The organism is Thermostichus sp. MS-CIW-26 (genome assembly GCF_054059115.1).
The window spans coordinates 1-55,659 of sequence record NZ_JBSSBV010000011.1; the positions used below are offsets into that span (position 1 = coordinate 1).

Sequence of the window (55,659 nt, forward strand, 5' to 3'; positions counted from 1 at the left end):
TAAACTGTTTGCAGTTTGCTTCTTTCCCAATGTTAACTCTCTCTTCTGTCTGTAAAAAAGCCAATATCTTCTGCCATTTGTTTTCATCTAAAAAAACCAACTTCATCCTCTTTCCTCTATAAATTATTCTCTCTATCCTAACATAAGATCAACACGACCTAGCACAACGGGACACGGTGCGCGCCCTGATTTTAGACAAAATTCCCCTGGTCAAGGACCTTTTTAGCTTTCATCTCTTTCAAACGCCCCTGGGCATTGATGGGGTCTTGTATGCAGCCAACAGCCAAATCGCCAGCGACCACGCCGCCATCCTCCTGGAAAATCTGGTGATCCAGGTCGCCAACGGGGTGGTGCAACCCCTGCTCAACTGCTTTCCCCACCATGAATCGGTGAAGCAACGGTTTTATCGCCGCAACCTGCTCTCTACCCGGGAAACCGAACGGCTCCGCAACCAACTTTCCCAACGCTACCGCTGGCAACGCTACTGGGACGAACCCCGGGCGATTTTTGAGAGTTGTTATCAACTTTTGCGTATCCAAGACCAGGCGATTGTCCTGTACCCGGTGTATGCGGGGCGCACGGCGGAACTGGCCCAACTCCGGGGCATTCCCTGGCTGGTCACCCTCTGGTTGGAGTTTCAAGATGCGGTGGCACCCATACTGCGGGCGGTGGCAAATTACATTGGCCGTACCAGCGCCTATCTGCTCACCCGGATCATTGGGCGGGGTTTGGGCTTGATTGGGCGGGGGATTTTGCAGGGCATTGGCAGTACCTTGCAAAACAATCGCTCCCAAGAATCCTCCCAGTTATAATCCATCCCATCCGTAATATTTGATAACAATTTGGCGTCCTGAGCATTAAAACTTGCTTAAGGCAGGGGCGCCGTCGGGTTGCCTTTGCGTTTTAATTTAATTGAATTGAGAATAATATTTATTATGTTCAGGTCTAAAGTTATTACAAACGCCACTAATAATCAAGGAGGTTCTGGTGCCACATTCAGGGAGTCAGCCGGGAAATAACGGTCAAAAACTGGGTTTTACCTATGTCAACGAGGCGGCAGTGAGCCGGGCTAAGCCGGGAATTGCTAGTGAAGGTAATTTGCAAATAATGCCCCTATCTCAAATGCGGGCAGGGGAACGGGTGCGGGTGGTGCGGGTGGATTGTGATGATGCCAATCCCCGGTTGGTGGGCATGGGCATTACCCAGGGGGCGGTGCTGACGGTGCTGAGCCATCTGGATTCCGGGTCGGTGCTGGTGGAATGTCAAGGTCAGCGGTGGGGGTTGGGGGCGGGTATGGCGGAACGGATTGGTGTCGAGCGATGGGAGGCGGCAATGCCCAGGATGACCTTGGGGGAGGCGACTATTGGCAGTCGGGTGCGGGTGGTGGGCTATGCGCCGGGAGCGGGGGATTACAAGCGGAAATTGCTGGGGATGGGCTTAACGCCGGGGACGATCCTGCAGGTGAAACGCCATGCGCCCTTGGGAGACCCGACGGAAATTGAGGTGCGGGGGTTTGCCCTGAGTCTGCGCAAAGGGGAAGCAGCGGCATTACAGGTAGTGCCGGTGGAGGGAGAAGCAAATTTAGGGAGCGATGGGCAATGAGCAAGCGGACGATTGCCTTACTGGGAAATCCCAACTGTGGGAAAACGACCCTATTCAATGCCTTGACGGGGGCGCGCCAACGGGTGGGGAATTGGCCCGGGGTGACGGTGGAACGCAAGGAGGGCACCTACCGGGATCAGGGGCAAACGGTGACGGTGGTGGATTTGCCGGGGATTTATTCCCTGGATGTGGCAGCGGGGGGCACGGGGCTGGATGAACAGGTGGCACGGGATTACCTGCTCAGCGGTGAAGCCAACCTGGTGGTGAATATCCTGGATGCCAGCAATCTGGAGCGGAATCTTTACCTGACGACCCAGCTTTTGGAAATGGGGGTGCCGCTGGTAATTGCCCTGAACATGATGGATCAAGCGGAAGGGCGGGGGATGCGGATTGACCTCGCCGGGTTGCAACGGCGGTTGGGCTGTCCGGTGGTGCCGTTGTGTGCCCATCGGGGGCGGGGGGTGGCAGAACTTAAGGCAGTCATCCGGCAGGCATTGACCCAGCCGCAGGGGGCGGGGGTGCGCCCTGTTTATCCCCCGGTGATCGAGCAAGCCTTTACCGAACTTTCCCATACAGCAGGGTTGGGTTCCCCTTGGGCGGTGCTGTACGGGTTGCAAGCGGTGGATGGGGCGAACGTTGCACCAGTGTTAGAAGCCCATCGGCAGGAGATTTTCCAAACCTTGGGGGAAGACATTGACCTCTTGGTTGCCGATGTCCGTTACACCTGGATTCGGGAGGTGGTGGCGGCGACGGTTACCCTGCCCGGTCAGGTCAGCCAAACGCTTTCAGATCGGATTGACCGCTGGGTGTTGCACCGGTGGCTGGGGATTCCCATCTTCCTCGGGGTGATGTACGTCATGTTTTTCGTGGCGATGAATGTGGGGGGAGCCTTTGTGGATTTTTTTGATATAGGGGTGGGCACGATTGCGGTGAAGGGCACGGCGCATCTGTTGACCCAACTCCATGCACCCGGCTGGTTGATTGGGCTGTTGGCGGACGGGGTGGGGGGTGGCATTCAAACGACGGCGACCTTCATTCCCCAAATTGGCTTATTGTTTGTCTTTTTATCGGTGTTGGAGGATTCCGGGTATTTGGCGCGGGCGGCGTTTGTGATGGACCGGCTGATGCGGTGGATTGGCTTGCCGGGGAAGTCCTTTGTGCCGATGCTGGTGGGGTTTGGGTGTAATATCCCGGCGATTATGGCGACCCGTACCTTGGAAAATCAACGGGACCGGTTGATGACGATTCTGATGAACCCGTTTATGTCCTGCGGGGCGCGGCTGTCCGTGTATGCCCTGTTTGGGGCGGCGTTTTTTCCGAGGAATGCCCAAAATGTGGTGTTTCTGCTCTACCTGATTGGCATTGGGGCGGCGGTGTTTACGGGTTTGGTGATGAAAAGCACCCTGCTACAGGGGATAGCGGCTCCCTTCATTATGGAATTGCCGCCCTACCATTTGCCCACGCTCAAGGGGGTAGCCATCCACGCCTGGGGACGGTTGCAAGCGTTTATTACCAAAGCGGGGCGGATGATTATCGTGATGGTGGTGATTTTGGGCTTGTTAAATTCGGTGGGAACGGATGGTTCCTTTGGGAAACAGGACAGTACCGATTCCCTGCTCAGTGCCGTTGGTCGGCAGATTACACCCGTATTTGCGCCAATGGGGGTGCAACCGGAGAATTGGCCAGCGACGGTGGGGCTGTTTACCGGGATGTTTGCCAAGGAGGTGATGGTGGGGACGATGAATTCCCTCTATGGGCAGTTGGCGCAGGCGGAAGCGGCAGATAGTGGGGAACCACCGGCGGCATTTGACCTGTGGGGTGGTCTCCAGGAAGCAGTTGCCAGCATTCCCCAAAATTTTGCCGCCCTAGGGGAGCAGTTGCTGGACCCGCTGGGGATGGGGGTAGTCAGCAGGAGTGGGGATGAGGAGGCAGTGGCGGAGGAATTGGGGGTGCAGACGACTACCTTTGGTCAAATGGCTCTCCGTTTTGGCAGTACCACGGCGGCGATTGCGTTTTTGCTGTTTGTCCTGCTGTATTTCCCCTGTGTGTCGGCAACGGCGGCGGTTTATCGGGAAACCAATCTAGGCTGGACGGTGTTTATCGCTTGTTGGACAACCGGGCTGGCCTATTGGGTTGCCACCTTTTATTACCAGTTCATGACTTTTAATGAACACCCCGCACGTTCCCTGTTGTGGGTATTGGGACTCATGCTGGTACAGTTGGGGGTTTTGTGGGGATTGCGTGCCGTCAGTAGCCCCCGTTTGCGGCGGGTACCCTCCGGGAGGTAAGGGATGCTCTTGCAAGACCTACAACGTTATCTGCAAACGCACCGGCAAGTTTCGTTGACCAAATTATGTCAACACTGGCAAATGGATGCCGATGCCCTCCGTCCGATCCTGGATGTATTAATTCGCAAAGGGCGGGTGCGCCCCGTACACCAGCGGAAGTGTGGGGGCTGTCACTCCTGCGCCTCAACGGATTTAGAACTGTACGAGTGGGTAGAAAAACCACCTTAATGGGGGATCAATTTTAGGGATAAGTCGTGTTGTTCAGAACGTTTTTCAGAATAAATTACGAGCCAACCGAATGTACCAATTAAGTGAATTGTTGGAATTTCTGAGTAATTTCTAAGTCAGCAAAACGGCGAATAAACCGCACAGCGCAATACCATCAAAAACCCCAGCCCCACCAATACTAAGAATGCCTGGAGTCATCCGCTCAATTTGGGGCAGGTGTAACAGGTCAGCCCCAATTAGTGTTCCCAATACACCACCAGCAAAGGCAATCGGTGCTGCCACAACATCAGACCCCGCCGTTAATAGCACAGAAGTCATCGCCGCCGTTAGGGGAGCAATCAAGGCATTCACTTGAATCCCAATCCCCGGCACCACCTGGGCAGAATAATAACTAACTATTGTCACCACAGCCGTGACAAGCACAATCAAAATTGGCGAAACACAGGTAAACTGATAAATGGCCAATAGGGTTGGAATCAGACCACCCCCGACATTCAACGCCACAATCGTTTTCTGTTCAATTCGCCTTAAGGGAATACCCCAAAAGAAGCGCATCGTCCACAATCGATCCAAATCAGGTACCATAGCTACTTTGGAAACTCTCTCATAAAGGGGGATATTAATCGTACTCCCAATAATTACTAGGGTCAGCGGCACAAGAGATAGGTTAGGAGAAAATCCGAGCTTTGCAACAGCAACTTGAACCGCATCTAGGGTAACCACCAACCAGAGAAACGGGAAGGCTAAGAGCAGGAGTAAAAAGAGTAGATAGGCAGTCGCTTCCCTTCGGGGAAGTGGAATTAATGGAAACTTGAACGGATTAGCCAACACGGATCCCTTCAGCCCCGGTCGCTTCCCTTCGGGGAAGTGGAATTAATGGAAACCCTCCTGTTTCCCCCAGAACAACAAAATTGGGGGCAAGTCGCTTCCCTTCGGGGAAGTGGAATTAATGGAAACTATCTAAGGTAGCCAGGGAAACTGGCGAAAGTTGGGGGGGCGCTTTTCCAAAAAGGCGCGTTTGCCCTCAGCAGCTTCTTCGGTCATGTAGAACAGCAACGTCGCATCTCCGGCCAGCTCCTGCAGCCCCACCTGCCCATCGCAGTCGGCATTGAAGGCGGCTTTGAGGCAGCGGATGGCCAAGGGGCTGTGCTGGAGAATCTCTTGCGCCCAGCGGATCCCTTCAGCTTCCAGCTCTTCCACTGGCACCACGGCATTGACCAGACCCATCTCTAGGGCTTGGGCTGCGGTGTATTGGCGGCAGAGGAACCAAATCTCGCGGGCTTTTTTTTGCCCCACCACTCGCGCCAGGTAGGCGGCCCCAAAGCCTCCGTCGAAGCTGCCCACCCTAGGGCCGGTTTGCCCAAAGATGGCATTATCGGCGGCAATGGTCAGGTCGCAGATGAGATGCAAAACATGGCCACCCCCAATGGCGTAGCCTGCCACTAGGGCAATCACCACCTTGGGCAAAGAGCGGATGATGCGCTGCAGATCCAGCACATTGAGACGAGGGATCCCGGCCTCATCCAGGTAACCGGCCTCGCCCCGTACGCTTTGATCCCCGCCGGCGCAGAAGGCATACTTCCCATCGGTATGGGGCCCGGCGCCTGTTAAGAGCACTACTCCAATCCTGGGATCCTCTCGCACATCGGCAAACGCATCAATCAGCTCGGCAATGGTCTTGGGGCGGAAGGCGTTGCGCTTGTGGGGACGGTTGATGGTGATCTTGGCAATGCCATCCGTTTTTTCGTAAAGGATGTCTTCGTAGAGCTTGGCCGTCTGCCACATGGTGTCTGGGTGTATCTATTGGGATGCCGGGCCAGGAGAGTTCCGTTTGGCTGATGGGGGCTCACTATGAGGAGCACCTGGGTACTCTGCACCGCTACCGCGAACGGCCTGAAAAGGCTAGGTAGAACGGTTGGTCGCTTGGATGAGGGCTTCCACCAATCCTTCCAAAGTATACTCCTGGGCTGCGATGTCCACTCGACCAAATGCAGCCTTGCAGGTTGCGGCCGTCTTGGGGCCAATGGCGGCAATCTGCACGGGTGGATCCCAGATCTCAGGGCCTAGCCCTGCCTGCTGGATCAAGTGGGCAAAATGCTGTACTGTCTTGGAGCTGGCAAAGGTGAGGATGTCCACCTGGTGGGCTTTAAGAGCTTCCAGGACCTGGGGATCCGCTGCTGCTGGACAGGCGGACTGATAGGCGGCCACCTCCACCACCTCTGCTCCTCGCTGCCGCAACCCCTGTACCAGCTCCTCCCGCCCTCCTGACTCAACGCGGGGAAAGAGGATGCGCTGCCCCTGCACTGGCTGCGGCCAAATGGGTAGCAGGGCTTCGGCCACAAACTCGGAGGGCATCAGATCCGGGCGAATGCCGTACTGGGCCAGCACGGAAGCGGTTTTGGATCCCACCACCGCCACTTGCAGGGAGTGGAGTGCTCGGCTATCTCGCCCCTGCCGCTGCAGCCGCTCAAAGAAAGCCTGCACTCCATTGGCAGAGGTCAGCAGCAGCCAGTCGAATTGTTCCAGGTTGGCAATGGCTGTATCCAAGGGATCCCAGCTCGTGGGCGGCTGGATCACCAGGGTCGGCATCTCCAGCACCCGCGCCCCCTGGGCCTGCAGCAACTCACAAAAAGCTGGCGATTGCCCCTCAGAACGGGTAACCAGCACCGTCTTGCCTGCCAAAGGAGCCGGTGGCGGCAAGGGTGGGATCCCCGGCAAAAAGTCCTGCCGCAGCCGGATCACCTCCCCGACCACCAGCAGACCCGGCAACTTCGCCTGACCCGCCTCCTGCTGCAGCTCGGCCAAGGTGCCCACCCACACCTGCTGCTCTGCTTGCCCCGCCCCCCAGATCAAGGCCACCGGTCGGTCTGCCGGGATCCCAGACTCCATCAGCCGTGCGCCAATGTGCTGTCGCTGCCGGGATCCCATCAAAATCACCAAAGTATCCAACTGGGCCAGGGCGCTCCAGGGCAAGGCCTCTAGATCGTGGGCAGTCAGCACGGCAAAAACGCGGCTTAAGTGCTTATCGGTCAGGGGGATCCCTGCCCAGAGGGGGCCAGCCAGGGCCGACGACAACCCCGGCCAAATCTCAAAGGGACAGCCCGCCTCCCTAAGGGCTTGGATCTCCTCGCGAGCGCGGCCAAAGATCAAGGGATCCCCTGACTTAAGGTGAACCACCTGTTTGCCTTCTCGGCAGCGCTGGATGAGCCAATGGATGCCCTCCTGGAGGCTTCCTGGCCCAGAGCGTCGCCACACCTGCGCCTGCGGCGGCAACTCTGCCAACAAGCGCTCATCCACCAGCTCGTCGATCCAGATAGCCTCAGCCTGCCGTAGGATCTCCAGTGCTCCCTGCGTCAGGCCCGCCCGCCCGCCCAGCCCTGCCCCCACTAGATACACCTTGCCCATGCCGGATCTACCGCTTCTTCTTTTTGTTCATTGATTCCGGATCCCGCTGTTACTGATCCTGCCGCAAAACAGTGCTCCTCACTGCTGCTGTGTTGGCGAAGGCGTCGCGTAGCAATGACGCAGTTGTCCGCAAACGGTCGCCCCAACCCCCACCTGCGATAAGCTAAGAAAACTTCCCAACTTCCGACAGATTCACCAAGGGATCCGTAAAGCCATGTCTGGTACAACCGGCGAGCGTTGGCCCCGACGGCGTTTTCTGGCCAATGGAGCTGCTCTGCTAGCAGTAGGAGCGGGCTCCCGCCCCTCTTCGGCCAGATCCCGGCCCTTGCGACTGGTCACCAACTGGTACGCCCAGGCCGAACACGGCGGCTTTTACCAAGCCCTGGCCACCGGCATCTACGCCGACTACGGTCTGCAGGTGGAAATCCGCATGGGGGGAACGGCGGTTAACGTGCTGCAACTGCTAGCCGGGGGAGCGGCAGATTTTGTGCTCGGCGGCAGCCCCGACGCTCTGGCGGCTCTGCAAGCTGGGATCCCTGTTCTCACCGTGGCCGCCTTTTTCCAGAAGGATCCCCAGTGTCTCTTGGCCCATCCAGGGGTGGGCATCGAGCGCCTGGAAGACCTGCGGGGCAAGCCCATCTGGGTGTCACCGGGGGCCAACCTCACCTACTGGCCTTTTTTGCGGGCCAAATTTGGCTTTACCGACGAGCAGAAGCGCCCCTACAACCTCAGCCTCACGCCCTTCTTGCTGGACAAGTCTTCTGCCCAGCAGGGCTATGTGACCTCCGAGCCCTTCCGCGTGCGCCAGGAGGGGGGCTTTGATCCCGTCGTTTTTCTGCTGGCCGACTACGGCTATTCCCCCTACGCCACCACCCTGGAGACCACCCGCCCCTTTGCCGAACAGCACCCGGAGCAGGTGCGAAAATTTGTAGCTGCCTCCATCCAGGGCTGGCAGAGCTACCTAGAGGATCCCCGCCCCGGCAATCGCCTCATCCGCCAAGACAACCCCAACATGAGCGAGGCCCTCCTGGCCTACGCCCACCAAGCCCTAAAAGACTACGGCCTTCTCACCAGTGGAGATGCCGCCACGCTGGGGATCGGCGCCATGACCCACCAGCGCTGGCAAACCTACTTTCAGGAGATGGTGGCCCTGGGGATCGGCGCAGCGGGTCTGGAGGTTCGCCAAGCCTATACCCTCGACTTCCTCCCCGGCCCCACTGCCTAAGGGATCCCCACTTCCATCGCCGCCAAACTGTGCAAAAGCGGGGATCCCTGCATCCCCAGCTCATGGCGCCGGTGCATTTGGTTTGTCAGCAAGTAGGCCAAGGGGGGGTGGCCGCTTAGCCGTTGGCGGGGGTGGGGCAGATGGTCGTTGCCGAAATGGTGGCGGTATTCCTCAGAGTCGATAAAGGCATTGACCATGGCCTGAAAGCCCTGGTGCACCAAAATGTCGTGGTAGGCGGCCACCTCCTCCTTGCTGGCCGGGGCCCGTCCCAAAAAGTGCTTGAAGCCCTGCTCTACACAGCGGGTGTTGCAGCCGGCACTGAAAAAGAGTTGCCGGTAGAGCCGGGATCCCCCAATCTGGCGAACCAAGCGCTTAATCCCGATCCGCCCCCGCAAGAAGTCCTGCTCGATTTTCTCCAGCTCTCCTGTTTTCTCGTGCTGGTAGGGCTGGCGTTCCAAAAGCTGCTGATAGGCGGCCCGCAACAGGTTTTGCAACGTTTGCGGATCCCGCTGGCGTGGTTCCATGGCAATAGCTCCCAATCGACAGAACTGACAAAAACAGACAAAACGAGGGGCTACTTTAAAGAAATGGCCAAGAGAGTAGCGAATGGCTCAATACGCTTTTACGGCAAACTTCAGCACATCCTTCTGTAACAAAATTGCCAATAAAAGACCGTGAAGGTTCTACTTAAGATTTACCTTGCCGACAGAACGACCGGGGGAGATCTGCGATAAATATTTACGAAAGGATTGTCATTTTCTCCAATTTACGTGATTTCACTTTGTAACTTTCTAGCCGATAAAAAAAATTCCGTGTTTATTCGTAGTTAAGTATTATGACACTTCCATCCAGAATAACCTGCTCCAGATCCAGAATATAAGTTAAGTAAAGAATGCAGCCTCTCCTAGGGTCACAGGTGCAGGGCTCATCATTTGAAGTGCTCTGGTTTGATTGACTGGGGACTCAGGTGTTGCTGTAGACCTGCAAGGGGGCTGCAGGGGAAGGGATCAATCAATTTTTGTGATTGGTTTGCGTTGCTTATGCAGTAGATCCTGCCCGCCGGGGTTTTTTGTCTGCCCTTAATGTGGATCCCGTCTATGGTTAAACAAATCCGGCTAGAGCCTTTATCTCGTGTCTCGGAGGTCGATACCTACAGCAATCTGCTGTCGGCCATTTTGTCGGAGGAGCTGCAGGTTTCGCGGGAATGTAACGGTCGCGGCCTCTGCGCCACCTGTCATGTTTACGTCAAAGAGGGAATGGAAAGCCTCACTCCCATCACCCCCCGCGAGGCCAAGACTCTGGAGACCATTACCAGCGCCCGCAGCAATTCCCGGCTGGCCTGTCAGGCGCGGGTGGTTTCCGATGGCGTGGTGGTGGAGCTGCCGCCGGGGATGTACGTGAACTCGCTGAGGGATATCGAAGTGCTCATCGGTCGGCGGGCCGAACAAGACCTGCTGCACCCACGGACGGGGAAGGTTTTGGTGGAGCAGGGCAAGATCATCACTCGCTCTACTGTTAAGCAGCTAGAAAATGAGGACTTCCGCATCATTGGCAATACGCTGGCCCAAACTCGGGAAGTTTGATGGATTGTCGATATTCAGGGATCCCTTGGGCTCAGCGGGCATTGTCTTATAGACAATCAACCAAGGATTGAACAATGTTGGATCCCTCGAATAGCCGACTAAGTTTATCAAATGTTTAGCTATTCATTTCATTGGCTCATTGGCCCATTTGCATCGTCTGACTCGATTATCGATCCCTTAAATCCCACCGAATCCTGTTGCATCGCGATCTAGACTCATCTGTTTTTTGTCAGGAGAGCACCATGGTCACCACTCCATCTCGACCGGATCCCCGTCCTGCAGTCACCATGCCTGTGGGCCGCGACAAGCATGCCCACTACAGTTACCGCGATTTCTTCCGCTTCAACCGAGATCAGGGCACGATCATCGACTGGAACAACACGCAAAATCTCCTGCTCAGCGAAGACTTTATTGTGGGCTTGCAAACAGGCCTGGAACGGGAAGTGGGAGATGCTTCGGCGGCGGTGATGTACACCATTGGCAGAGATTGGGGCATCCGCGATGCCAAGCACTTCTCCGAGTGGTACGAGCGGGAGTATGGGATTGGCGTAAAACAGTCCAACCTTTTGTTTTTGCTGGAGACTTGGTGGTGGCCTTTTACGGCTCAGGGCTGGGGCAAGTGGGAGGTGGAAACCGAGTCCAAGCAGAAGGGGTTTTTGTTCATCAACCTGTTCGATTCGATGGTGGCTCGCACCCTAGGGGACGTGGGCAAGCCGGTTTGCCATCTCTATGCCGGTTTGTTTGCCGGATTTTTCACCGCCATGACCTCGCGAGAACTGGGCTGCATTGAGATCCAGTGCTACGCCATGGGGGAAACCTACTGCAAGTTCCTGTTGGGCGGGCAAGAACGCATTGATGCCGCCAATTTTTGGATCACCGAAGGGGCCAGCGCCCGCGAGATCGAGCAGCGTTTGCACCAGTTGTGAGGCTTGCTTGTGGCTTTTGAAGGCTCTCTGGGATCCCTCGACACTTTGGAGAAACGCCCATGGTCACCTTCAACTTAGACACCGATCTGGACTTAACCCAGCCGCTGGCGGTCTTTTTGCAGGGGTTGAACTGGGATAACCGACCCCCGGCCAAGGCTCCCTTTGCTCAAGAGCCGCCGCCGCAGTCCCCCATGCTCTTTGCCCAATCGGTGGGACAGTTTTTTGCCGGCTTCAATTGGTCGGGCATCTGCCCACGCTCAGAGCCGCTGCCGGAATTGCCGGCAGAGGATCCCTTTACTCTTGAGGATTTTGCCGCCTTGTTTGGCGGAGCTTTGCTCTAGCTCTGGTTTGTTCAGGGCTCTCAGTTGTGCTCTCTCGATCCGTGCTCTAAGGAGACTTCACCCATGGATGACCTTCACTCTTGGCCAGAACGCATTGCCGAGCGAGAAGGGGATTACTTAACACCCGACGATCTGCAAGACCTGATTCGCTACTCTCTCTCTTTTCAAGAACGGCTGGAGCTTTACCAGGTCTTACAACAGCAGGAGCTGACCTGGATCCAAAGGGTCTTGCAACAGCAGGGGCACAGCGGTGGAACAGAGTCCCCTCTGACACCATCTCAGCGCCTCTTGGCTCGTCAATTGGCCTTTTGTTTGCGCTCCCTGGGCCTGAGTCTGTTGCTGGGGGATCCCACCCCTGTGCAGCAGGTAACTCTTGGTGCGATGGAACAGTACCTAGGGTTGCCGCAAGCGCTCGCTCAGCTACGGGCAGTGGTTCAGGGATCCCTGCCGGCGGATCAGCAGGGTTTGCTTGCCCCCTACTGGCAAGAGCTGCAGACTGTCTGCGCCACTTCTCAGGCCCAATCTCCTTCCCCTTCTTCTTCTGAGATGGAGGTTGACCTGCCCACAGTTCCGCCGGAGAGGGCTCTCACCTTGGCGGAAATGTTTGTGTGAAGCCCACTGAAGGAGGCTCTATCTATGAATTCAAGGGTTGCCGAGCTGATGCAACAAAGCGAAGGCCGCTATCTGCGCCCGGACGAGTTGAAAACTCTACACGCCTACGTGGAAGGGATCCCGAAGCGGGTCCGCCTTTACCAGGTTCTGCAGGCCAAAGAACAAGAGCTGCTGGATCGGGTGATGGAGAAGTTTCAGCCGATGATGCCGAATTTAATCCGCCAGCATGGTCACCTGGCCTGGGAGCGCTGCCGCCGGGATCTGAGCATGGTGTGGCGCTACTGCTGCATGGCCATGCTGCTCAACGACGAAGACTACCTGAGGGATAAATTGCTCTACTGGCTGGAGACGATCCTGAAATCGTTCAAGATGCGCGACCAATGCCAGCCTGCCTACAAGTTAATGCTCGACTCCCTGACCCACATCTTTGGAGCAGAAGAGAGCGAAATGATCCGCCCTTATCTGCTTTTGGCCAAATCCATGCTGGTTAACTGAGTCCATTCGCCCTCAATCTATTCACCAAAGTTCCCTGCGCCCTCCGATAGCGACCTCCTTCTCCCGATTTACTGTATACAGCTTATACAGCTCACTCCTTAATCATTCATTCCCTCACGCCAAAAATTCCAGCCGCTCCCCAATCTATCCATCCCCGCCCTCTTGTCCACCTGACTGCGAGAATAGCCATGATCTCCCTGCAAGAGATTCTGCAAGACCAGATCTTGCCCGGACACTGCTTCAGCCCCGCCCACTACATCCGCCCCGACATCCACACCGGACTGCTCTACAGCCGCGGAGGATACCGCTTGGCGGCCTTTCCCATGCCCCTGCTGGAAGCTCTCTACTCCGGCCTGCGCTACGAAACCGGCCAAGCCACCCGCGTCATTCTCTACAACTGTGGCCGCGATTGGGGAGAGGCGTTTTTCCGCCGTATTGAAGACGAGCTTTCCGGCTACTACCAGCAGCCGCTGCAGGAATTGCCGATGGGGATCTTCCTGGATGCCCTCAGCGATCTCTGGGCTACCCACGGCTGGGGACGCCTGGAGCTGGATTTTTCCGCCGCCGACCACGGCTTGGTTCAGGCCGGGATCCGCAATTCCGGGTTTGCCCTTGCCGCTCGCGCCAGCTTCAACCCGGAGGAACCTTCTGCACGGCGAGAGCCTGCCGGATATTTGGAGGCGGGAATGCTGGCCAGCCTCTTCTCCTTGCTTTCGGGGCGGGATCTCATCTGCGTACAGACCACCTGCGAATCCCTGGGGGCCGATCTCAACCGCTTCCTCATCGGCACGGCTCAGCGGCTGCACCACTGCGAGGAATGGGTGCGCAAGGGCCTCTCCCACGAGGAGATTCTGGATCGGCTCACCGCCAGTCCCTAGGGCCAGAGCTGTTTTCAGAAGCTCGCTAGGGCAGGTAGGGCTGAAAATCTTGGGTGACCGTCAGCGTCAAGTTGGCATTGGCGTCGATCACCGCCACTTCCGGCGCCGTTACATTGCCGATGACAGCCCCTGCCGCCGCTCCGCCCAGCACTTTCTCCGTCGAGATCACCCGGTCGCCGAACAAGCCTCCCAAGATGGCCCCCGCAGCTGCCCCAATCAAGGCATCTTGCACAATCGCTTCCCCGGAAGTGTGGCGGGGATCCTTACGCAGCGGGATAACCTGGCTCTGGGCATAGAGGGGGTAGGATTGGCCGTTGAAAATCAGGGCCCGCGAGACAAACTGGGTGCCGCCGCTCACCGGCTGAAATTGGCCTTCCAAAACGGCCCCCGCCGGGACGACCGTGTTGCCGTAGATGTCCCGCAGAGGAGTATCCAGGCTGAGGCTGACGGCACGGGTTTCCCCAGGGGCAATCAAGAGGGTTTCTGGAGAGCGATGCACCGCCTGGATCAGATCCCCAGAGCGCAATAGCAACGTGGTTTGCAGTTGAAAGGGCTGGCCAGGTTGCAGGGGTTGAGGGCCAGGGGGAAGGGGGCGAGGATTCACAGGACGCCATCCCTCACCGGCAGGCGGTGGTGGCAAGGGCCCCATTTGGGCCAAAACTGGGGCGGCCATCTGTGCCGAGAGCAATCCACCAAGCAGAGGAGCCAACAGGCGGCTGGCTGGGTTAGTCATGGTCTTACCCCCATTCATCATTCCTACGCTAGCTGCAAACCGGACAAAACCGGGAGCCTTTCGGGCCTTACCTATCTTTTACCTATCTTGATCAAAGCCAACTGAATGGAAATGGGCTACCTCAGGTGAGCAGATTCCGCTGCTCTTCGCTCCAGATAGAAGTACGGAAAAACGCTAGGGTTGCCCACTCTGGGATCCCTGCTGTCCATGTTAGATTAGGCCCTAGGTTTCTCCCCCTGCGTGGGGCCGAAGTCTTGCAGCATCCCAACCCTCTTCTTGTAGCTATGAAGCGCAGCACATCCATGCCGGGCCAGCCCTCTCCCGGGTCAGAAGCTTCCGCCCAACCTGCTCAATCCTCTTTCCAGCCTTTTGCCATCTCCACTTGGAAGTCTCTTCTCTCGTCAGTGCTGCTGGTGCTGCTGGGCATTGGGCTGGGAGCAGCTCTGATGGGGGGCAAGGGGGTATCTGCCCAGACGACGGCAACCCCGCCCCAACTGAACCTGAATTTCATCGCCGATGTGGCGCAAAAGGTGGGGCCGGCGGTGGTTCGCATCGATGCTGAGCGGACGGTGCGCGCCCCTGCCCCTTTTCCGGAGGAGTTTTTCAGCGATCCCTTTTTCCGGGATTTCTTTGGCCAAGCGATCCCTTCCATCCCTCGGCAGCGGCGACAGCAGGGAACCGGCTCTGGGTTCATCATCAGCCCAGACGGCCAGATCATCACCAATGCCCATGTGGTCGAGGGATCCGACAAGGTAACGGTGACGCTCAAGGATACCCGCAGCTTTGATGGGCAGGTAATCGGTTCGGATCCGGTTACGGACATCGCCGTGGTGAAGATCAACGCCCAGAACCTGCCGACCGTGAAGCTGGGGCGCTCGGAAACCCTGGAGCCGGGCCAGTGGGCCATTGCCATCGGCAACCCCCTGGGTTTGGATAACACCGTTACGGCTGGGATCATCAGCGCTTTGGGCCGTTCCAGCGGGGAGATTCGGGTGCCTGACAAGCGGGTATCTTTTATCCAAACGGATGCGGCCATTAACCCCGGCAACTCCGGCGGCCCGCTGCTCAACGCTCAAGGGGAGGTGATAGGGGTGAACACCGCCATCATCCAGGGAGCGCAAGGGTTGGGCTTCGCCATCCCCATTGAGACGGCCCAGCGGGTGGCCAATCAGTTGATCACTCGCGGCAAGGTGGATCACCCCTACCTGGGCATCCGCATGCTCACGCTGACTCCAGAGCTGAAGGAGCGCCTCAACCAGGATCCCAATAGCCGCATTTTGATAACGGTGGATCAGGGTGTACTGATTGGCGAAGTCATCCAGGGATCCCCAGCGGAACGGGCAGGGCTGCGGTCTGGGGATGTCATTCTCTCCATCAATGGTCGTGCCGTAACCACAGCCGATCAGGTGCAACAGGAGGTGGAGCGCACTGAGGTGGGCAGCACCCTGGAGCTGGAGATCGAGCGAGCCGGGCGGCGACAGAAGATCCGCGCGGTAACAGGCTCTTTCCCGGCCCCCAGCGGAGGCTGATTGGGCATGGTTGACCGCCCCTCAAGTATCAACCAGACCCCAGCGACACAGCAGGGTTGTTGTCAATGGGGGTAAACCTCTCAACCTAGGTTGCGAACTCCCCTTTTCCCCTGGGAGAGGGGCTGGGGCGGTGCTGCTCGCGCCAGCGGGACGGAGTCCTTACACTTGGGCTATTTCAAACCAACTTGCAGTGACCGTACTGGCGATCTCTACGGTTGGTTCTTGCAGTTACGGCTCAGGGAAAATAATGGTTTAATGGTGACTTAACAGTCGAAACTTCCTGGCCCAGGCCGGAACGCTCTCGGCAGGGCCTCTTGTCATTAGCCTGGGATCCCTTCTCCCCTTGCCTATGCTGAAAACCACTCGTCGCTTGGCTTTGCTGGCCCTGTCGGGGCTGGCAGCTCTTGTTCTCACTCCCCATCGCGCCAGCGGGACGGAGTCCTTAGGGGGCCTCGCCAAGCCCATTACCGTCGGCTCCAAGGACTTTACCGAGCAGTTTATTTTGGGGGAAATGTACGCCTTAGCCCTGGAGGCGGCAGGGTTCACGGTGGAGCGCAAGCTCAACCTGGGCGGAACACCGGTAGCCCATGCGGGCTTGTTGAGCGGCGAGATCGATCTCTACCCCGAGTACACCGGCACTGGCCTGCTGACAGTGCTCAAGTTGCCCAGCAGCGGCGACCCGGCAGAGGTGTACGCGACGGTGGCCCGCGAGTACGAGAGCCAGTTCCAACTGATTTGGCTGGATCCCGCCCCCCTGAACAACACCCAGGCCCTGGCCATGACCCGCGCCAGAGCGGCTGAGCTGGGCATTGCCACCATCTCGGACATGGTGGCCAAAGCGGGCGAGCTGGTGATGATCGGGCCGCCGGAGTTTCAAGCCCGCGAGGATGGCCTACCTGGGATCCAAGCCGTCTACGGTAATTTCCGGCTCAAGGCCTACAAAGCAGTGGATCCCGGCCTCCGCTACCAGGGCTTGGTCAATGGGGAAGCGGATGTGGCAGTGGCCTTCGGCACCGATGGAGAAATTGCCGCCTTTGACCTGGTGCTGCTGGAGGATGACAAGCAGCTTTTCCCCCCCTACCAGGTGGCGCCGGTGGTGCGCAAGGACACCCTAGAGGCCAACCCCGGCATTGCCGCTGCCTTAAATGCCCTTTCCCCCCTGCTGACGGACGAGGTGATGCAGCGGTTGAACTACGAGGTGAGCGGCAACCGCAAGGAGCCGGCGGAGGTGGCCAGAACTTTCTTGGTGGAAGCCGGCATTCTCAAGAAATAACCTTGCCTGTTGCATGAGACCCTGAGGTGAGCACCGTCGAGTTCGAGCGGGTATCGCTGCGCTTTCCCCACAGTTCCCAGCCAGCTGTGGAGGAGTGCAGTTTTTCCATAGAATCGGGCCAGTTGGTGGTCATCCTGGGGCCTTCTGGCTGCGGCAAAACCACCCTTCTGAAAATGGTGAATCGCTTGCTGGATCCCACCCAGGGGCAGATTCGCTTGGACGGGCGGGATATCCGCCAGTTTCCCATCACGGCTCTGCGGCAGCGGATCGGCTATGTTATCCAGCAATCGGGGCTGTTTCCCCACATGACGGTGGCCCAGAATGTGGCGGTAGTGCCGCGACTTTTGGGATGGGCGAAGGAGCGCATCCGCGAGCGGGTGGACGAGCTGCTCAGCTTGGTTAATTTGCCCCCCCATGAGTACAGAAACCGCTACCCTGCTCAACTGTCGGGCGGACAACAACAGCGGGTGGGGCTGGCGCGGGCGCTGGCCGGGGATCCAGGGCTGCTGCTGATGGACGAGCCCTTTGGGGCCATCGACGCCATTACCCGCAGCAAGCTGCAAGAGGAGATCCTGCGCCTGCAACGGCAATTGAAAAAAACCATCCTGTTCGTCTCCCACGATGTGGAGGAGGCGCTGCGCCTGGCGGATCGCATTTTGGTGATGCAGAAGGGGCGGGTGGTGCAGTTCGACACTCCCTTTCGGCTGCTCACCCAGCCGGCTACTCCCTTTGTCAGGGAACTGCTGGGGGCAGATGACATGGTACGGCAGTTGAGTGTGCTGCGGGTGGAAACGGCGATGGCCGGGATCCCGCACAACCACAAAATCCAAGAGGGAGCGATGGTGAGGCCCCAGGCCACTTTGCGGCAAGCCTTGTCCCTGCTGTTGCGCACAGGGGCGGCAGCCCTGACGGTGTGGGAGGACGGGCGGGCCATCGGCGTTTTGACCTTGGATCACATTCGCAGCTTGGCCATGCTGGAGGGGGGATCCGCGTGAGCTATCTCCTCAACCACCCCGGCCTGATGTGGCAGCTCACCCAAGAGCATCTGGCGATGGTGGGGATGACCTTGGGCATGGCGGTGGTGCTGGCGGTGCCGCTGGCTCTGCTGGTTCACCACGTGCGCTGGTTGGCCCTGCCGGTCATGGGGATCCTCAGCATCCTGTACACGGTGCCCAGCCTGGCTTTGATTATTTTGTTGGTGCCCTGGTTTGGCCTCAATGCCCGCTCGGTGGTGGTGGCGATGGTGATCTACACGCAGGTGATCTTGGTGCGCCATTTTTGCGTGGGCCTGCGCTCGGTCGAGCCTGCCATCCTGGAAGCTGCCAAGGGCATGGGGATGAACCTCTGGCAACGGTGGTGGCAGGTGCAGGTGCCGCTCATGCTGCCCATTGTTTTGGCAGGGCTGCGGCTGGCGGCAATTGTGGCCATTGCCATTGCCACCGTGGGCGCCAAGTTTGGGGCAGGGGGACTGGGAACCCTGCTGTTCGATGGCATTGCCCAGGCCGGTCGCTACGACAAGATCTGGGCCGGATCCCTGGCGGTGGGATCCCTGGCCTTGCTGGTGAACACAGCCTTGCTCAGCCTGGAATGGGCGGCCCGTCGTGGCTGAGGGGGTAGACTTAAGGACTCCGTCCCACTGGCGCGATCGGGCAGGTTTATCCTCTAGTTGTGTGGGGCGAAACTGGGTGTAGCATGGGTGAGCAACCAGGGACTCCGTCCCGCTGGCGTGAGGGGGTGAGAGATTGGTCATCCCGCGCCGATTGGGAGCTGATGGAAGCGCTCAAGGCGGGGCAACCTGCTGCTCTGGCTGCGCTCTACGATCGCTATGCCGGCTTGGTCTATGGGCTGGCCTTCAAGATCCTGGGCCACGTGGCCGAGGCAGAAGACCTGACTCAGGAGGTGTTTGTCGAGCTGTGGCGCAAGGTTGGCTGTGATCCAAGGACTCCGTCCGAGTCGCGCGAGCGGCGGGGATCCCTGAGCAGTTTTTTGTGCATCCTGACCCGCTCGCGGGCCATTGACCGTCTGCGTTCTCAGGGCAGCCACCAACTTCTTTTGAAACGCTGGCAGACCATTCTCAGCGCCGTTCGTGTTGACGGGACGGAGTCCTTTAGCAAGACTCGGTTCCCTTTTGAGCAGGTTTCCATCGAGGAGCGGCGGCAAGCGGTGCAAGCGGCCCTCAGCCAATTGCCCGAAAACCAACGGCAGATCCTGGAGTTGCTCTATTACCAAGGGTTGAGCCAGGCGGACATTGCTCGCCAATTGGGGATCCCGTTGGGGACGGTTAAGACCCGCTCTCGCCAAGCTCTCTGCAAATTGCGGGGATCCCTGCGCGCCCTTCTGGGTTTCTGCTCGCGTTAGCGGGACCGCGTCCTAGGTTTGGAGTTGAGTTCTGTCGTCAGGATGGCCATGTCTGATCGCGTCAGCGGGACGGAGTCCTTTCGCGTCGGCGGGACGGAGTCCTTATCCACCTCGCCCCCTTTAACAGAGGAACGGGAAGAACTGGCCGGCTATCTGCTGGGGGACTTGTCTCCCGAGCAGGCGAGTGCTCTAGAGGCACGCCTAACTCAAGACCCTCTGCTGGTGGCCGAACTGCAAGCCTTGCAAGAAACCTTGGAATTGTTGCCCTACGGATTGCCAGGAGTACTCCCGCCTGCCAGCTTGCGCGATAAGGTGATGGCAGAGGTGGGGGCTATCGGCTTACGCGAGCAGGAGATGGCAGTCCCCCTTCACTCTCCACTGCCTGCTTTTGGGGTGGGGTGGCGCTGGTTGGGAGGCTTGGTGGCGGCAATTTTGGTTCTGCTCAGCTTGGACAACTGGCGACTGCGGCAAGCTCTGCAACTGGCCCAGCTAGAATCGGTGCGAGCATTGTCTCATCTCCTGCAACAGCCGGGATCCCGTCTGGTGCATTTGCAGGGGGAGGTGGGGACGGCCAATGTGCTGTTTCGCCCAGGAGACTGGCAGGAGGTTATCTTGGCCGCACGGGATCTGCCCCAACCGGTGGCGGGGGAGCGCTACTCCCTCTGGCTCAAGCTGGATAATGGCGAGTTCCTCCACTGTGGTGACTTTCAGGTGGATGCTCAAGGCTCTGCTCTGGTGGCCCTACGCCCATCCCGCACGTTGCCGGCAGGTACCCGCGCCCAAGAGCTGCTGGTCGCGACCGGTTCCCGCCAACTGCCCGCTCGCGTCAGCGGGCCGGAGGCCTTTCGCGCCAGCGGGACGGAGTCCTTGAAACCCCTTCTGACGGGCAAGGTGTGAGGTGAGAGGAAGGGTTGACCTGCGGAGGTTGGCTGTGCTGGTGGGGGCGCTACTGGCCCTTCTGGCCTTGTGGTGGACGGATCCCACGCCAACAACCCTAAGCCAATACGTTACTTCTTTGCAGGAGCGCACTCCTTCTCAACTCCACAACATTCGCCGAGCCGTCCAAAGCCTGGATGGAGTTTACATCATGCCTGCGACACGCTCACAGGAACAGGCAGAAGTGATTTTTTCCTTCAACCAAGTGGTGGGGCCGCGCAGCCTGGAACGAGGCTATGTGCCCGCGCCGGTGTTTATGGTGGCCGAAACCCTGGATTCGGTTGGGGGAGGAATCTGTCAGGTGTCCTCTAGCCTTTACAATGCCGCTCTGTTGGCAGGGCTGGAGGTGGTGGAGAGGCACCCCCATTACCGGCAGGTAGAGTCGGTGCCCCCTGGCTTAGATGCCACCGTTTGGTACGGCTTGGCCGACCTCAAGCTGCGCAACCCTTTCCCCTGGCCGGTGCGCCTACGAGTTCAGATCCGCGGCCTAAACCTGATTGTGTCCGTGCTGGGACGGGGATCCCGCCACGCCCTGAGGATCCCACCCATCCGTGTAGAGGGGCACCGGCTGGATCCCCAGCATTTGCAGGTGAGCGTGTATCGGGGTAACGAGCGCCTCTCCCAAGATCGCTATGTCGTTGCTCCCTAGCCTCTCATCGCGCCAGCGGGACGGAGTCCTTTCGCGCCAGCGGGACGGAGTCCTTTTTTCGCCCCATTGGCCCCCTACTTCAGCGTCTCAGGAGCAGCTCCCCAGCAACCTCCACACAGGGATCCATGTTAATTTCTACACCAACATGGTTAGCGACAGGGTCGGCGACAAGCCTCAAACCCTGATTCTTCCGTTGACCCGGTCGATCCCGCTCTGGGCAAGGGTTTCAGGCCCCTCGGCGGAGAAAAATAAGGGGAAATTGCAGCCGTTCGCGCCAGCGGGACGGAGTCCTTTCGCGCCAGCGGGACGGAGTCCTTAAACGAGACCCTGTCGATCTAGGCCCCTGGATCCCGCTCTGGGCAAGGGTTATAATCGGCGGAAGTCGCTTCCCTTCGGGGAAGTGGAATTAATGGAAACACTCAAAGCAGACGGCCCAAGCGTTGCCGCAATTCGGTGGCAGCCAGCTCTAGGTGCTCGGGGGTGTAGCCGGTGGTTTCTACTCTGACAGCGAGGTGGGTGTCCTGGCTCTCGTGGAGGTGGATCCACAGAATGTGGCGGCCATCTTCGGTTTTGCGGTTTGAGGCTTTGACGCTGTTTTTGGGGGCAGCGTAGGCGTGTGGATCGTATCGAACCAGATCCACCCAGGGAATGTCTCGCAGGAGTCTTTCCACTTTGGCCCAACTGCGGGGTCGGTGATGGCTGGCATCGCTTCGGATTTGGATGATCTGGGAGCGATCTCGGCCTGAATCGGGGAGATCTGCCCGTGGGATCCGGGGCTGAACTTGCGGCTGTAGGTAGGGCAAGTAGACCAGGGATTTGTATTGCTCATGGATGTAGCAAACCGGGACCCCCAATTGGCTGCCCACCACAGCCATGATCATGGCTTGGGCTTTGAACCCACCGGTGGCGGCAAAGGTGACGATCCCCCTGGCGCTCTCTGCCAACTGTTTCAACAGCTCGGCCATCCGCTCCAGTGAGGATCCCTCTAGCTCATAGTTGATGCCGGGAAGGGGAACCAAAGAGACCTGCTGCTGACCCAGCTCTTGCTCAAAAAAGAGCTTCAAAATCTGGGCACACTCCAATCCGTCGGGGGTTTCTGAGTGCAGCAAAATCAAGGCATCATTCGAGGTGGGATCCAGCCGCAAGTAGGTGTTGGTTTCGGCGCTGATCAGCTCCAGATCGGTTCTTTTCATCCAGGCCAGCGCTTGCTCCGGATCCCCAATGGTTTTTTGTCCCACCCAGGGGCGCTGCGGCTGCAGGTCTTTGTCAAGGTTGGTGAGCAAGGAGGTGCCCACAGTCATGATGATGGTCTGCATGATAGGCGGTTAACTCGAATTTTTCGAGGGCTCTGTTCCGCTTTGCGCCCAGAGCAGCTTGGCCTTGCGGATTCTGCCATCTTCCTTTAGACCCAGAACTTCCACCTGCACCTCTTGCCCCACCGAGAGGGATCCCGCCCGTTTGGGCTCCTTCTGGGTGAGCTTGGTGTCTGTGTCCAGAATCTGGAAGGTGACTTCGTTGCCCTTGATGTTGGTGATGGTGGCCTTCAGCTTTTGCCCGATCTGGAAGCAGGCTTTGCGGGCCTGATGCTGGGCCTGGTCTTGTTGGTGTTGATGGTTTTGTTGTTGTCTGTCGTCCTGGGATTTGTTTCCCGCCCCTTGGGGAACGGAGTCCTTGTGACCGGAGTTGTCGTTGGGTTGGGATCCCTGAGGCGGCGGAATCTCGCCAATGGGCACTCCCCCATCTTTGTAGTAGCGGGCCAGGCGGGCGGCCCAGCCCAGGATCTGCAGCATCTCAGCCGGCCTATCCTGCAGAGATTGCAAGTACTTTTTACAGGTTTGGTCGATGAGCCGGTAGTAGCGTGGGGTTTCGTTGCTGCGGTGGAGGCCAGTTTCTCGCACCAGCTCGCCGGTGAATCGGAAGAAACGGGATCCCGCGTCAGGGTGATGGGCAACCGAGCGCAGATAGGCGATGCACTTGCTCAACTCGTCGACATCCACCCTTTCTTTGGCCAAGGTCATGGCGATGCCGTGGGCGAGATCCCAAGATTGGGGGCTGAGATCGACAGTGTCTGACAGCATGGGGGAACCCTCAGTACACTCCGGTGGGTGGCTCGCGCAGAGCAGTGGGACTCAGGATGGCGGCCAATCGCTTGAGTTGTTCGGGCAAGATGTAGCCCTGGGCAGCTCCAATTTGCTCTTGCACAAAGGCTTGGAGGCGTTTTCCTTCCAGGGTATCGGCTTCTGGGGGATCGTAGCGGCTGTAGCGATCTTTTAGGTTGCCGGGCCGCTCGATCTTGTCGAGGGTGACCTGCAGGGATCCCAGGCCCACGGGCTTGCCGCCCCCCACCTTCAGCAGCATGGAATGCTTGGGATCCTGCCCCAAAACCGTGAGCAAGGTGCCCAGCTCGGCAGGGGTGAGGTTTTTGAAGTGGATTTGGGTTTTGAAAACTGTGTTTTGTATCGCTTGCTGGGTGGGCGTTCCCCTTGAACTGTCCTGCAACGCGTTTCTGTGGGTGTAGTAGAACTTGCGCCCGATGACTCTGCCGTTTTCCTTCTGAAAATAAGCTTTGCACTGATCCGGGCGTGGACGGTACAGGGGGGGCAGGGATCCGCCGCCGGATCCGGCACTGGTGGCAATGGCATCCCTGAACTCCACCAATCCCTGCCAGTTCAGGGCACCAAAAACGCGGCTGGCCGGACAAAGCTGCTCTTTGTTGCGGCAGGGGTGCCGCTCTGGGGGGATCCGATTTCGGTACTGGCTCATCATCACCGCCAGGGTGCTGTTGGTGATCGCCTCGTACATGGCCCGGATGGCCCCCTTGAGGGAGCTGCCCTGGATTTTAAGCCTTCCGTTGGGAGTGGTGGTCATGGTTTTGAGCACCGGGATCCCTTTCACCCCGACATCGCTGCCCAAGGCCAAGTGGCCGGTGGAGATGTGGACGGCAGTCTGCACCGTTAGGGTGAGGAAGAGGGTGCCGTGCAACCTATCGGGATGGAACTGGGCGTGGCCGGCGGGCCGCTCCAGCTTGGGGGGCTGGGTGGGAAACGGGATCAGCTCATAGGGTTTGGGAGACACGGTTGGGTTACCTCCACCTCGACTGCTGTTGCCGGCAGAGGATCTTGCAGAGGCAGCCTGGTTGGGCAATGGGCGAGGGCCTTGGGGGGTCATGGTCACCTCGGAATCAGGGCAATAAAGTGAACGCGGGCAGTTCGCTCATCTCGGAAGTAGCGCTGGCCCACCTTGAGATCTTGGGGATGGCTGAGGGGCTTGGGAAAGCGGGTTTCTCGATTTTGGGATCCGTACAGGTCGGCTGCGTGATCCTCCCACCGCCACTCTCCCGGCAGAGGGATAAAGGAGTCCGGGGGAGCTTGGATCCCCAGATACAGCAGATCCCAGCCGTGGGGGGTGCTTTTCCAGCGCAGTTCCCCTTGTTGGGAGAAAACTTGCCCCTCTGGACAGACGGGATCCGCCGGGATCCCCACCTGAATGCCGCTGACTCGATGGGGCCAGCGCAGAAAGGAGTAGGTTTTTTCAGAAGTGGAAAAACAAGCCGAGAGCACTTGGGAAAGCGAGGACTCTGCCCCATCTTGAATCTTGAGGGAGGCGACGTAGGCTGGTTTCATACGGCTTTGGCCTCCGCTTGCAGGAGTTTGGCCCAACTGTTTACGGCGGTGGCGAGCAGATGTTCCACCTTGGCCTCAGACGTCTGATCCCAGGTCAGCCGCGCCCCAAATCCCAAAGGCATTGGCTCCGCTCCCACCGGCACCGCTTGGCAATCGGGTTTGGGGAAGCCGTATTTGCCTGCCTCTTCGGGGGTTAAAAATTCGCCCGCCCCCAACAGGGATCCCTGTGGCCAGGTCAGGGGGGATCCCAGCAGTCGAATCTGCCTGTTTGCCTCATCCACCAGGCAGCCCGGGTAGTCCACCGTCGCCCACTCGTACTCCACCCGAACGCGGCCCATGCCGCGGGACTTGGCAAAGCCGATGCCAAACCAGCCTTCATCCAGATCCCGCAACGCCAGTCCCAGCAGACCCAGTTGGGCCAGGGTAAAGTTTTTCAGGTGGATCTTGGTTTGAAAGGATCCCTCTACGCACACTTGATACCTGAACGGCCCCACCGCCACTGAGCCGAAGACGCGGTCGATGGCCACCCCATTACGTTCCTCCAGGCGCAGAGGGGTTCCCGGCTTGGGATAGGCATCTTCGATGCGGACCCGGCTGGCGATGGCTGTGTTGCCGAACATCTGATCCGTAAAGGAAGAAAGGGTGTAAACCTGGTGGGGCTCTTCAATTTTTTCCAGCCATTGATTGGCCTTTTGGTCGAGGGGATCGCTGGCCCAGAGTTTGAAGCCTCCCCCCTCAGGACGTCTGTCGCTGCCCACCGTTCGGACGATGCGCTCCGCATGGGCGCGAATTGCCCCTTTGAGGGAGCTGCCGGGAAAATAGACCGTTCGCCCGCCGCCGTGATAGGTTTCGACGAACTCCATATCCGGCTTCGTCGGGTCAGCCCCTTCTTTGCCCGCCTTGATGAGAACAGGGCCATCAGGCTTGAGGGTGAGGCAGAGGGTGCAATGGTTAACGTAGCGTTTGTGCATAGCCTGGGATCCTTCACACCAGAACAGGAGCTTTTGGTTGAGGGGCTTGGGGCGGCAAGCAGTCTGTCCAGTTTGTCAACCGATAGGGGTGGAAAACGCTGACCGTATCGCCAACCGTTGTAGAGTCCATGAAGACCATCGGGATCCCTCCTGACATGAAATAGGGCTAGCGGCGGGGGCCGACCGATTGCCGTTGAGAGGCCGTTGTTAATTTGGCAACCAGGGCTTCCACCCAGTCTTGGCGCAAAGCGGCAGCCTGCTCCGGGCTGAGCGGCTGTCGGGATCCGGCCACCAGCTCTTGAAGGTAGGCCAGCAGCCGTCTTGGATCCCCTTCCGAGTCGAACCAATAGATTGCCGAGATCTGCAGGCGGACAACCCCCAAGCCACGGGAGCGCCCCCCTCCCAGGGGGATCTGTTCCGTTTCCAATTGGTGCAGGCCAATGGCCAAGAGGCCCAGTTCCCATTCCTCGGCATTTTCGACGACGGCATGAAACCGGAAGGGGGTGCTGGCAGGCACCACTTGCAAGTCGTACAGCTTGCCATCTGCCGCCGTTTCCGTATCCCGATCGATGGCCACGCCATCCCGCTCTTGGTACTGGCCAAACCAGGCTTCCGGCACCACGGGCAAATCTCGGATCTGCACCTTGCCGGCCAACCAAGGGGATCCAAACACCTGCGAGACCCAGTCGGTAGCCTCAATGAGCTTTTGAGTCAGAGCCGCATCGTCCCCTTTGTAGTCATTTTTAATTTGGTTGATGATCTGAAATTGCTCGCTGCTGGTCAATTCGCCGGGATCCCTGGCCAGCTCTGGGTTGATGCCCCGCAAGAAACTTTCCAGGCGAGAGCGCATCGCCCCCTTCAAACTGGAGCCGGGAATGAGCGGACGGCCCAGCGCATCCTTGAGAACCGGCAAATCCGAGCCGATGGGTTCGGTGGAGCGGCCCACCCCGATGTGCAGAGCGGTCACGGTGGTGAGGGTGCCGGTGATTTCCAAGCGGTTTTTGAAAACGTCGAACATTGTTCCCTCAAATGGCTGCTCAAGTTAAGGCTTGTACTGCAGAGGTTTGCCATTCCCGAAGCGAGACGGAGCCCTTAATAAAACTCAAGAGGATCCCTAGGATCTGAGCAATTTCTGAGATAAAGTACTCCCTGTCATCGATAAAGAGTTGGTCACCCTCGAGTTTTGCAAATCGCCAGTTGGTTCCTGAGGTTACTGCTCCATAGACACTGTCTACTTGAGAATTGGAGTTCTTGTTAAAGACCTGTGCCCCCACCATACCGGCAACGCACTGGCCCAGACCCCCGATCAAGTCTTCTTTTTTGGCCTCAACGATAATCACCACCGGATCTTGAATGTAGAGTTGGAGAGGGGATAGGCAAATGATGTAGTCGCATAGGCCCACCAACCCCCTCTCGGGATCCACGTTGAATTCCTTGCCGGAAAACAGCGAGATTTGATCCCGACATAGGTACTTCACCTCTCCCAGCACAGGGGCGATGATAAACTCGGAGCGGGCTTTTTCGCTGTTGACCGAGGTGGCCAAGCCGAGATAGCGATCTAGAGTTATTTTCAAGTAATCGGAGCACTCAGTCGGTGGAACCTCTGCAAACAGGCCATGGATGATTCTTGACCTGAGCTGAAAGGTCGAAATGGCTCTCTCAAGGGTAAAACTGCTGTAGGTCACGGTCTAGGATCCTCCTCCCTCTCGCTTGTACTTGAGGTAGCGGGCCCCATAGCCCAGGTAGCGCCGAATCAAGTCAATTTTGATCTCGTTGACTTTGGGGGATGCTCTTTCAATTCCGGCTTCCCTGGCGATGGCTATAGCCCTTTGATGAATCCAGTTGTCGATGTCTTTGATGATGGCTTCTGCCAAAGAGTCTTTGCCCCGCCCCCACTTGTTATCGCGCCCCACCTGGTAGCGCAAAAAGTTCTTGATCACCTCTGAGCTTTCGGTGGAAGCTGCCACGTGCAATAGGTTGCGATATTGGGCCTCTTCCAATCTGTTGAGACCTCTGAAGTTATCCAAGGCGGCTTGAATTCTGGCGACCAGATCATCTTCGGCCAGCCGGATTTGCCGTTGGATCTTGAGCTCTTGTTCCGATGTGATCTCGCTGGTGGCGAAGGTCATAGCGGGTTCTCCCAGAAATGATGATGGAACGGACTGCAAACTTCGATTTGGCCGAATCCTTCAGCAGTGCGTTCGCCAATCCCCCAGTATTCCATCTCCGCCAAAATCGGGATCCAACGCTCCAGTTGCGTGGTGCTCAGCAGAAAGACGCTGCCCTGCGTGGTTACCAATTCTACATCTTTGAACAGACCCCAGGCAGCGTTCCAGCCGGAGACATAGGCGTAGCTGCTGAAGGCCAGCTCCAAAGCCAGGGATCCATCTTCGCAGTTGGCCTCTTCCTGGAGCATCTGGGGGGTGAGCACGGTGGTGCGTTGCCAGCGCTCTTTGAGAATGGCCCCCGACTGCAGCCCAATGGAGAAATACTGCCGCTCCGGCGGAAGGGGCTGCCAGGGATCCCCGAACACCTGCCATTGTTGCCAGCGCTGCCGCAGCTTTTGGTTGAAGGCTTCCACCCGCTGGGCCAGGGAAGGCCGGGGAGCAGCCAGACGCCGAGCCGTGACGTTGACCCGGCCCAATCCCCGCGACACCCCTCCTCCCAAGCGCAGCAGGTGGGCGTGGGCGTTGAGGTAGCGGGTGAGGGTCTCGGCCAGCTCGGGATCCCGCAGGTAGATGTAGCCGCTGAAAAGGGAGCGCTCCAGATGCCCATTGGGGCGGGCTTTGCCCTCGTTCATCACCTCTAGGCTGTAGAGGATTTGGTCGGCAGCAGTGGCGCGGCGACGGTTGATCCCCACCCGCGTGAGCAGGCGTTTGGACACAGCAGCTCGTTCGTAGCGGGGCCCCAGGTCAGACTCCTGCTGGCTGTAGAACCCCCCGAAGGGCTCCACTCTTCCCCCGGAACCGTCCGGCTCTGTGGGATCGAACGGGATCCCCAGCCGCTGTGAGCAGAAGCGATCCAGGAGCGTGTCGAACACCCCCGTTTTGCCCGCCTCTGAGCGGAAGCCGGGATTGTTTTTCGAGCTGAAGGCCGTGGCCGGCAAGACCTTGCTGCCGGATCCCGGATAGGCGTGGGTAAACACAGCAGGCCGAGCTGCCGTAAACAGGGCGGCCAAATCTCCTTCCAGCGCCTCGGCAGGGCGATGTTGGGTTTGGCTGAGCATGAGGTCGGCCAGAGCACCGCGAATCACGCTGCCGGGAATGTAATCCTGGGCCTCGCTGATGGAGCCGCCCGGCTTTTGCCGACCGATGGCCAAGGGAGACTGAGCCGTTAGGGTGAGTTGAATGGCTTCCATCAGCTCCCTCCCTGGGCCAAGAAAGCCCAATCGGCTGCGGTGGGCTGGAGAGCCTGCAGGGATCCAGGATCCCAGTGCAGCCAGCCCAAACCTGCGGATTTGCTGCCCCCCAGCGCGATCAGGTGGTGCAGGGCCGCCAACAGGAGAGTTTTGCCCCAGGAAGGGCAATCGGGCAAAAGCTGCAGGGATCCGGAAAAAGTCAGCTCAGCCGCGGGAGAGGTCTCAATGAGGTAGAGCCGCTGATCCTCGGCGGTGCGGCGGCGGCGGTTGAGGGTGACCCCAGGGCGAAGGGTTGGTTCCAGAGCTGCTGGCGGCACCTCGCAGACGAGATCCTCCACCCACAGGCGGGCAGGCAGGGCCGGATTGCCGAATATCTGGCAGACCAGACAATGGGATCCGGCGTAGCCCTCCACCTGGTATTCGGGGCGGTGGAAATTTCCTGCGCTGCCCTCCCGCTGCGGACACATGCGCTCTGGGTCGGGAGAGCGGCAAATGGCCCAGCCCAGGCCACGGGCCAGTTTCTCGCACTCGTGGCGCAGCCGCCCCTTCAGTTGGGAGCCGGGAATGATCAGCCTGCCAAAGGCATCTTTGAGCAGGGGCTTATCCGCCAGGGAGCCGCTGGAGCCGCCGGCTCCCACCGCCAGGGCAGAGGCGAGGGTGGCCCTCAAAGGGATAGAGGTGATCGTTCGCCCCGCTTGGGGCAGCTCTGCCAGTCTCACCATCACTCCACCTCCGCCAGAACGGGCCGACCCTCGGCCTGGGGCTGTTTTTGCACAAAGGCGTACAAATCCACCAGATCCCGCCAGATGGTTTCATAGGTTGGCGTTGACGAGGATACCTGTGGCTCAACATACATCCAGGGGGGAAGGTGGCCGTCGTTGGTTTTGGCCTTGCACCAGGTGCGCTCAAAAGCCTCCATCAGCGGCTGCCCCTTTTTGCCCAGGCGGCTGCGGAAATAGAGATAGTTGAGGGTGGCGGTGCGTTTGCCTTTTTCCAAGAAGCTGCGAATCTGATAAAGCTGGGAGCGAGGAAAATTGGCCTCCTGCAGGGCTTGTACCGTTCTCAGCAACCCGTGGATTTCCGGGACGGTATAGGGGCCGGCGTAGAGCTTGAGGGTGTGGCTGTTCTGGCGGATCTCCAGAGCTTCCCGACGAAAATCCTGGATGCTGGAGACAACCAGGGCGACCGACTTCAACGAGAGAAAGTCGATGGTGGCCACAGAGCAGTCCTTGTCTTTGGGCTTCAGCTTTTTCGCGTAGCTCTTGGCGGATTTCAACAGTTGTTCGGTGAGCTTTTCGGCGTAGTAAATGGGGGTGTCTTCCGAGGCGATCAGCACCCCCACCGAGGTGGAGAGCCGACAGAGCTGGTCTGGGCTGTCGGCCGGGTAGCGGTGCGGCACCTGGCCGAGGGAGCGGGCGGCGTAGGTGGCCGATTTGGCCAGCAGGATCTGCTCGAACTGCTCACAAAAGGTGGCGGCAATGTCCAGGGCCTTGTGGGCTGGCACCACCATCAGCACATCGTCCCCGCCGATGGTCAGGATCTCGAAGGGGTGGATCCACTCGCCGTTGCGGTCTCTGCCGCTTTCCGGATCCGGCGGCAGGCCCCGCAGCCGGTGCGCCTGCAGGTGCTGGGCAAGGGCGCGGTAAACGGCTTGTTCCGTGGCCTCGGAAACGTCGCGGCTAAATTGCCGGTAGGCCTCTGGGGTTTGGATCTGCTGCACGTAGCCGCCCATGTTGTTGCCGTCGGCGTAGAGGTAGGCCACAAAGCCCTGGCTGGCGTTGGCCACTTCCCGTAGAGATTGGGCCTCGCCGATCCCCTGGACAGATCCCTGATGGGGCTGCAAATAGCGCTCCCGGTAGGGCTCGCCGGCGGGAGAGTTGAGAAAGCGGGCAAATCGCGTTACCCAGCTTTCCACAAAGCCGGGATCCCAGGTGGGGAACTTGCGGAACCACCCTTGCTTGCCTGTTTCAATGCGCTTGGCCTGGCGACCCACCAGGGCTTTGCGAGCGGTGGCTTCCGAGAGCCAGGGCTGATCGACCAGGTCGGCTTTGGCGATGGCAGGGCGACGGTCGGTGCTGTCGCGGCGCAGGTAGGGATGGGTTTCAAAAAAGGCGGGATGGGCGCGGCTGGGGCGACCGGGATCCGGATTGCCGTTGCGGCGGTGGTTGAAGCGGGCGGCCAGGTAACCCACCAACTCGTTGAAACTTTTGCGGTCTTGAAATCTGGCTTCGCTGCCATCCCCAAAATAGGCTCTCACCAGGGAATGGGTTTTGTGTTGCGCCAGCCAATCCAGCCAGGGGGTGCGTTCGATGGGATCCCGCAACAGGCCGTAGCGCAGTTCCAGCAGCCGAAAGGCGGATCCCACGGCGCAGGCGTTAGCGGTGAGGGTTTCTTCGGTGTAGCGCCGCTCGATGGCCTCACAGAGATCGTCCACATGGGCCGCCGGGCAAAAGGCCAGGAGATTGCCCCCGGTGGAGTAGATGATGAGCTCCGGGATCAGGGCTTGCGCCAAAGCCGGGTAGTGCTGCTGCAGCCAAGGCCGGATCTGCTCGGCCACATAGGCCCTCAGCTCTGCTTGAGACTCTTTCCCCAAACCTTCCCATCCCAGGTAGGTTTGCTCGGGATCCCCGAAAAAGGCGGGCAGATCCACCAGGTTAATGCGATCCAACAAAGCGGAGGCCCCGCGGATTTCCGACAGCTTGGCCGACTCGAAGACATAGCTCTTGATCTTGGTGGCCCCCCCGTAAACCAAGCCGATGCGGGTTGTCTGCTGCCACAGCTCCGGGTAGCGGGATTGCAGCTCCGCCGGGGTTCTGGGAAAGGTCTTCGCCGCCATGCTCTCCTGAAATTGGCGCACCTGAGCCAAAATGGGCCGTAGCTCTTCTGGGATCCCGGCCTCGTTGTCGGCGCGAACGGCGGCCCGCATCTGCTGCAAGGTCTCCAGGGCAAACTGGGGATCCCGCTGTTCTCCCCACGCCAGGCACCAGGCCAAGGCAACAGGAACGGGAGAGGGAGCAGAAGTAGGGGTCATGAGCAGCACCTGCGAAATGCGAAAAAGGAAGACAAGTCTTGGACAGGGCTTCCATCGGCTGCGACGGACAGATCCCTAAAGGCTGGGGGCAATTGGCCTCGATTTTTAATCCTTCGCGGAAGACCAAAGCCCTTCAAAAAAGGGTTTGCCGGTTGGGTGGGTAACCAATCGAATCAAGCCGAGAGATGCCATTGAGGTTACCGATTGTTTCAGCCATATCCGATAAACGCTCTCGCCTCATGGTTTTCAGTCCTCTAGCTTGCTAGCAGTATAGATCGAGTGCGATGGGTTGCAGACGATTTCAAGGCTTTCTTCAGATTGTGAGATTTTTTCTGCCTGTACAACGGGCAATTCGAGAGTAAACCCAATAAGAAGGGATCCCTTCTAAAATTTTCTCAATGGAAAGTTGGGTTTTGTGTTGATTGTTGCTGTGGACTGGGAATGGGCTGTGCCTATGCTGAGTTTCTCAGAGCCATCTGCTGATAGAGAAGCGAACGGCAAGTGGCCGACGGGATCCGAGTTGGTGGGGATCACCTTGGAAGTTCAGGCTCCTCGGTCTTACCTGCTGGATCCCCACTATGCCAAAGGGCTGCACGCCTGGTTCTTGAGCCAGGTGCAAGAGACAGACCCGCAGCTATCGGCTTATTTGCACGATGGAGAATCGGAGAAACCTTTTACCCTCTCCCGGCTGATGGGGCCGTTCCGCGAGCAGGGGGGGCGACCGCTGATCCCGCCTCATCTCCCCTTCCGCTGGTGGATCACCGGCCTCAACCCGCCGGTGGTGGAGTGGCTGCGAGGGTGGTGCCAACGGCTGCCCACCTGGCTGGAATTGCGGGGATCCCCGCTACAGATCCTGGGATGGCAGATCTCGATCCCCCCGCGCACCTATCGTCAACTGTTGGAGCAGCCTCTTTCCCCCCGCTCCTGGAGCCTTTCCTTCGTCTCGCCCACCAGCTTTCGCCACCGGGGCCACCATCTGCCGCTGCCGATCCCTCGCAACCTGTTCCACAGCTATCTGCGCCGTTGGAACGATTTTTCCGGTCTGCCCATCGAGGCGGAGCCTTTTCTGGATTGGGTGGATGGGGAAGTGATCATCCAGCGGCACCGTCTGGAATCGGTCAAAACCACCGCAGGTCGCCAGGGATCCGTGACGGGATTCATCGGCTGTGTGCAGTTGGCTGTCTCCTCCCGTGCGCCTGAGCTGTTGCAGCAGCAGCTCCAAGCCCTGATCCACCTTGCCCCCTACTGCGGCACCGGCCACAAAACCCCCTTTGGGCTAGGGCAAACCCGCCTGGGTTGGTTGGCCGAAGAGCTACCCGCCTCCCCTGTCCCTTCCCGGGAAGAGCAGGTGGCCCAGCGGATCGAGGAGCTGAGCGCCCTCTTTCTCAGCCAGCGGCAACGACAAGGGGGATCCCGCGCCGAAAAAACTGCCCAACTGTGGGCGACGATCCTGGCCCGCCGCGAAGGTGGAGAGAGCTTACAACAGATCGCCGCTGATTTGGAGATGCCCTACGAGACGGTGAAGACCTATGCCAAGCTGGCCCGCCGCTCTCTCCAGTCTGGATCCCAGGACTACTCGTCGAGCAGTCTTCCCTAGATGACTTGAGGTACTTTGTTGAGCCTGATACATTCACGCTGAACTCTCCTGAACATGGTTCAGGAAAGAAGCGATCGCATCCTGCCTATCTCTGTTCGCGTCAGCGGGACGGAGTCCAAACAGGAAGGCGGTATCCCGCAAAGCCCTGAGGAATACCCCCCGAGCGCTTTCCCCCTTCACTTCCCGGCAACCGTTGCGGTGGACTCAAGGATCAGGGGGAAACTTGGTCTACTATATCCCTCTCAATGACTTTTGCCAAACCGCCTAAAGCTCAGTAAATTCAGCAAAGTTCAGGGTTTTGGGGGTTAGAGGCATGCTCTTGCAGGGAGAAGGTAGAGATCAACCTCACTTCTCTTTGCTCATTACTCGCTTCTCTCTAGTTTCCGTCCCCTTGCGGGGAAAAGGTAGGGATCAACAGTTTCGCCACGTCCAGCGGCAAGCCCAGGCCGCCTGGGGCATGTTTCCGTCCCCTTGCGGGGAAAAGGTAGGGATCAACGGACATTAAGGCCGCCAGTGCACTCATAGAGGTGCTGAAGTTTCCGTCCCCTTGCGGGGAAAAGGTAGGGATCAACCTAGGCTAAGTCGTTCACGCCGCCACCCCACAGCGTAGAGAGGGGTTTCCGTCCCCTTGCGGGGAAAAGGTAGGGATCAACAGTATGCGCCTATGGAAGAGAATGAGACGGTCTACTCCCCGTTTCCGTCCCCTTGCGGGGAAAAGGTAGGGATCAACGCCAAAGCCGCCGGGTTCAAGGTCGTGATCTTCTGGGTGTAGTTTCCGTCCCCTTGCGGGGAAAAGGCAGGGATCAACTCGTGCAAAAGCTCTGGCGATGCAAATCTACAGTGCGGGGTTTCCGTCCCCTTGCGGGGAAAAGGTAGGGATCAACGCTATCTCCCATTCCGAACCCAGCGAAAAAGGTTAAGACGTTTCCGTCCCCTTGCGGGGAAAAGGTAGGGATCAACGTGGGCGGTAGCCTGCGAGCTCCTGCCTGATTGGCTAGGTTTCCGTCCCCTTGCGGGGAAAAGGTAGGGATCAACGGATCACCCCCATTACTTTGTGCTAGGCGGGTTTACGTTTCCGTCCCCTTGCGGGGAAAAGGTAGGGATCAACCAAAATACTAAAACTCGACGAAGTAACTATTCGTGAAGTTTCCGTCCCCTTGCGGGGAAAAGGTAGGGATCAACTCGGTGGAGAAATCCACCAGCAGTTCCGTGGCACCATGTTTCCGTCCCCTTGCGGGGAAAAGGTAGGGATCAACCTACCAAAACCGGTCCGTTCGCAACCGCCGGTGAAGGTGATGTCGTTTCCGTCCCCTTGCGGGGAAAAGGTAGGGATCAACTCTAGTAGAGTTCTCTGACTTCATGGAGGTAGTCGGAGTCGTTTCCGTCCCCTTGCGGGGAAAAGGTAGGGATCAACAACGTTAAGTTCAACAACAACCGAATAATTTGGAATAAGTTTCCGTCCCCTTGCGGGGAAAAGGTAGGGATCAACGCTGTGTTTAAGCAGTGCTTCACGACTGTGATGCCAAGGTTTCCGTCCCCTTGCGGGGAAAAGGTAGGGATCAACCATGATGGACTGGCTCACCGACCTCGAGGAGTGGGACCCGTTTCCGTCCCCTTGCGGGGAAAAGGTAGGGATCAACGTGTCCAAAGCCCTCGCCACTGCAACTGTAGTATTGTCCGTTTCCGTCCCCTTGCGGGGAAAAGGTAGGGATCAACCCTACCCTCGGAAAAGCCTGAATTCATGAGGTTTTCAAGGTGCGTTCGCGAGGGAGTACGGAGATTCCTCGACACAGATATTAACATTGTCCTCGCGGCCAAGCGCAAGCGGGGAAATTGAGCTTGCTACGGCCATCATGTCACGTTTTTGGGCCAATCGGGGCAAAAGATCTAAAGTTTCCCTTAAAATCTCGTGCCGGCAGAGTCAGGCTGGTGATGGCTCGCCCCGACAGATCGCGCACAAAACTTTACAATTTCGGCCCGGTGGAGCATGACTCTAGTCAATAATAAGCTCAACTATACTGAAAATAATGTATAATATGTTCAGTACGGATTACTACCAGTTGATCTTTCTGTTTACTTTCGAGTCTGCCAACATGGTAGCCAAAGCAAAGCAGAAAATTGGTAGTAAGACGACACGGAAACTGCGCTTTGGGTATTCTACTCAAAGCTTTGCGGGATACCGCCATTCTGTTTGGACTCCGTCCCGCTAACGCGAATGGAAACAAACAGAATGCTATCGCTGCATAGTTGAACAGTGATGTTCAGCAGTGTTCAGCGTAAATGTATCAGCCTCAGAAGATCAGGTAGTCCGGCGGCTCATAGGGGGGAGGCCCCCCGAAGACTTTGGCCTGCTTCTTGGCCGCGGCATCCAAAGGGTAGGCCCGCAGACTGTCTTCCTTGAGATTCAGCAGGGGCAACCACGACTGTTCCAGCTTGTTTTCCAACTCTGCAGTGTCCAGTGGGCATTCGAACACGGAGCGATCCAACTGTTGCAGGTAGGCGGCGATAACATCAATACCCTCCTGTAAGGGGGCAATTTGGCCGCGGGTAGCCCGGTTGTGCAGTTGTAGAATTGCCCGTTGGTTGCGAATCTTGCCGCGCACAATCACCTTGGCCCACCTCAGCCCCCAGGGGGAGTAGGCCCGCTGATACTGGGCCAGACGGATCTCAGAGTTGGTGGAGAAGGATCCCTGCAGGCGACCGCGAAAACCGCCATCCGCACGCAAAAAAATGGTTTCGATGCCTCGATCCAGCAGTTGGGCCAAAGCTGCGCTGGTCAATTGGATCCCGGGCAACACCACCACCAGCTCCACCTCCGCAAGGCGGCAAAGCTGCTCTTGACCACGGCGGCGAATGAGCAGGGTTTGGTTTTGGCAGTGAACCACAGTCCCCGGCTCGGTTAGGTAGAGGGTGGTCATGGGCAGGAAGGTCAAGAAAGCTTCAGGTCGGGGCGATAAAACTGCAGCTCTGCCTGAGCTTCCCGAGCCATCTGTTCCCGGTAGGCCAGGGGAGCGATGACCTCGCCGTTGGGCCGCCAATCCCGCAGGCGCATGGTGAAATTGGTATCTCCCACCCGTACCCAGGCGCGGAAGTACCGGTCGCTGGTTGGCCTTTGCCGGACAATGTTCAAAATCTGTTCGCGCTCCCGCGCATCCGCCACTGCCCGTTGCACCAAAGCCGGGATCCGCTCGTAGGCAATGGGCTGGAAGGTGGGGTGTCGCACTGTGCTTTCCACATAGCGACGGGCAAACTCCGGGGAAAATCGAAGGATCAACAATGCCTTGGGCAAGTAAAAATCGGATCCCCAGGCTTCTTCCCATGCTGCTTGGACTTCCTCTGGGCTGGGCAGCTTCCTCTGCCGTTTGCGGATTGCCAGCTCTGGCGGAATGGAAGGAGCGTCCCAGGGAATCACCGCCAGGCGCTCAGACTGGATCCGATCCAGCCGAAAATTGTGCCAGCCCAGGGATCCTTCGGGGGTGGGAAGCTGGCCAAAGGCTGCCAGATACTTGGCGCGGCGGGCATAGAACAAACAGACTGGGTAAGTGAGAACGTGTCGGATCCCATGTTGGCGGGTGGCGTAGTCAAAACCGATCACCCCCGCTTCTGGGTTGGCCCAAAAGGCTTCCAGCTGGCTTTGATATTCATCCACCCGCTCTTGCTGTTCGTCCGAGAGGATGTACTCAAACCAGACAAAAAGCCGCCGCTGCGAGTGCTGATCGCGCCAGCGGGACGGAGTCCTTTGATTTTCCCAGATTTCATCCAGCAAAACCTGCACATCTGGATGTACAAAGGCCACATCGCTGAGGATGTGATAGATCTGTTCCAGTTGATGGCCCGATAAGGTCAAAGCCGATGAAGATACGGGCAGTTGGGGACGATCCCCCGGCGCACGGCAGCGAAAATTATCTCTCCGCCTAGAGTTGGCCTGAATTTGTTGCAGCCAACCCCGGGCAGCCAGGTAATCCAGCTCTTTGCGCAGGGTGCGATGGGTCTTGTGAAAGGGTCGGGCAGATAGCAGCGCTTCCAGATCCGGAACTTCTGCTTTTAAGGCGGTCAATAGGTTGGCATCCTTCAGCCAAAACCTCAAGGGTTTCCAGCAAATGCAGTCAACATCAGGACAGGGTGAAGGGATCCCTTTTGCCAGATCCTGCTTGGGATGCCACGGCGAGAGCAAGCGATCCCGAATGTGGGTATAGCCAAACGTTTCCGGCAGATCCCGCCATCCCTCCTCGCCATACAAGCAATCGAGCAACACCCACAGGCGCACGGCCCGCTCCAGGCGCTCCGCCAACTGCCCGCCGGCCAGCCAGCGCAACACCTCTACCGTCAAAGGCAGCTCAAATCGGCTCATCCGACAGTTCCCTCGGTTTTTGGGTTGACCAGTTGATGGCACTTCAGGCCAGGGATTTTTTTGAAGTAAGGCGCAAACGAGAGCCTGACCACTCTGCCACGATTTGGAATCCCCCACTTCCAATCTTTTCCATACTGAAGTCAACCTGTCTTGTCAAATCCGTTCATGGCTGCTGTGGCCCTTCATTTGCTTTCCGGCTATCTGGCCGAAGACCCGCAGAAACCCCACTCTGCAGAACTGTCTTTTCAAATCCTTGAAATCGAGCTGACCCGACCGGATCGCCTGGTTTTTCCAGAGGATTTGGCTCAGCTTCAGCTGCCTGCCGGGATCAATGCCCAGTTGGGGGTGGTTCTGACGGGGCGGGCCCCCATTTGGCTGTATGGCTGGCTGGTGCATGAGTGCCACTTCACCCGTTGGGTGGCCTGTTATGACCCACGCTTGGGCGCGGTGGTGGTCTCCAGCCATACCCCCGAAGTGCGGGTGGGCCAGGTCATCCCCTGGGTGCAGGGAAGGCCGGGCAAGGCCTACGGCCCGCTGACGCGAACAGAATTGGCAGCGGCGGTGATGGTGGTGGGCCCCCCCGACAGTGGCAAAAGCCGTCTTGCCCGCGCCCTCTTCGAAGCTCTGCTGCCGGAGCATCCCGATATTTATCTGCAACGGGCCCATTGGGATGGGGAAGGCAATTGGACTTTAGACTTGCCACCAGAAGAGGCGAAGATCCTCAAGCACCAGTACCGGGGCTCTTTTACCCCCGAATTTTTCAGCTTCCATGCCCAGGCCATTCTGGCTTTGCGCCGGCAAAAGAGTTTGGTGATTGTGGATGTGGGCGGCAAGGTGGATCCGCAGAAGCAGCCGATCCTGGAAGCCTGCTCCCACTACCTGGTGGTCAGCCGGGATCCCGAGGCTATCCCTCTCTGGCACGAGTTTTGTCGAGACCGGGGCAATTTGCGCTGTGTGGCCATCCTGCACACCTCGCCCGGCCCTCCTCAAGTGCTCAAAGACTCACCTGAGTTGGAAATTCGCTGGGATCCCAACTCTCCTCCCCCCACCGATCGCGCCAGCGGGACGGAGTCCTTACTGCTGCGGGCGGTGCGCCGCTTGATTGCCTAGGGGTGCGGATTCAGAATTGGATGGGCGGGCGAGCCTTTTCGGAAACGGCGAGATTGAGAACCGGGAGATTGAGAACTGGGAAAAGAAAAAGGAGAGGGTACTGATGCTGGGAGCCATTGCCGGGGATGTTATCGGCTCTGTCCATGAGCACTCGGGCACCAAAACGAAGAACTTTCCGCTGTTCGTCGAGGCCAGCCAATTTACCGATGACACGGTTCTGACGGTCGCTGTGGCCGAGCGGCTGCTGCGGGGCGGTAGCTACGTCGATTGGTACCATGAGTACTTCCACGCCTACCCAGAGGCTGGGTACGGGAGCAGCTTCATCCACTGGGCCGAGCATCGCTGCCGTGAGCCGTACTACAGTTGGGGCAACGGAGCCGCCATGCGGGTTAGCCCCATTGGCATCGCCTGCAACACGCTGGAAGAAGTGCTGGCCCAGGCGCGGGCCAGTGCCGAGGTAACCCACAACCACCCGGAGGGCATCCGCGGCGCTCAGGCTACGGCAGCCGCCGTGTTTCTCGCCCGGTCAGGGTACACCAAGGCCGACATCAAGACGTACATCGAGCAAGAGTTCGGATACTGCCTATCCGAGCGGCTGGACGATATCCGGGAGCACTACTGCTTCGATGTCTCCTGTCAGGGCTCGGTGCCCCAGTCGATCATCGCGTTCCTAGAGGCAGACGGTTTTGAAGACGCAGTGCGCAACGCCATCTCCCTTGGTGGAGACGCAGACACCATGGCCTGCATTGCCGGGGGCATTGCGGAGGCGTTTTTCGGCGGCGTGCCGGACGAGATCGCATCCCAGACGCTGGCCGTTTTGGACGAGCGGTTGCGCAATGTTGTGGGCGAGTTCCAAGAGAGGTTTGCGGATCGCCTGACCAGGGGCTGCACCTGATGGCCAAGGTGTGTGGTTTTTGGGTTTTGGGTTGCCTTGTCGCCCTCTCGCTCCGCCAACTGCTTTAGGTTTGATTTATCGGCTCATCGGCAAGCCGCCTCTGGGTTGGCCTCATGGCCGTAGAGATAGCTGAGAACCGAGTTGCGCAGGCGGTAGTACTGCGGATCTTCAAGAATCCGCTCGCGATCCCGAGGGCGCGGGAAGGGAATGGTCACGATCTGCCCGATGGTGGCTGCAGGGCCATTGGTCAAAGGACTCCGTCCCGCTGGCGCGAAAGGACTCCGTCCCGCTGGCGCGATCAGCACCAGGCGGTCGGCCAAAAACAGCGCCTCATCAATGTCGTGGGTAATCATCAAAACCGTGCAGCGATGTTCATCCCAAATGCGCAACAGCTCCTCTTGCAGCTCCTCTTTGGTAATGGCATCCAAGGCCCCGAAGGGTTCATCCAAAATCAGCACTTCTGGACGGATGGCCAACGCACGAGCAATGGCTACCCGCTGTTTCATCCCTCCCGAAATTTGCGAGGGATATTTCTGAGCGGCTTCCCCCAGCCCCACCAAATCCAAATGTTCTTCCACAATTCGATGCTTTTCCGACTGGCTCTTTTGGGGAAATACCGACCGAACGGCCAAATAAACATTTTCATAAACCGTGAGCCAAGGCAACAGGGCATACCCTTGAAACACTACCATGCGCTCCGGGCCAGGAGCTGTAATCGGCTGCCCTTTCAGCTTCACCGAGCCACTGGTGGGCTGGGCAAATCCGGAAACCATATTCAGCAGGGTGGTTTTGCCACAGCCGGAATGCCCAACCAAGCAGACAAACTCTCCCTCGTTCACACTGAGGTTGATATCTCGCAAGACGGGATAATCCCCCTTGGGAGTTGAGTAGGTCTTGCTGACATTCTCAAGGCTTAGGTAGGGTTCTGCGGCTACGTTCGCTGGGGTAGAGGTTGTCAAGAGGGCAGTCATCGTAGGGTGCTCCAACTCATGATTTTCTCACAACGGGGAATGTGCTTTTGCAAGGGCGCCCAAGTGGGTATCTAGAGCAACACAGGACGACGATCTAAGGCAACCTCGGCTACATAAATATCGTGCTTAATCGCCAAACTGTTGAGGTAGGCCAGGGGATCCTCACCATTAAAGGGGATCCCATCGAACAACTGAATGGGCTGCCTTTGGTAGGAGACATCCAGTCCCAGCTCGCGGGCTGCCGTGCTGAACACCCCCACCTGACATACCCGCTCCACGATCTCCACCCAGTTGCGGGGGAAGGGCAGATCCCCCCAGCGGGCCATTTGGGTCATCATCCACAGATGCTCGGTGCGGCTGGGACGGTTGCCGGCTCCCAGAAAGAAGCGGTGGTGGGCATATTCCCGCATCGGCCTGTCCAAGTCACAGATCAGGCGCTGGGGATCCCCCAGATGAATGTAGGATGGGTCGGTGCTCAGGTAGGCGCGGCGGCTGAGCAGCTCGCGAATCTCGTCGTGATGGGCCGGGTCTTCACAGTAGCGGCAGGCTTCCAACAGCGCTTTGACCAAGGCAATGTGGGTGTTGGGGTAGGCCCTGGCCCAATCTTCTCGCACCCCCAACACTTTGCCGGGATGGCCCAGCCAAATCTCCAGATCTGTAGCCACCGTAAAGCCACTGCCCTCCAGGGCTGCCCGCAAATTCCAGGGCTCTCCCACACAGTACCCATCGATGTTGCCGGCTGTCAGGTTGGCCACCATCTGAGCCGGGGGCAGCGTTTTCAGCACCACGTCATGATCCGGGTGGATCCCGCCGGCTGCCAGCCAATAGCGCAACAGCAAATTGTGCATAGAGCTGGGATGCACCACCCCAAAGGTAAGCCGACGGCTGGGACTATCCAGAATGTAAGCCTTCAACTGGCTGAGGGTGTGGATCCCTTGCTCGTAGAACCGCTTATGCAAGGTGATGGCATTGCCGTTGCGGGTCAAGGTGAGGGCAGTAACCACCGGCTGAGGCGGGTTATCCCCTCCGCCCAAAGACATCCACACCGGCATACCGGCGGGCATTTGGGCCGCATCCAGATAACCTCCCTGAATGCCGTCTTGGATCCCTCGCCAACTGGTTTCCCGCACCAAATTCACTTCTTCCAAGCCGTGTTTGGCAAAAAACCCTTTTTCTTTAGCTACAGCCAACGGAGCGCAGGCAGTGAGGGGCACAAAGCCGATCTCCAAGTTGATCTTTTCCAAGCCATGCCTGGCCACCACAGTGCTGCGGCGAGCACGCCATTGCTTGATGCGTTTTTGTTGGTTCAAAAAGTAGATGATCTCGCTGCGGTAGCTGTAGTAGCTGGGATGGTTGACCACCTCCAGCCGACGGCGGGGCCGAGGAATGTCAATGGTTAAAATGTTCCCAATTCGGGATCCCGGCCCATTGGTGAGCATGACCACACGATCTGACAGAAGAACCGCTTCGTCCACATCGTGGGTGACCATGAGAGTGGTCATCTGATGTTCTTCACAGATGCGAATTAACTGCTCTTGCAAGTTCCCGCGCGTGAGCGCATCCAAAGCGCCAAATGGCTCATCCAACAACAACACTTTGGGCCGCAAAGCCAGGGCACGGGCAATGGCCACCCGCTGCTTCATACCCCCGGACAATTGGGCTGGGAGCTTATCTGCTGCGTGGCGCAAGCCCACCAGATCAATGTGCTCTTCCACGATCTGCTGACGCTCCGCCGGAGAATGGTTTTTAAGAACGGCATTCACCGCTAGCGCAATGTTTTGCCGAACCGTTAGCCAAGGCAAAAGCGAGTAATGCTGAAACACCACCATGCGATCGGGGCCGGGAGCCGTAATGGTATGTCCATCCAAAGCTACGATCCCCCCTGTCGGCAAAGACAGACCCGCCACCATGTTTAACAGGGTGGATTTGCCACAGCCGGAGTGGCCGATTAAGGAGACAAACTCCCCTCGATGGATTTGCAGATCGATCCCTTTCAGAGCAAGGTATTCCTGCCCTCCGGGCAGAGCAAAAGATTTTTCCACCTGCTCCACACTGACCAATACAGACACAGAAAACCTCCCAACCTATCACCCGTCTAGCCTCAAACCAACCACATACTGACAACACATCCAACACATCATTGGTTGGCTATCTTGTTTTGCAAAACAGACATCAGGCGATCCAAAAGCAATCCCACCGCTCCGATGTAGATGACGGCAACGATGATCTCCGTAACGTAGTTCTGCTGGTAGGCATCCCAGATGAAAAAGCCGATCCCCGGCACACCCGACATCACAATCTCTGCGGCAATAATGGCCAGCCAAGATAGGCCAATACCAATGCGCAGACCTGTGAACATGTAGGGCAGGGCTGAGGGCAGCAACACCTTAAAAAAGAAGTCCACTTTGGAGAGCTTGAGCACTTTGGAGACGTTGATGTAGTCTTCCGGGATCTGTCTCACCCCCACAGCCGTGTTGATGAGAATGGGCCAAATTGAGGTAATAAAAATAACGAACAGGGCAGCCGGCTCATTGCGTTGCAAAGCAGCCAAAGATATGGGCACCCAAGCCAAGGGAGCTACCATGCGCAAAAATTGGAAAATGGGATCCAAAGCTCGGTTGATCCACACACTGCTTCCCACCAAAATGCCCAACGTGATGCCCACCAAAGCGGCACTGCAATAGCCGATGGCCACCCTTTGTAAGCTGGCCAAGGTTTGGCGCAGCAGCCCTTGGTCGAGGTCGCTGTTGCGATACAAAGGATGCAGGATCAGATATCGGCTGCGCTCATCCATCCACACATCCCAGGGCCCCGGCAGCCGAATTAGGTTGGCACTGGCCAAGATCTGCCAGATGAGCAGGAATCCAACAATACCCACCACAGGGGGGAGAATCTGATCTCGGTACTTCGCCAAATCGAGCTTCGCTGCCGAAGACTTTGCCGGAGAAGAAAGTGTCGTCGTCATAGCTCCTGGAGAGGATAGGGTTTTACAAGGTTCTCTGTTGTCGCGCTCTCAGAACATTCCAACCGCAGGGTTCTACAACGTGTTGGAAACAGAGCATGAACTGGGATTGGCCTTGCCTTTTCTTTGGATGGGCAAACACAGGGATTGCAAACTCAACAAAACTCTCACGACAATCAGAAAACTCAGGATTCCTACGGCTATTGAAAGGATGAGCTTGTCCCAGCGAGGCCGGGCCGGCCTCTCAAAAGGAGGATCCCTGAAGAGTTCGCGCGGAACGTGAAGTAGAGCCAACATAGCCGATCCTCAACATGGCATTTAAAGTTATTCAAAAAGTGCGAGGCTCATAGCATCCATCAACTTTCCATCGTTTGGGCAGAAAGCTCGGCACAGCTTTTTTCGACCTCGTGGGATCCCGCAGGTAGGCAGGATCCCTGTTGTGCAAGAGATGCGTCTGTGTTGGCCGGGGTTGATATTAGACCCTTTTGATTTTCAGGCTGTTCAGGTAAGCCTGCGGATCCTGTGGGTCAAACACCACACCGTCAAAGAAACGCTCTGTTCCCCGCGAGGTGTTGTTGGGGATGTTCTTCACCCCCAGTGCCTGGGCGGCCTCACGCCAGAGATCTTCACGGTTCACTTCATCCACCAGACGACGGGCAGTATCCAGATCGGTCAGGAAGCGAGCGTGGAAGCCCCAACGCAAGGATTCCGTCAGGAACCAAAGGTCATGGCTCTTGTAGGGGTAAGAGACGCTGCCCCGGCCATCTTCCCAGTACAAGGGCCCGGCATTGAAATCTTGAACAGCTGGCTTGCCGTCTCCCAATTCGTAGTTGCCTTGAAAGGGAGGGGTGAGAACTTCAACCGGCACATTCAGGTAGGCACGGCCCGAGAGAATGCGGGCCAATTCTTCGCGGTTGGCCGGATCGTCACACCATTGCTGCGCTTCCATCACCGCCATCAAAGTGGCTTGTGTGGCCCTGGGGTTTTGCTCTACCCAATCGGCGCGAATGGCCAAGTATTCTTCGGGGTGAAAGGGCCAAATCTGTTGGGTAAGGGCCGCGATGAACCCAATTCCATCCGCCACAATTCGGTAGGGCCAGGGATCCCCAGTGCTGAAAGCGTCCATGGTGCCATTGCGCATCCCCTGCACCGTCTCGGCAGAGGGCACCGTCAGGAGGTCAATGTCTTGATCCGGATCCACCCCCCCGGCGGCAAGCCAGTAGCGGATCCAAAAATCTTGATTGGCGTTGGGGAAGGTATAGGCAGCTTTGAACTTGCGCCCGTTGCTGGCGCTGAAATTTTTGATGTAATCCGCGGCTCCGGAGATATCCAGCCCCAAGCCCTTGCCAACGTGCATTCCGGCAATGGCAATTCCGTTCCCCTGGGTGATCAACTGACACAGAACTGCCATACGCACCGGCTGATTGTTGGTGATGGCGCCGATGTGGATCATGTGAGGCATCGGCATCTGCCACATGCCGCCGTCAATGCCCCCACCTGCCGAGCCAATAACCACATTGTCACGGGCTGCCGGCCAACTGGCCTGCTTCAACACCTCTACACCGGTCATGCCATGCTTGTCGAAAAAACCCTTTTCCTTGGCGATGATCAGGGGGGCAGACTCCACAATCGGTATAAAGCCTAACCTGAGATTGGGGGTTTCTGGGCCGCTGGCCTGGGCAACCCAGTAGCCTGTGCTGGCCCGTGCTAAGCTGCCACTCACGAGTCCACCCACGGTGGCCGCACCCGCAGACAGCAAAAAGTTACGACGTGACGTCATGCTCACCTCATCGAAAGGATATGTGAAGGCAAGATGGAAGCTTTCCGGTTCAAGTCGCCTGACCCATGGATTTCCTTCGTGAAATCTCAAGAAATCTTAAATCTCAGCTTGGTTGATATCCTAAGGGCAAATAAATATAGAAACAATACAATTATTATTTTGGTAAGCATAGACTTCCGTTTATCATTGTTGCGATGGCTTAGGTCTCAATGGCGTTTCCTCCAACGGCGGCTTGCTCTGGGCAAAACAACTCAACAGATTGGGGATCCCTGCCCCATGCCGGCTACCACTGGGATGGCTGCACAGAGCGGTTTTTTGAGGGTTGGTATAGCCGGGTAACGTTGCCCGGGGATCCGCCCATTAGCTTTGCCTTCATGTACGCCATCGATCCCAAGCGCGGGGGCATGGCGCAGGTGTTGGGGCCGGAGGAGGAGTTGCATTGGCGCACCTTCCCCAATCCCCGCCGCTTTTGGGCCCGCTCAACCCATCTGGCCTTGGGGCACTCAGGGATCCCAGACCCTGGCTGTCGCGGCCTTCAGGATCCCTTCACCTTCTTCCAGCGCACCGCCAGCGGCTACCAATACACCGCCCACCTCAATCAGGGGATTTTGCCGGATCCCTTGGGCTCTGAGCCTATTCGCTGGCTCTACCGCATTCAACCTCGTTTTGCCTATGGGATCCCACCCCGAGCCACCATGGGAGCCTGGTCTTATCTGCCCATCTTTGAGCCGGGCTGGCAGATCCTCATGAGCCATGGCTTGGCCACCGGCTGGGTGGAGTGGAGAGGCAGGCGCTATGCATTTCAGCAGGCTCCCGCCTACGCCGAAAAAAATTGGGGCCAAAGCTTTCCTCGCCGCTGGTTTTGGATCCAGTGCAACGCCTTTCCCCAGCATCCCGGTCTCAGCCTCACCTGTGCCGGAGCTGAGCGGCAGGTGCTCACCCGCCCCGAAGAAGTGGCCCTGATCAGCCTGCATGGGTGGGGATCCCAGCCCTTTTTGGAATGGCGGCCTGGGCAAGCTCATCTGACCTGGCAAGTGGATCCCTGGGGATCCTGGCGAATCCGGGGAGAGAGCGCCCTCTGGTGTATTCGGCTGGAAGGGCACACAGGACGGCCTGGCCAAACTGTATTCGCCCCTGGCCCAGAAGGGATGCAGCGCAACTGTCGGGATACCCTGGCAGGACATCTGCACCTGCAGCTTTGGCAGCGCAACGGCCAAGTCTGGACGCCGGTGATCAAGGCCACCAGCCCCCAAGCCGGCCTGGAAGTGGGGGGAGAAGTCCGGCAACCTTGGCAAGGGCAATGTTAACGCTGGCGGATATCTACACCCCCGTTGGACTTTCCAAAAAACGCTCTTGTGCTAGAATGCCTAAGCCACATTGATAGATGTCCATCTCTGTCTCCGGATAGTACTGGATAGTATCTGAGTAACTATGGACAGATAGTATGGACAGACAGTCAACCGTGGTTGGCCCGCCCCTTTTGCGCCTGTAGCTCAGTGGACTAGAGCACGTGGCTACGGACCACGGTGTCGGGAGTTCAAATCTCTCCAGGCGCGTTTTGGCCCCAGACAGCTTCCGTCTGGGGTATTTACCGTCCCTTGGTTTCGCCAGAACTTGTGCTAGGATTACCCCTATCAAGTCCGCCTTGATGCAGGCGTAGGGAGCCCGAGGATCATGTTTGAACGCTTTACAGAAAAAGCCATCAAGGTGATCATGCTGGCCCAAGAAGAAGCCAGACGGTTAGGTCACAATTTCGTTGGCACCGAGCAAATTTTGTTGGGGTTAATCGGCGAGGGCACTGGGGTCGCCGCCAAAGTTCTCAAGTCCATGGGAGTGAACTTGAAGGACGCCCGTATTGAAGTCGAGAAAATTATCGGTCGGGGATCCGGTTTTGTGGCCGTCGAGATCCCTTTCACTCCCCGCGCCAAGCGAGTGCTGGAACTCTCCCTAGAAGAGGCCCGCCAGCTCGGCCACAACTACATCGGCACTGAGCACCTGCTCCTGGGCCTGATCCGAGAAGGGGAGGGAGTAGCGGCCCGCGTCTTGGAAAACCTGGGGGTGGATCTGTCCAAGGTGCGCACCCAGGTGATCCGCATGTTGGGCGAGACTGCCGAAGTGACGGCAGGGGGGGGATCCTCCAGCCGCACCAAAACGCCCACCCTGGACGAATTCGGCTCCAACCTCACCCAACTGGCCCAGGAGGGCAAGCTGGATCCGGTGGTCGGTCGGACGCGGGAGATCGAGCGGGTGATCCAGATCTTGGGCCGCCGCACCAAGAACAACCCCGTCCTCATTGGCGAGCCAGGGGTGGGCAAAACCGCCATCGCCGAGGGTTTGGCCCAGCGCATCGTGCAGGGGGATGTGCCCGATATTTTGGCCGACAAGCGGGTGATCAGCCTGGATATTGGCTTGCTGGTGGCCGGCACCAAGTACCGCGGCGAGTTTGAAGAGCGCCTCAAGAAAATCATGGATGAGATCCGCAATGCCGGCAACATCATCCTGGTCATCGACGAGGTACATACCCTGATCGGGGCCGGGGCTGCGGAAGGGGCGATTGATGCCGCCAACATCCTCAAGCCTGCTTTGGCCCGCGGCGAGCTGCAGTGCATCGGCGCCACCACCCTGGATGAGTACCGCAAGCACATCGAGCGGGATGCTGCTCTGGAGCGCCGCTTCCAGCCCATCATGGTGGGCGAGCCGACGGTCTCCGAGACGATCGAGATCCTGTTTGGCCTGCGGGAGCGCTACGAGCAGCACCACAAGCTGAAGATCTCCGATGCCGCCTTGGATGCGGCAGCCAAGCTGGCCGACCAGTACATCTCCGACCGCTTCCTGCCGGATAAGGCCATCGATTTGATCGACGAGGCTGCTTCGCGGGTGCGCCTGATCAACTCTCAACTGCCCCCGGCGGCCCGGGAGCTGGATCAAGAGTTGCGGCGAGTGCTCAAGGAGAAAGACGCTGCGGTGCGGGCCCAGAACTTCGACAAAGCCGGTGAGCTGCGGGATCGGGAGATGGAGATCAAGCAGCAGATCCGCGCCATTGCCGCTGCTAAGAAGGCGGAAGAAAGCAGCCGCAGCGAGATGCCCGAAGTAACCGAAGAGGACGTGGCCCAAGTGGTCAGCGCCTGGACGGGGGTGCCGGTGGCCAAGCTGACCGAGAGCGAGTCAGTGAAGCTGCTGAACATGGAAGAAACCCTGCACCAGCGCATCATCGGCCAAGACGAAGCGGTGCGGGCCATCTCCCGGGCCATCCGCCGCGCTCGGGTGGGGCTGAAAAATCCCAACCGCCCCATCGCCAGCTTCATCTTCTCCGGCCCAACAGGGGTGGGCAAAACCGAGCTGACCAAGGCTTTGGCAGCCTACTTCTTCGGCTCCGAGTCGGCCATGATCCGCCTCGACATGTCGGAATACATGGAGCGGCACACGGTCAGCAAGCTGATCGGATCCCCGCCGGGGTATGTGGGCTACAACGAGGGAGGTCAGCTCACCGAGGCGGTACGCCGTCGCCCCTACACGGTGGTGCTCTTCGACGAGATCGAGAAGGCGCACCCGGATGTGTTTAACCTGTTGTTGCAGATCCTGGAGGATGGCCGCCTGACCGATGCCAAGGGCCGCACGGTGGACTTCAAGAACACCCTGATCGTGATGACCTCTAACATCGGCTCGAAGGTCATCGAGAAGGGCGGCGGCAGCCTCGGCTTCGAGTTCAACACCAACGACGAGGATGCCAACTACAACCGCATCCGCAACCTGGTGAATGAGGAGCTGAAGCAGTACTTCCGTCCGGAGTTCCTCAACCGCGTGGACGAGATCATCGTCTTCCGGCAACTGACCAAGGATGAGGTGAAGCAGATTGCCGACATCCTGCTCAAGGAAGTGTTTGACCGCATGACGGAGAAGAAAATCCGCCTTACGGTCAGCGACCGCTTCAAAGACTTGGTGGTGGAGGAGGGGTATAACCCCAGCTACGGGGCACGCCCGCTGCGCCGCGCCATCCAACGCCTGCTGGAAGACATCCTGGCGGAAGAGATCCTGACTGGGCATGTCCGGGAGGGATCGGAGGTGCTCATCGATGTGGATGAGGAGCGCAAGCCCAAGGTGCTGGTCACGGAGCCGGAGCGGGTTCTCTTGCCTCAAGGGGCGGAGTAAAGCTGGCTTTGAGAGGTCCTCAGACTGCAAGGGATCCGTTGGGATGCTGCGGATCCCTTGTGGTCCTCAAGTGTTGTTTTTCTGGTGTTTTTCAGTTGAACAGACCCAGGCGTAGGAGATCTCTGGCATGGTGCAATCGACCTACTACTACTATGGCGGCGCTCCGGTTCGTACCCCGCCTCCGGATTTGGCTTCGCTGCTGTTGCAGGAGCGCATTGTCTACCTGGGCTTGCCCCTTGCGGAAGAGTCGAATGCCAACGTCACCAAGCTGATCATCGAGCAACTGCTGTATTTGCAGTACGAGGATCGGGAGAAGCCGATCAAGATGTACATCAACTCGACGGGCACCTATAACTACGACACGGCAGCGTTTGCCATCTTGGACACCATGAACTACATCAAGCCGCCTGTGCACACCATTTGCATCGGCAATGCGATTGGGATGGCGGCCATGTTGTTGGCTGCAGGGGCCAAGGGATTTCGGGCCAGTTTGCCCAATGCCACCATCGTGCTCCATCAACCCTACGGTGGCACCCGCGGACAGGCCAGCGACATTGAAATTCGCACCCGCGAGATTCTGACTTTGCGCAACATGATGCTGGAGCAACTGGCCCGCAGCACGGGTCAGCCCCTGGAGCGGATCAAGAAGGACACAGAGCGGCTGTTTTTCATGACCCCAGAAGAGGCCAAAGCCTACGGCCTTATCGATCAGGTGTTGACCAGTTCCAAAGTCTTGCCGAGGTTGGCAGCAGCCAAAAACTGAAGCAGAGGGATCCGTCCATGGTTCAAGTTCCCGTACAGCCTTTAACGGCGGAGGAGTACCTCCACCTCACGGACTGGCCTTATGGAGGACGGATTGAACTTGAAGACGGGTCTATTCGGGAAGTGCCAACCGAGGAGCGCATCAACACCCTCATTGAGCTGTTTCTGATTGCGGAATTGCTCAAGTTTTTGCCCATCCAACGCCTGAGCTTGGGCCAAGTTGAGGTCGAAGTGCCCGCAGCCAAGGCTCGGTTTCGCAATCCAGAGGTGATGGCTTTGCATCCCGCTATGTGAGCTTGCTGGGAAACGGTTGCGGAATCCTTGCCTGCACATGCCCCTGCCGCTGTTGGTGGTGGAAGTCGTTTCCCCCGGAGTAGACAATGAAAAACACGATTATCAAGACAAGCGCAAAGATTACGCTGCCCGTGGGATCCCGGAATACTGGATTGTGGATCCAGCCAAGCAGTCCGTTTCCGCGGTGCGCTGGGTTGGCGGAGAATACGAAGGCGAGGTCAAAACTGGATCTGGACGCATTGTTTCCTCGGTTTTGCCCCAGCTGGATTTGAGCGCGGAAGATATCTTACAAGCGCGTCGTTCTGTGTTTCATACTTTGCCAGGAGAAACTTATGCCGATTGGAGTGCCTCGGGTTCCCTACCGTTTGCCCGGCGAGCCCTATAGCCAGTGGATTAGCCTTGACGATCGCCTGTACCAAGAGCGGATTTTGTTTATCGGCGAGCCCATTGACGATAGCTTGGCCAATACCATCGTGGGGGTGATGCTCTACCTCAACTCGCAGGATCCGCAAAAGGACATTGTGATGTACATCAATTCTCCCGGTGGCTCTGTGACGGCGGGCATGGCCATCTACGACACCATGAACCACATCAAGCCAGATATCGTTACGGTTTGCGTGGGCCAAGCAGCTTCAATGGGAGCCTTTTTGTTGGCTGCTGGCACTAAGGGAAAACGGTTTGCCCTGCCCCACTCCCGCATCATGCTGCACCAGCCTTCGCTGGGCACGATCCAAGGCCAAGCCAGCGACATTGAAATTCGCGCCCGCGAAACTCTGCGAGTCAAACGACGCATGAACGAGATCTTGGCGCAAACCACCGGCCAACCGCTGGAGAAAATCGAGCGGGATGTGGAGCGAGACTTTTACCTCTCGGCCACGGAAGCTCAGGCTTACGGCATCGTGGATCGGGTGATCCAAGAGCGCTCGGAAGCCATGGCCAGCTAAAGGGATCCCCCCCTTTCCCCCAGCAACAGGTCGAGGGGTTGGGAAAGGTTGGGAGGGATCCCTTCAAGGGGTGGAGTTCAGTGGACAACGCTAGGAGAACCGGTCGGATGGGCCAACGGCTCTGGAGTGCAGGACTGGGCTGCTGCGCGGGTCTGCTGCTGCTTTGGCCGGAAGCTTGGGCACTGCCCCCTGCCGATGAGATCCCGGAAGAGGTGTTGCGGGCCCAGCCCGACTTGCGGGCTCGCTCTCCGGTCGATAATCAGCCCCTCGCCGCCGCCGAGGCTCTGGAACTCCAGGAAGCCTTGGCAGCTCGGCCCGAAACCGGATCCGTCTCCCCCGAGGTGGAACGGCTGATCTTTTTGCTCAGGCTGCGCAAAGGATTTCGAGATCTGTTTCCCTTCCTGTTTTGAAGGTTCAGACCTGAAGAGGAGCCGGTGGGATCCCTTTTTGGTAACGGTAGGGTCCGGCGCGGGATCCCCAGGTTTGTTGGCCAGTGGCGGCGTCAAAGCCCCGATCCCAGGTGATGAATTCGCTGGGGGTGAGGTCGAACTCGATGTGGATATAGGTGCTATCCCCGGGGTTCAGACGACATTCTCCACCTGGCAGCATTTCGCCGTGGTAGCAGTCTGGGCGCTTTTCCACCAAAATGCGACAACCGGGCAAATGCTCCAGGTCGGCCAAGGAGAGCTGCGCCAAGCGCTGCGGATCCTGAGAGGCACCTGCCCAAGCTGCTTGATCCCGCAATTTGTAGTTCTCGATCCGCAAGGGATCCCCCAATACCTGGAGCACCCGGCTGCGATAAAACTGGCCCGGCGTGTGCTGGTTAAATTGCTCGGTAAAAAAGCCGATCCCCTCCGAGAACAGGTGGGGAAGGCGCACGTACCAAAGGCTGACCGGCACAAACCACACCGGCTCTGCCATCGCCTGGGTGCGGTTGCTGTAGTAGCCCTCCAGCCAGTTGGCCAGGGTGTGCAAGTCGGAAGCGGATTTTTCGTCTACCATAGGGAGCTATGACAAAACTTACCCCCAGCTCTAGCTATAGCATTGCCCTGCGCATTCGCCTGCTCAACCAGCCGGGAGCCCTAGCCCGCGTCACCCAGGCCATTGCGGAAGTGGGAGGCAGCCTCAGCCAGATCGATCTCATCCACCAATCGGCAGCAGAAACGGTGCGAGAAATCTGTGTAGATGCCGTCAGCAGCGAGCATGCTCAGCAAATTTACGCCGCCGTTGCCTCCTTGGCCAATGTGAAGGTGGAGCGGGCGGTGGACCGCACCTTTGAGCTGCACCGCGGGGGAAAGCTGCAGGTGGTGGCCAAAAGCCCCCTGGAGAGCGCCGCCGATCTGGCCATGGCCTACACGCCGGGGGTGGGGCGGGTTTCCCTAGAAATTGCTGCCAACCCCGCCGCGGTCTATGAGTACACCATCAAGGGCAACAGTGTAGGCATTGTAACCGATGGCAGTGCGGTGCTGGGCTTGGGGAATGTCGGCCCGGAGGCAGCTTTGCCGGTGATGGAGGGGAAGGCGGCGCTGTTCAAGCGCTTTGCCGATATCGATGCCTTTCCTCTGTGCCTGGCCACTCAGGAGGTGGGGGAAATTGTAGAGACGGTGGTGCGCCTGGCGCCGGGATTTGGCGGCTTTAACCTGGAAGACATCAGCGCCCCTCGCTGCTTTGCCATTGAGTCTCAGCTCAAGGCCCGCCTCAACCTGCCGGTGTTTCACGACGATCAGCACGGCACCGCCATTGTGGTGCTGGCGGCGCTGCTGAATGCCCTGAAAGTGGTGAAAAAGAGCCTAGACGAGGTGCGCATTGTCCTCAACGGGGCCGGGGCAGCCGGCATTGCCGTGACGCAACTGCTGCGGCGGGCCGGGGCAGCCCACATCCTGGTCTGCGACCGCCAAGGGATCCTCAGCCGCTCCCGTTCCGATCTCACCCCCGAGAAGGCGGCCATTGCCGTCGAGGAGAAGGGATCCCTGGCGGAAGCCTTGGTGGGAGCGGATGTGTTTATTGGGGTGAGCGTGGCCAATGCCCTGACAGTGGAGATGGTAGAAAAAATGGCACCGGATCCCATCGTCTTTGCCCTGGCCAACCCGGTGCCCGAGATCCAGCCGGAGCTGGTGGGCAATCGGGTGGCAGTGATGGCCACGGGCCGCAGCGACTACCCCAACCAAATCAACAACGTGCTGGCCTTTCCCGGCGTGTTTCGGGGAGCGCTCGATTGCCGCGCCAAGCAGATCAACACCGAGATGTGCCTGGCTGCCGCTCAGGCCATTGCGGCTTTGATCCCACCTGAGGATTTGGATCCCCAGTGGATCATCCCCTCGGTCTTCGACGGGCGGGTGGTTCCTCAGGTGGCCGCTGCGGTAATCCAGGCTGCCCGCCAAACCGGCGTGGCCGGGATCCCTTGAGGGCTACCTAGGGCACCAGGTGACAAGCCACAAAATGCCCCGCGCTCACCTCGCGAAAGGCCGGGGGTGGATCTTGGCCTGTTCCTTCCCTGGGGGAAACTCACACCAGACGACCCAAGCGCTCCCGCAACTCAGCGGCGGCCTGCTCCAGGTGCTCAGGGGTGTAACCGGTGGTCTCTACCCTGACAGCAAGGTGGGTGTCCTGGCTCTGGTGGAGATGGATCCACAAGATGTGGCGGCCGTCCTCTGTTTTGCGGTTTGCAGCTTTGACGCTGTTTTTGGGGGCAGAGTAAGCGTGCGGGTCGTAGCGGACCAGATCCACCCAGGGAATGTCTCGCAGGAGTTTTTCCACCTTGACCCAGCTGCGAGGACGGTGGTGGCTGCTGTCGACCTGCAGCTGGATGACTTCGGAGCGAGGTCGGCCTGAAAAGGACTCCGTCCCGCTGGCGCGATAGGACTCCGTCCCGCTGGCGCGATCGGGAAGACCTGCCCGAGGGATCCGGGGCTGAACTTCCGGCTGTAGGTAGGGCAGGTAGACCAAAGACTTGTATTGCTCATGGATGTAGCAAACTGGGATCCCCAATTGGCTGCCCACCACAGCCATGATCATGGCTTGGGCTTTGAACCCACCGGTGGCGGCAAAGGTGACGATCCCCTTGGCGCTCTCTGCCAACTGTTTCAACAGCTCGGCCATCCGCTCCAGAGAGGATCCCTCTAGCTCGTAGTCGATGCCGGGAAGGGGCACCAGAGAAACCTGTTGTTGGCCCAGTTCTCTTTCAAAGAAGAGCTTCAAAATCCGGGCACACTCCAGCCCATTGCGGAGTGCAGCAGAACCAAAGCATCGCCGGGGGTGGGATCCAGGCGGTAGTAGGTGTTGGTTAAGGACTCCGTCCCGCTGGCGCGATCGGCGCTGATCAGCTCCAGATCGGTTCTTTTCATCCAGGCCAGCGCTTGCTCCGGATCCCCGATGGTTTTTTGTCCCACCCAGGGGCGCTGCGGCTGCAGATCTTTGTCAAGGTTGGTGAGCAAGGAGGTGCCCACAGTCATGATGATGGTCTGCATGATAGGCGGTTAACTCAAATTTTTCGAGAGCTCTGTCTTGCTTTGCGCCCAGAGCAGCTGGACTTTGCCGATTCTGCTATCTTCTCTGATCGCGCCAGCGGGACGGAGTCCCATCGCGCCAGCGGGACGGAGTCCCATCGCGCCAGCGGGACGGAGTCCTTTATCTTCTCTAAGGCCCAGAACCTTCACCTCTACCTCTTGCTCCACCGAGAGGGAGGGTTCCCTTGGGGTGAGCTTGATGTCGGGGCCCGAAATCTGGAAAGTAACTTCGTTGCCCTTGATGTTGGTGATGGTGGCCTTCAGTTTTTGACCAATCTGGAAGCAGGCTTGGCG

General features: G+C 58.4%; 55 protein-coding genes, 1 tRNA gene, 1 pseudogene and 1 CRISPR repeat array (1 of these 58 only partly in view). Of the genes and pseudogenes, 31 read left to right on the forward strand and 26 right to left on the reverse strand.

The genetic code is table 11. The features are described 5' to 3' along the window. A pseudogene (locus tag ACVWZU_RS05530) lies at positions 1–106 on the reverse strand (IS5-like element ISSoc13 family transposase); the annotation flags it as partial. 70 nt (positions 107–176) lie between these two features. On the opposite strand from ACVWZU_RS05530, the gene ACVWZU_RS05535 reads away from it, so the two are divergent. From ACVWZU_RS05535 to ACVWZU_RS05550, 4 genes are all read left to right on the forward strand, one after another. After that, positions 177–812 carry a DUF3685 domain-containing protein gene (locus tag ACVWZU_RS05535; protein WP_457385170.1) on the forward strand — a complete coding sequence of 212 codons (636 nt, stop codon included), beginning with the start codon at positions 177–179 and terminating at the stop codon, positions 810–812. 295 nt (positions 813–1,107) lie between these two features. Continuing rightward, positions 1,108–1,602, forward strand: a complete 495-nt coding sequence (locus tag ACVWZU_RS05540) for a ferrous iron transport protein A (protein ID WP_099812437.1) — start codon at positions 1,108–1,110, stop codon at positions 1,600–1,602. Continuing rightward, a complete protein-coding gene (feoB, locus tag ACVWZU_RS05545; RefSeq protein WP_457443790.1) occupies positions 1,599–3,890 on the forward strand; it encodes a Fe(2+) transporter permease subunit FeoB in 2,292 nt (763 codons plus the stop codon). Before ACVWZU_RS05540 ends, feoB begins: the two co-directional genes overlap by 4 nt. Positions 3,891–3,893: 3 nt before the next feature. Beyond that, a complete protein-coding gene (locus ACVWZU_RS05550; RefSeq protein ID WP_457402926.1) occupies positions 3,894–4,118 on the forward strand; it encodes a FeoC-like transcriptional regulator in 225 nt (74 codons plus the stop codon). Between the two features lie 111 nt (positions 4,119–4,229). On the opposite strand, the gene ACVWZU_RS05555 is transcribed toward ACVWZU_RS05550, so the two are convergent. The 3 genes from ACVWZU_RS05555 to cobA form a co-directional block, all read right to left on the reverse strand. Continuing rightward, positions 4,230–4,946: a DUF1614 domain-containing protein gene (locus ACVWZU_RS05555; RefSeq protein WP_457443792.1), complete on the reverse strand. Its 717-nt coding sequence runs from the start codon at positions 4,944–4,946 to the stop codon at positions 4,230–4,232. Between the two features lie 132 nt (positions 4,947–5,078). Then, positions 5,079–5,903 (reverse strand): 1,4-dihydroxy-2-naphthoyl-CoA synthase, encoded by an 825-nt coding sequence (gene menB / locus ACVWZU_RS05560; RefSeq protein ID WP_011432215.1) that lies wholly within the window; start codon positions 5,901–5,903, stop codon positions 5,079–5,081. Positions 5,904–6,020: 117 nt separating this feature from the next. Beyond that, a complete protein-coding gene (cobA, locus tag ACVWZU_RS05565) occupies positions 6,021–7,523 on the reverse strand; it encodes a uroporphyrinogen-III C-methyltransferase (protein WP_457443794.1) in 1,503 nt (500 codons plus the stop codon). Positions 7,524–7,737: 214 nt separating this feature from the next. Between cobA and ACVWZU_RS05570 the strand changes: the two genes are divergently transcribed. Then, positions 7,738–8,748, forward strand: coding sequence for an ABC transporter substrate-binding protein (locus ACVWZU_RS05570; RefSeq protein ID WP_457443796.1), 1,011 nt, complete (start codon positions 7,738–7,740; stop codon positions 8,746–8,748). Here the strand turns inward: ACVWZU_RS05570 and ACVWZU_RS05575 are convergent. Next, entirely contained in the window at positions 8,745–9,272 is a 528-nt protein-coding gene (locus ACVWZU_RS05575) for a phycobilisome rod-core linker polypeptide (RefSeq protein WP_457443798.1), read from the reverse strand. The two genes, ACVWZU_RS05570 and ACVWZU_RS05575, sit on opposite strands and share 4 nt — an antisense overlap. A gap of 573 nt (positions 9,273–9,845) precedes the next feature. On the opposite strand from ACVWZU_RS05575, the gene ACVWZU_RS05580 reads away from it, so the two are divergent. From ACVWZU_RS05580 to ACVWZU_RS05605, 6 genes are all read left to right on the forward strand, one after another. Continuing rightward, positions 9,846–10,331 carry a 2Fe-2S iron-sulfur cluster-binding protein gene (locus ACVWZU_RS05580; protein WP_414331883.1) on the forward strand — a complete coding sequence of 162 codons (486 nt, stop codon included), beginning with the start codon at positions 9,846–9,848 and terminating at the stop codon, positions 10,329–10,331. Between the two features lie 242 nt (positions 10,332–10,573). Next, positions 10,574–11,257 carry a V4R domain-containing protein gene (locus ACVWZU_RS05585; protein WP_414424581.1) on the forward strand — a complete coding sequence of 228 codons (684 nt, stop codon included), beginning with the start codon at positions 10,574–10,576 and terminating at the stop codon, positions 11,255–11,257. Between the two features lie 59 nt (positions 11,258–11,316). Further along, the gene (locus tag ACVWZU_RS05590) at positions 11,317–11,598 is read left to right on the forward strand and encodes a hypothetical protein (RefSeq protein WP_414331880.1); all 282 of its coding nucleotides are present in this window, start codon (positions 11,317–11,319) and stop codon (positions 11,596–11,598) included. A 63-nt stretch (positions 11,599–11,661) separates the two neighbouring features. Next, positions 11,662–12,210, forward strand: a complete 549-nt coding sequence (locus ACVWZU_RS05595; RefSeq protein WP_457443800.1) for a hypothetical protein — start codon at positions 11,662–11,664, stop codon at positions 12,208–12,210. A gap of 24 nt (positions 12,211–12,234) precedes the next feature. Continuing rightward, positions 12,235–12,705 carry a phycobilisome protein gene (locus tag ACVWZU_RS05600; protein ID WP_457402919.1) on the forward strand — a complete coding sequence of 157 codons (471 nt, stop codon included), beginning with the start codon at positions 12,235–12,237 and terminating at the stop codon, positions 12,703–12,705. Between the two features lie 188 nt (positions 12,706–12,893). Further along, the gene (locus ACVWZU_RS05605) at positions 12,894–13,583 is read left to right on the forward strand and encodes a V4R domain-containing protein (protein WP_457439614.1); all 690 of its coding nucleotides are present in this window, start codon (positions 12,894–12,896) and stop codon (positions 13,581–13,583) included. A gap of 25 nt (positions 13,584–13,608) precedes the next feature. On the opposite strand, the gene ACVWZU_RS05610 is transcribed toward ACVWZU_RS05605, so the two are convergent. After that, a complete protein-coding gene (locus tag ACVWZU_RS05610) occupies positions 13,609–14,316 on the reverse strand; it encodes a hypothetical protein (RefSeq protein ID WP_414407806.1) in 708 nt (235 codons plus the stop codon). Between the two features lie 284 nt (positions 14,317–14,600). Here ACVWZU_RS05610 and ACVWZU_RS05615 point away from each other — a divergent pair, with 284 nt between their 5' ends. The 7 genes from ACVWZU_RS05615 to ACVWZU_RS05645 all read left to right on the forward strand — a co-directional run bounded on the left by ACVWZU_RS05615 (position 14,601) and on the right by ACVWZU_RS05645 (position 21,061). Further along, a complete protein-coding gene (locus ACVWZU_RS05615; RefSeq protein ID WP_457388309.1) occupies positions 14,601–15,845 on the forward strand; it encodes an HhoA/HhoB/HtrA family serine endopeptidase in 1,245 nt (414 codons plus the stop codon). Between the two features lie 349 nt (positions 15,846–16,194). Then, positions 16,195–17,118 (forward strand): glycine betaine ABC transporter substrate-binding protein, encoded by a 924-nt coding sequence (locus ACVWZU_RS05620; protein WP_011432229.1) that lies wholly within the window; start codon positions 16,195–16,197, stop codon positions 17,116–17,118. A 26-nt stretch (positions 17,119–17,144) separates the two neighbouring features. Then, positions 17,145–18,113 carry an ABC transporter ATP-binding protein gene (locus tag ACVWZU_RS05625; protein WP_457443803.1) on the forward strand — a complete coding sequence of 323 codons (969 nt, stop codon included), beginning with the start codon at positions 17,145–17,147 and terminating at the stop codon, positions 18,111–18,113. Then, the gene (locus ACVWZU_RS05630) at positions 18,110–18,727 is read left to right on the forward strand and encodes an ABC transporter permease (protein ID WP_457443805.1); all 618 of its coding nucleotides are present in this window, start codon (positions 18,110–18,112) and stop codon (positions 18,725–18,727) included. Before ACVWZU_RS05625 ends, ACVWZU_RS05630 begins: the two co-directional genes overlap by 4 nt. An 83-nt stretch (positions 18,728–18,810) precedes the next feature. Then, positions 18,811–19,476 (forward strand): sigma-70 family RNA polymerase sigma factor, encoded by a 666-nt coding sequence (locus ACVWZU_RS05635; protein ID WP_457443807.1) that lies wholly within the window; start codon positions 18,811–18,813, stop codon positions 19,474–19,476. A 48-nt stretch (positions 19,477–19,524) separates the two neighbouring features. Continuing rightward, positions 19,525–20,373, forward strand: a complete 849-nt coding sequence (locus ACVWZU_RS05640; RefSeq protein ID WP_457443809.1) for an anti-sigma factor domain-containing protein — start codon at positions 19,525–19,527, stop codon at positions 20,371–20,373. A 1-nt stretch (position 20,374) separates the two neighbouring features. Further along, the gene (locus ACVWZU_RS05645; RefSeq protein WP_457443811.1) at positions 20,375–21,061 is read left to right on the forward strand and encodes a VanW family protein; all 687 of its coding nucleotides are present in this window, start codon (positions 20,375–20,377) and stop codon (positions 21,059–21,061) included. Between the two features lie 419 nt (positions 21,062–21,480). Here the strand turns inward: ACVWZU_RS05645 and ACVWZU_RS05650 are convergent, their stop codons facing one another. The 11 genes from ACVWZU_RS05650 to cas10 form a co-directional block, all read right to left on the reverse strand. Next, positions 21,481–22,377, reverse strand: coding sequence for a putative CRISPR-associated protein (locus tag ACVWZU_RS05650; protein WP_457410936.1), 897 nt, complete (start codon positions 22,375–22,377; stop codon positions 21,481–21,483). Positions 22,378–22,386: 9 nt separating this feature from the next. After that, a complete protein-coding gene (locus ACVWZU_RS05655) occupies positions 22,387–23,139 on the reverse strand; it encodes a hypothetical protein (protein ID WP_457443813.1) in 753 nt (250 codons plus the stop codon). A gap of 10 nt (positions 23,140–23,149) precedes the next feature. After that, a complete protein-coding gene (locus tag ACVWZU_RS05660; protein WP_457443815.1) occupies positions 23,150–24,136 on the reverse strand; it encodes an RAMP superfamily CRISPR-associated protein in 987 nt (328 codons plus the stop codon). A gap of 95 nt (positions 24,137–24,231) precedes the next feature. Then, complete coding sequence (locus ACVWZU_RS05665) at positions 24,232–24,684, reverse strand: hypothetical protein (protein WP_011432237.1); 453 nt, start codon at positions 24,682–24,684, stop codon at positions 24,232–24,234. Then, entirely contained in the window at positions 24,681–25,655 is a 975-nt protein-coding gene (locus ACVWZU_RS05670) for an RAMP superfamily CRISPR-associated protein (protein ID WP_457443817.1), read from the reverse strand. Before ACVWZU_RS05670 ends, ACVWZU_RS05665 begins: the two co-directional genes overlap by 4 nt. A 166-nt stretch (positions 25,656–25,821) precedes the next feature. Beyond that, positions 25,822–26,673, reverse strand: coding sequence for a type III CRISPR-associated RAMP protein Csx7 (gene csx7, locus ACVWZU_RS05675; protein WP_011432239.1), 852 nt, complete (start codon positions 26,671–26,673; stop codon positions 25,822–25,824). A gap of 19 nt (positions 26,674–26,692) precedes the next feature. Beyond that, positions 26,693–27,229 (reverse strand): hypothetical protein, encoded by a 537-nt coding sequence (locus tag ACVWZU_RS05680; RefSeq protein ID WP_148202689.1) that lies wholly within the window; start codon positions 27,227–27,229, stop codon positions 26,693–26,695. A 114-nt stretch (positions 27,230–27,343) separates the two neighbouring features. Beyond that, entirely contained in the window at positions 27,344–27,784 is a 441-nt protein-coding gene (locus ACVWZU_RS05685) for a hypothetical protein (protein ID WP_414402616.1), read from the reverse strand. Next, entirely contained in the window at positions 27,781–29,013 is a 1,233-nt protein-coding gene (gene csx10 / locus ACVWZU_RS05690) for a type III-D CRISPR-associated RAMP protein Csx10 (protein ID WP_414344022.1), read from the reverse strand. The genes ACVWZU_RS05685 and csx10 overlap by 4 nt, the downstream gene beginning before the upstream one ends. Continuing rightward, positions 29,013–29,735, reverse strand: coding sequence for an RAMP superfamily CRISPR-associated protein (locus ACVWZU_RS05695; RefSeq protein WP_011432243.1), 723 nt, complete (start codon positions 29,733–29,735; stop codon positions 29,013–29,015). The genes csx10 and ACVWZU_RS05695 overlap by 1 nt, the downstream gene beginning before the upstream one ends. Continuing rightward, positions 29,735–31,939, reverse strand: coding sequence for a type III-B CRISPR-associated protein Cas10/Cmr2 (gene cas10, locus ACVWZU_RS05700; protein WP_457443854.1), 2,205 nt, complete (start codon positions 31,937–31,939; stop codon positions 29,735–29,737). Before cas10 ends, ACVWZU_RS05695 begins: the two co-directional genes overlap by 1 nt. A 559-nt stretch (positions 31,940–32,498) precedes the next feature. Here cas10 and cas6 point away from each other — a divergent pair. Further along, the gene (gene cas6, locus ACVWZU_RS05705) at positions 32,499–33,641 is read left to right on the forward strand and encodes a CRISPR-associated endoribonuclease Cas6 (RefSeq protein WP_041437102.1); all 1,143 of its coding nucleotides are present in this window, start codon (positions 32,499–32,501) and stop codon (positions 33,639–33,641) included. Between the two features lie 379 nt (positions 33,642–34,020). Continuing rightward, a CRISPR array of direct repeats spans positions 34,021–35,357; the repeat unit is 37 nt; unit sequence GTTTCCGTCCCCTTGCGGGGAAAAGGTAGGGATCAAC. Positions 35,358–35,932: 575 nt separating this feature from the next. Here cas6 and cas1 read toward each other — a convergent pair. Both cas1 and ACVWZU_RS05715 read right to left on the reverse strand, forming a co-directional pair. Beyond that, positions 35,933–36,559 carry a CRISPR-associated endonuclease Cas1 gene (cas1, locus tag ACVWZU_RS05710; protein ID WP_457388323.1) on the reverse strand — a complete coding sequence of 209 codons (627 nt, stop codon included), beginning with the start codon at positions 36,557–36,559 and terminating at the stop codon, positions 35,933–35,935. Positions 36,560–36,570: 11 nt separating this feature from the next. Then, on the reverse strand, positions 36,571–37,992 hold the full coding sequence (locus tag ACVWZU_RS05715) for a TIGR03985 family CRISPR-associated protein (protein ID WP_457443819.1): 1,422 nt from the start codon (positions 37,990–37,992) through the stop codon (positions 36,571–36,573). Positions 37,993–38,157: 165 nt separating this feature from the next. Between ACVWZU_RS05715 and crn3 the strand changes: the two genes are divergently transcribed. Together crn3 and ACVWZU_RS05725 are read left to right on the forward strand one after the other, a co-directional pair. Further along, on the forward strand, positions 38,158–39,102 hold the full coding sequence (crn3, locus tag ACVWZU_RS05720; RefSeq protein ID WP_457443821.1) for a CRISPR-associated ring nuclease Crn3/Csx3: 945 nt from the start codon (positions 38,158–38,160) through the stop codon (positions 39,100–39,102). Between the two features lie 103 nt (positions 39,103–39,205). Continuing rightward, entirely contained in the window at positions 39,206–39,997 is a 792-nt protein-coding gene (locus ACVWZU_RS05725) for an ADP-ribosylglycohydrolase family protein (RefSeq protein ID WP_414349583.1), read from the forward strand. Positions 39,998–40,080: 83 nt separating this feature from the next. On the opposite strand, the gene ACVWZU_RS05730 is transcribed toward ACVWZU_RS05725, so the two are convergent. From ACVWZU_RS05730 to ACVWZU_RS05745, 4 genes are all read right to left on the reverse strand, one after another. Continuing rightward, positions 40,081–40,968 (reverse strand): nitrate ABC transporter ATP-binding protein, encoded by an 888-nt coding sequence (locus ACVWZU_RS05730; protein WP_457443823.1) that lies wholly within the window; start codon positions 40,966–40,968, stop codon positions 40,081–40,083. Between the two features lie 71 nt (positions 40,969–41,039). Next, positions 41,040–43,037: an ABC transporter ATP-binding/substrate-binding protein gene (locus tag ACVWZU_RS05735; RefSeq protein ID WP_414418105.1), complete on the reverse strand. Its 1,998-nt coding sequence runs from the start codon at positions 43,035–43,037 to the stop codon at positions 41,040–41,042. A 68-nt stretch (positions 43,038–43,105) separates the two neighbouring features. Continuing rightward, positions 43,106–43,933 (reverse strand): nitrate ABC transporter permease, encoded by an 828-nt coding sequence (gene ntrB, locus ACVWZU_RS05740; RefSeq protein ID WP_414387973.1) that lies wholly within the window; start codon positions 43,931–43,933, stop codon positions 43,106–43,108. Positions 43,934–44,405: 472 nt separating this feature from the next. Next, the gene (locus ACVWZU_RS05745; RefSeq protein ID WP_457443826.1) at positions 44,406–45,716 is read right to left on the reverse strand and encodes a CmpA/NrtA family ABC transporter substrate-binding protein; all 1,311 of its coding nucleotides are present in this window, start codon (positions 45,714–45,716) and stop codon (positions 44,406–44,408) included. Between the two features lie 203 nt (positions 45,717–45,919). Here ACVWZU_RS05745 and ACVWZU_RS05750 point away from each other — a divergent pair, with 203 nt between their 5' ends. From ACVWZU_RS05750 to ACVWZU_RS05785, 8 genes are all read left to right on the forward strand, one after another. Further along, positions 45,920–47,017, forward strand: coding sequence for a tocopherol cyclase family protein (locus ACVWZU_RS05750; protein WP_457443828.1), 1,098 nt, complete (start codon positions 45,920–45,922; stop codon positions 47,015–47,017). A gap of 175 nt (positions 47,018–47,192) precedes the next feature. Then, positions 47,193–47,266, forward strand: a tRNA-Arg gene (locus tag ACVWZU_RS05755). Between the two features lie 118 nt (positions 47,267–47,384). Further along, a complete protein-coding gene (locus tag ACVWZU_RS05760; RefSeq protein ID WP_011432255.1) occupies positions 47,385–49,859 on the forward strand; it encodes an ATP-dependent Clp protease ATP-binding subunit in 2,475 nt (824 codons plus the stop codon). Between the two features lie 127 nt (positions 49,860–49,986). Continuing rightward, a complete protein-coding gene (locus ACVWZU_RS05765; RefSeq protein WP_457443830.1) occupies positions 49,987–50,622 on the forward strand; it encodes an ATP-dependent Clp protease proteolytic subunit in 636 nt (211 codons plus the stop codon). A gap of 17 nt (positions 50,623–50,639) precedes the next feature. Continuing rightward, positions 50,640–50,915, forward strand: coding sequence for a hypothetical protein (locus ACVWZU_RS05770; RefSeq protein ID WP_457443832.1), 276 nt, complete (start codon positions 50,640–50,642; stop codon positions 50,913–50,915). A 37-nt stretch (positions 50,916–50,952) separates the two neighbouring features. Next, complete coding sequence (locus ACVWZU_RS05775; RefSeq protein ID WP_414418101.1) at positions 50,953–51,300, forward strand: Uma2 family endonuclease; 348 nt, start codon at positions 50,953–50,955, stop codon at positions 51,298–51,300. Continuing rightward, complete coding sequence (locus ACVWZU_RS05780; protein WP_011432257.1) at positions 51,248–51,859, forward strand: ATP-dependent Clp protease proteolytic subunit; 612 nt, start codon at positions 51,248–51,250, stop codon at positions 51,857–51,859. The genes ACVWZU_RS05775 and ACVWZU_RS05780 overlap by 53 nt, the downstream gene beginning before the upstream one ends. A gap of 107 nt (positions 51,860–51,966) precedes the next feature. Next, positions 51,967–52,269 (forward strand): hypothetical protein, encoded by a 303-nt coding sequence (locus ACVWZU_RS05785; protein WP_414357640.1) that lies wholly within the window; start codon positions 51,967–51,969, stop codon positions 52,267–52,269. A gap of 4 nt (positions 52,270–52,273) precedes the next feature. Here ACVWZU_RS05785 and ACVWZU_RS05790 read toward each other — a convergent pair whose 3' ends face one another. Continuing rightward, a complete protein-coding gene (locus ACVWZU_RS05790) occupies positions 52,274–52,861 on the reverse strand; it encodes a chromophore lyase CpcT/CpeT (RefSeq protein WP_011432259.1) in 588 nt (195 codons plus the stop codon). An 8-nt stretch (positions 52,862–52,869) separates the two neighbouring features. Here ACVWZU_RS05790 and ACVWZU_RS05795 point away from each other — a divergent pair, with 8 nt between their 5' ends. Further along, entirely contained in the window at positions 52,870–54,264 is a 1,395-nt protein-coding gene (locus ACVWZU_RS05795) for a malic enzyme-like NAD(P)-binding protein (RefSeq protein WP_414522438.1), read from the forward strand. 100 nt (positions 54,265–54,364) lie between these two features. Here the strand turns inward: ACVWZU_RS05795 and ACVWZU_RS05800 are convergent, their stop codons facing one another. After that, complete coding sequence (locus tag ACVWZU_RS05800) at positions 54,365–55,057, reverse strand: putative CRISPR-associated protein (RefSeq protein WP_457410954.1); 693 nt, start codon at positions 55,055–55,057, stop codon at positions 54,365–54,367. Further along, entirely contained in the window at positions 55,054–55,311 is a 258-nt protein-coding gene (locus ACVWZU_RS05805) for a hypothetical protein (RefSeq protein ID WP_238376877.1), read from the reverse strand. Before ACVWZU_RS05805 ends, ACVWZU_RS05800 begins: the two co-directional genes overlap by 4 nt. A gap of 57 nt (positions 55,312–55,368) precedes the next feature. Here ACVWZU_RS05805 and ACVWZU_RS05810 point away from each other — a divergent pair, with 57 nt between their 5' ends. Next, positions 55,369–55,659, forward strand: the 5' portion of a protein-coding gene (locus ACVWZU_RS05810; RefSeq protein WP_457443835.1) for a hypothetical protein. 234 nt of this gene lie beyond the right edge of the window; 291 of the gene's 525 nt are visible here — the first part of the coding sequence; it begins with the start codon at positions 55,369–55,371; its stop codon lies beyond the right edge, outside the window.

Coding starts and splice junctions, on each gene's coding strand:
- ACVWZU_RS05730 (WP_457443823.1), bottom strand. CDS start 40,968: ATGACTGCCCTCTTGACAACCTCTACCCCAGCGAACGTAGCCGCAGAA.
- cas6 (WP_041437102.1), top strand. CDS start 32,499: ATGCTGAGTTTCTCAGAGCCATCTGCTGATAGAGAAGCGAACGGCAAG.
- feoB (WP_457443790.1), top strand. CDS start 1,599: ATGAGCAAGCGGACGATTGCCTTACTGGGAAATCCCAACTGTGGGAAA.
- ACVWZU_RS05795 (WP_414522438.1), top strand. CDS start 52,870: ATGACAAAACTTACCCCCAGCTCTAGCTATAGCATTGCCCTGCGCATT.
- ACVWZU_RS05600 (WP_457402919.1), top strand. CDS start 12,235: ATGAATTCAAGGGTTGCCGAGCTGATGCAACAAAGCGAAGGCCGCTAT.
- ACVWZU_RS05765 (WP_457443830.1), top strand. CDS start 49,987: ATGGTGCAATCGACCTACTACTACTATGGCGGCGCTCCGGTTCGTACC.
- ACVWZU_RS05615 (WP_457388309.1), top strand. CDS start 14,601: ATGAAGCGCAGCACATCCATGCCGGGCCAGCCCTCTCCCGGGTCAGAA.
- ACVWZU_RS05760 (WP_011432255.1), top strand. CDS start 47,385: ATGTTTGAACGCTTTACAGAAAAAGCCATCAAGGTGATCATGCTGGCC.
- ACVWZU_RS05595 (WP_457443800.1), top strand. CDS start 11,662: ATGGATGACCTTCACTCTTGGCCAGAACGCATTGCCGAGCGAGAAGGG.
- ACVWZU_RS05640 (WP_457443809.1), top strand. CDS start 19,525: ATGTCTGATCGCGTCAGCGGGACGGAGTCCTTTCGCGTCGGCGGGACG.
- csx7 (WP_011432239.1), bottom strand. CDS start 26,673: ATGTTCGACGTTTTCAAAAACCGCTTGGAAATCACCGGCACCCTCACC.
- ACVWZU_RS05785 (WP_414357640.1), top strand. CDS start 51,967: ATGGGCCAACGGCTCTGGAGTGCAGGACTGGGCTGCTGCGCGGGTCTG.
- ACVWZU_RS05790 (WP_011432259.1), bottom strand. CDS start 52,861: ATGGTAGACGAAAAATCCGCTTCCGACTTGCACACCCTGGCCAACTGG.
- ACVWZU_RS05620 (WP_011432229.1), top strand. CDS start 16,195: ATGCTGAAAACCACTCGTCGCTTGGCTTTGCTGGCCCTGTCGGGGCTG.
- ACVWZU_RS05590 (WP_414331880.1), top strand. CDS start 11,317: ATGGTCACCTTCAACTTAGACACCGATCTGGACTTAACCCAGCCGCTG.
- ACVWZU_RS05715 (WP_457443819.1), bottom strand. CDS start 37,992: ATGAGCCGATTTGAGCTGCCTTTGACGGTAGAGGTGTTGCGCTGGCTG.
- ACVWZU_RS05570 (WP_457443796.1), top strand. CDS start 7,738: ATGTCTGGTACAACCGGCGAGCGTTGGCCCCGACGGCGTTTTCTGGCC.
- ACVWZU_RS05540 (WP_099812437.1), top strand. CDS start 1,108: ATGCCCCTATCTCAAATGCGGGCAGGGGAACGGGTGCGGGTGGTGCGG.
- ntrB (WP_414387973.1), bottom strand. CDS start 43,933: ATGACGACGACACTTTCTTCTCCGGCAAAGTCTTCGGCAGCGAAGCTC.
- csx10 (WP_414344022.1), bottom strand. CDS start 29,013: ATGGAAGCCATTCAACTCACCCTAACGGCTCAGTCTCCCTTGGCCATC.
- crn3 (WP_457443821.1), top strand. CDS start 38,158: ATGGCTGCTGTGGCCCTTCATTTGCTTTCCGGCTATCTGGCCGAAGAC.
- ACVWZU_RS05775 (WP_414418101.1), top strand. CDS start 50,953: ATGCCCCTGCCGCTGTTGGTGGTGGAAGTCGTTTCCCCCGGAGTAGAC.
- ACVWZU_RS05655 (WP_457443813.1), bottom strand. CDS start 23,139: ATGCTGTCAGACACTGTCGATCTCAGCCCCCAATCTTGGGATCTCGCC.
- cobA (WP_457443794.1), bottom strand. CDS start 7,523: ATGGGCAAGGTGTATCTAGTGGGGGCAGGGCTGGGCGGGCGGGCGGGC.
- ACVWZU_RS05585 (WP_414424581.1), top strand. CDS start 10,574: ATGGTCACCACTCCATCTCGACCGGATCCCCGTCCTGCAGTCACCATG.
- ACVWZU_RS05575 (WP_457443798.1), bottom strand. CDS start 9,272: ATGGAACCACGCCAGCGGGATCCGCAAACGTTGCAAAACCTGTTGCGG.
- ACVWZU_RS05650 (WP_457410936.1), bottom strand. CDS start 22,377: ATGCAGACCATCATCATGACTGTGGGCACCTCCTTGCTCACCAACCTT.
- cas1 (WP_457388323.1), bottom strand. CDS start 36,559: ATGACCACCCTCTACCTAACCGAGCCGGGGACTGTGGTTCACTGCCAA.
- ACVWZU_RS05610 (WP_414407806.1), bottom strand. CDS start 14,316: ATGACTAACCCAGCCAGCCGCCTGTTGGCTCCTCTGCTTGGTGGATTG.
- cas10 (WP_457443854.1), bottom strand. CDS start 31,939: ATGCGGGCCGCCGTTCGCGCCGACAACGAGGCCGGGATCCCAGAAGAG.
- ACVWZU_RS05550 (WP_457402926.1), top strand. CDS start 3,894: ATGCTCTTGCAAGACCTACAACGTTATCTGCAAACGCACCGGCAAGTT.
- ACVWZU_RS05605 (WP_457439614.1), top strand. CDS start 12,894: ATGATCTCCCTGCAAGAGATTCTGCAAGACCAGATCTTGCCCGGACAC.
- ACVWZU_RS05750 (WP_457443828.1), top strand. CDS start 45,920: ATGGCGTTTCCTCCAACGGCGGCTTGCTCTGGGCAAAACAACTCAACA.
- menB (WP_011432215.1), bottom strand. CDS start 5,903: ATGTGGCAGACGGCCAAGCTCTACGAAGACATCCTTTACGAAAAAACG.
- ACVWZU_RS05685 (WP_414402616.1), bottom strand. CDS start 27,784: ATGACCTTCGCCACCAGCGAGATCACATCGGAACAAGAGCTCAAGATC.
- ACVWZU_RS05665 (WP_011432237.1), bottom strand. CDS start 24,684: ATGAAACCAGCCTACGTCGCCTCCCTCAAGATTCAAGATGGGGCAGAG.
- ACVWZU_RS05725 (WP_414349583.1), top strand. CDS start 39,206: ATGCTGGGAGCCATTGCCGGGGATGTTATCGGCTCTGTCCATGAGCAC.
- ACVWZU_RS05805 (WP_238376877.1), bottom strand. CDS start 55,311: ATGACTGTGGGCACCTCCTTGCTCACCAACCTTGACAAAGATCTGCAG.
- ACVWZU_RS05670 (WP_457443817.1), bottom strand. CDS start 25,655: ATGCACAAACGCTACGTTAACCATTGCACCCTCTGCCTCACCCTCAAG.
- ACVWZU_RS05580 (WP_414331883.1), top strand. CDS start 9,846: ATGGTTAAACAAATCCGGCTAGAGCCTTTATCTCGTGTCTCGGAGGTC.
- ACVWZU_RS05635 (WP_457443807.1), top strand. CDS start 18,811: ATGGGTGAGCAACCAGGGACTCCGTCCCGCTGGCGTGAGGGGGTGAGA.
- ACVWZU_RS05770 (WP_457443832.1), top strand. CDS start 50,640: ATGGTTCAAGTTCCCGTACAGCCTTTAACGGCGGAGGAGTACCTCCAC.
- ACVWZU_RS05780 (WP_011432257.1), top strand. CDS start 51,248: ATGCCGATTGGAGTGCCTCGGGTTCCCTACCGTTTGCCCGGCGAGCCC.
- ACVWZU_RS05695 (WP_011432243.1), bottom strand. CDS start 29,735: ATGGTGAGACTGGCAGAGCTGCCCCAAGCGGGGCGAACGATCACCTCT.